50 protein-coding genes and 1 pseudogene (1 of these 51 running past the window's edge) are annotated in these 57,671 nt (G+C 51.8%); 38 read left to right on the top strand and 13 right to left on the bottom strand.

Going from position 1 to position 57,671, the window contains the following annotated elements:
* Positions 1–54 precede the first annotated feature (54 nt).
* The 7 genes and pseudogenes from QZ303_RS04820 to QZ303_RS04850 all read left to right on the top strand — a co-directional run.
* Positions 55–912, top strand: a pseudogene (locus QZ303_RS04820) (BNR repeat-containing protein); the annotation flags it as partial.
* A 62-nt stretch (positions 913–974) separates the two neighbouring features.
* Positions 975–3,005 (top strand): glycoside hydrolase family 97 protein, encoded by a 2,031-nt coding sequence (locus QZ303_RS04825; RefSeq protein ID WP_295729897.1) that lies wholly within the window; start codon positions 975–977, stop codon positions 3,003–3,005.
* Between the two features lie 80 nt (positions 3,006–3,085).
* On the top strand, positions 3,086–5,062 hold the full coding sequence (locus tag QZ303_RS04830; RefSeq protein ID WP_295730051.1) for an alpha-L-arabinofuranosidase C-terminal domain-containing protein: 1,977 nt from the start codon (positions 3,086–3,088) through the stop codon (positions 5,060–5,062).
* Between the two features lie 210 nt (positions 5,063–5,272).
* Positions 5,273–6,712, top strand: a complete 1,440-nt coding sequence (locus QZ303_RS04835) for an alpha-amylase family glycosyl hydrolase (RefSeq protein WP_295729899.1) — start codon at positions 5,273–5,275, stop codon at positions 6,710–6,712.
* 163 nt (positions 6,713–6,875) lie between these two features.
* A complete protein-coding gene (locus tag QZ303_RS04840) occupies positions 6,876–7,499 on the top strand; it encodes a thymidine kinase (protein ID WP_295729902.1) in 624 nt (207 codons plus the stop codon).
* 53 nt (positions 7,500–7,552) lie between these two features.
* Positions 7,553–8,011 (top strand): YhcH/YjgK/YiaL family protein, encoded by a 459-nt coding sequence (locus tag QZ303_RS04845; protein ID WP_295729905.1) that lies wholly within the window; start codon positions 7,553–7,555, stop codon positions 8,009–8,011.
* A gap of 71 nt (positions 8,012–8,082) precedes the next feature.
* The gene (locus tag QZ303_RS04850; protein ID WP_295729907.1) at positions 8,083–8,844 is read left to right on the top strand and encodes a DUF3108 domain-containing protein; all 762 of its coding nucleotides are present in this window, start codon (positions 8,083–8,085) and stop codon (positions 8,842–8,844) included.
* A gap of 16 nt (positions 8,845–8,860) precedes the next feature.
* On the opposite strand, the gene QZ303_RS04855 is transcribed toward QZ303_RS04850, so the two are convergent.
* The gene (locus tag QZ303_RS04855; RefSeq protein WP_295729910.1) at positions 8,861–10,204 is read right to left on the bottom strand and encodes an MATE family efflux transporter; all 1,344 of its coding nucleotides are present in this window, start codon (positions 10,202–10,204) and stop codon (positions 8,861–8,863) included.
* Positions 10,205–10,401: 197 nt separating this feature from the next.
* Between QZ303_RS04855 and dcm the strand changes: the two genes are divergently transcribed.
* The 14 genes from dcm (at position 10,402) to QZ303_RS04925 (ending at position 26,936) form a co-directional block, all read left to right on the top strand.
* Positions 10,402–11,688: a DNA (cytosine-5-)-methyltransferase gene (gene dcm, locus QZ303_RS04860; protein ID WP_295729913.1), complete on the top strand. Its 1,287-nt coding sequence runs from the start codon at positions 10,402–10,404 to the stop codon at positions 11,686–11,688.
* A complete protein-coding gene (locus tag QZ303_RS04865) occupies positions 11,688–12,452 on the top strand; it encodes an NgoBV family restriction endonuclease (RefSeq protein ID WP_295729916.1) in 765 nt (254 codons plus the stop codon). The genes dcm and QZ303_RS04865 overlap by 1 nt, the downstream gene beginning before the upstream one ends.
* 118 nt (positions 12,453–12,570) lie before the next feature.
* On the top strand, positions 12,571–13,203 hold the full coding sequence (locus QZ303_RS04870; RefSeq protein WP_295729919.1) for a hypothetical protein: 633 nt from the start codon (positions 12,571–12,573) through the stop codon (positions 13,201–13,203).
* 82 nt (positions 13,204–13,285) lie between these two features.
* Complete coding sequence (locus QZ303_RS04875; protein ID WP_295729921.1) at positions 13,286–13,654, top strand: hypothetical protein; 369 nt, start codon at positions 13,286–13,288, stop codon at positions 13,652–13,654.
* Positions 13,651–14,301, top strand: a complete 651-nt coding sequence (locus QZ303_RS04880; RefSeq protein WP_295729923.1) for a nucleotidyl transferase AbiEii/AbiGii toxin family protein — start codon at positions 13,651–13,653, stop codon at positions 14,299–14,301. Before QZ303_RS04875 ends, QZ303_RS04880 begins: the two co-directional genes overlap by 4 nt.
* 525 nt (positions 14,302–14,826) lie before the next feature.
* The gene (locus QZ303_RS04885) at positions 14,827–19,059 is read left to right on the top strand and encodes a discoidin domain-containing protein (RefSeq protein WP_295729926.1); all 4,233 of its coding nucleotides are present in this window, start codon (positions 14,827–14,829) and stop codon (positions 19,057–19,059) included.
* 241 nt (positions 19,060–19,300) lie between these two features.
* Positions 19,301–19,906, top strand: coding sequence for a DUF4254 domain-containing protein (locus tag QZ303_RS04890; RefSeq protein ID WP_295729929.1), 606 nt, complete (start codon positions 19,301–19,303; stop codon positions 19,904–19,906).
* Complete coding sequence (locus QZ303_RS04895; RefSeq protein ID WP_295729931.1) at positions 19,893–20,960, top strand: glycosyltransferase family 9 protein; 1,068 nt, start codon at positions 19,893–19,895, stop codon at positions 20,958–20,960. The genes QZ303_RS04890 and QZ303_RS04895 overlap by 14 nt, the downstream gene beginning before the upstream one ends.
* The gene (gene ruvB, locus QZ303_RS04900; protein WP_295729934.1) at positions 20,953–21,996 is read left to right on the top strand and encodes a Holliday junction branch migration DNA helicase RuvB; all 1,044 of its coding nucleotides are present in this window, start codon (positions 20,953–20,955) and stop codon (positions 21,994–21,996) included. The genes QZ303_RS04895 and ruvB overlap by 8 nt, the downstream gene beginning before the upstream one ends.
* Before the next feature lie 62 nt (positions 21,997–22,058).
* On the top strand, positions 22,059–23,540 hold the full coding sequence (locus tag QZ303_RS04905; protein ID WP_295729937.1) for an oligosaccharide flippase family protein: 1,482 nt from the start codon (positions 22,059–22,061) through the stop codon (positions 23,538–23,540).
* A 7-nt stretch (positions 23,541–23,547) separates the two neighbouring features.
* Positions 23,548–24,966: a DUF389 domain-containing protein gene (locus QZ303_RS04910; protein ID WP_295729939.1), complete on the top strand. Its 1,419-nt coding sequence runs from the start codon at positions 23,548–23,550 to the stop codon at positions 24,964–24,966.
* Complete coding sequence (locus tag QZ303_RS04915) at positions 24,963–25,385, top strand: putative quinol monooxygenase (protein ID WP_295729942.1); 423 nt, start codon at positions 24,963–24,965, stop codon at positions 25,383–25,385. Before QZ303_RS04910 ends, QZ303_RS04915 begins: the two co-directional genes overlap by 4 nt.
* The gene (locus QZ303_RS04920) at positions 25,382–25,795 is read left to right on the top strand and encodes a secondary thiamine-phosphate synthase enzyme YjbQ (protein WP_295729944.1); all 414 of its coding nucleotides are present in this window, start codon (positions 25,382–25,384) and stop codon (positions 25,793–25,795) included. The genes QZ303_RS04915 and QZ303_RS04920 overlap by 4 nt, the downstream gene beginning before the upstream one ends.
* 40 nt (positions 25,796–25,835) lie before the next feature.
* Positions 25,836–26,936, top strand: coding sequence for a glycosyltransferase family 1 protein (locus QZ303_RS04925; RefSeq protein ID WP_295729946.1), 1,101 nt, complete (start codon positions 25,836–25,838; stop codon positions 26,934–26,936).
* 133 nt (positions 26,937–27,069) lie between these two features.
* On the opposite strand, the gene QZ303_RS04930 is transcribed toward QZ303_RS04925, so the two are convergent.
* Positions 27,070–27,618, bottom strand: coding sequence for a GNAT family N-acetyltransferase (locus QZ303_RS04930; RefSeq protein ID WP_295729948.1), 549 nt, complete (start codon positions 27,616–27,618; stop codon positions 27,070–27,072).
* A 2-nt stretch (positions 27,619–27,620) separates the two neighbouring features.
* Positions 27,621–27,773, bottom strand: a complete 153-nt coding sequence (locus QZ303_RS04935; protein ID WP_295729951.1) for a hypothetical protein — start codon at positions 27,771–27,773, stop codon at positions 27,621–27,623.
* 146 nt (positions 27,774–27,919) lie between these two features.
* On the opposite strand from QZ303_RS04935, the gene QZ303_RS04940 reads away from it, so the two are divergent.
* From QZ303_RS04940 to QZ303_RS04985, 10 genes are read left to right on the top strand one after another with little or no spacing between them, the layout of a single operon-like run.
* Complete coding sequence (locus QZ303_RS04940) at positions 27,920–29,134, top strand: glycosyltransferase (protein ID WP_295729954.1); 1,215 nt, start codon at positions 27,920–27,922, stop codon at positions 29,132–29,134.
* 12 nt (positions 29,135–29,146) lie between these two features.
* The gene (locus QZ303_RS04945; protein ID WP_295729957.1) at positions 29,147–29,761 is read left to right on the top strand and encodes a riboflavin synthase; all 615 of its coding nucleotides are present in this window, start codon (positions 29,147–29,149) and stop codon (positions 29,759–29,761) included.
* On the top strand, positions 29,754–30,362 hold the full coding sequence (locus QZ303_RS04950) for a TIGR00730 family Rossman fold protein (protein WP_295729960.1): 609 nt from the start codon (positions 29,754–29,756) through the stop codon (positions 30,360–30,362). Before QZ303_RS04945 ends, QZ303_RS04950 begins: the two co-directional genes overlap by 8 nt.
* Before the next feature lie 17 nt (positions 30,363–30,379).
* Positions 30,380–31,153: a DUF4271 domain-containing protein gene (locus QZ303_RS04955; protein WP_295729963.1), complete on the top strand. Its 774-nt coding sequence runs from the start codon at positions 30,380–30,382 to the stop codon at positions 31,151–31,153.
* Positions 31,154–31,171: 18 nt separating this feature from the next.
* Positions 31,172–31,912 carry a uroporphyrinogen-III synthase gene (locus QZ303_RS04960; protein ID WP_295729966.1) on the top strand — a complete coding sequence of 247 codons (741 nt, stop codon included), beginning with the start codon at positions 31,172–31,174 and terminating at the stop codon, positions 31,910–31,912.
* A gap of 43 nt (positions 31,913–31,955) precedes the next feature.
* Entirely contained in the window at positions 31,956–32,432 is a 477-nt protein-coding gene (locus QZ303_RS04965; protein WP_295729969.1) for a ribonuclease P protein component, read from the top strand.
* 8 nt (positions 32,433–32,440) lie between these two features.
* A complete protein-coding gene (yidD, locus tag QZ303_RS04970) occupies positions 32,441–32,662 on the top strand; it encodes a membrane protein insertion efficiency factor YidD (RefSeq protein WP_295729972.1) in 222 nt (73 codons plus the stop codon).
* Positions 32,663–32,683: 21 nt separating this feature from the next.
* Positions 32,684–33,274, top strand: coding sequence for a TatD family hydrolase (locus QZ303_RS04975; RefSeq protein WP_295729975.1), 591 nt, complete (start codon positions 32,684–32,686; stop codon positions 33,272–33,274).
* Positions 33,275–33,324: 50 nt separating this feature from the next.
* A complete protein-coding gene (locus QZ303_RS04980) occupies positions 33,325–34,221 on the top strand; it encodes a DUF362 domain-containing protein (protein ID WP_295729978.1) in 897 nt (298 codons plus the stop codon).
* A 35-nt stretch (positions 34,222–34,256) separates the two neighbouring features.
* Positions 34,257–34,772 (top strand): ATP-binding protein, encoded by a 516-nt coding sequence (locus QZ303_RS04985; RefSeq protein ID WP_295729980.1) that lies wholly within the window; start codon positions 34,257–34,259, stop codon positions 34,770–34,772.
* A gap of 73 nt (positions 34,773–34,845) precedes the next feature.
* On the opposite strand, the gene QZ303_RS04990 is transcribed toward QZ303_RS04985, so the two are convergent.
* The 7 genes from QZ303_RS04990 to QZ303_RS05020 form a co-directional block, all read right to left on the bottom strand.
* Positions 34,846–35,547, bottom strand: coding sequence for a porin family protein (locus QZ303_RS04990; RefSeq protein ID WP_295729984.1), 702 nt, complete (start codon positions 35,545–35,547; stop codon positions 34,846–34,848).
* 58 nt (positions 35,548–35,605) lie between these two features.
* The gene (locus QZ303_RS04995; protein WP_295729987.1) at positions 35,606–36,613 is read right to left on the bottom strand and encodes a hypothetical protein; all 1,008 of its coding nucleotides are present in this window, start codon (positions 36,611–36,613) and stop codon (positions 35,606–35,608) included.
* Between the two features lie 143 nt (positions 36,614–36,756).
* Complete coding sequence (locus QZ303_RS05000; protein ID WP_295729990.1) at positions 36,757–37,314, bottom strand: HDIG domain-containing metalloprotein; 558 nt, start codon at positions 37,312–37,314, stop codon at positions 36,757–36,759.
* 8 nt (positions 37,315–37,322) lie between these two features.
* Entirely contained in the window at positions 37,323–38,345 is a 1,023-nt protein-coding gene (locus tag QZ303_RS05005) for a branched-chain amino acid aminotransferase (RefSeq protein WP_295729992.1), read from the bottom strand.
* 244 nt (positions 38,346–38,589) lie between these two features.
* Positions 38,590–38,808: a hypothetical protein gene (locus QZ303_RS05010; RefSeq protein ID WP_295729995.1), complete on the bottom strand. Its 219-nt coding sequence runs from the start codon at positions 38,806–38,808 to the stop codon at positions 38,590–38,592.
* Positions 38,809–39,129: 321 nt separating this feature from the next.
* Positions 39,130–45,153, bottom strand: a complete 6,024-nt coding sequence (locus QZ303_RS05015; protein ID WP_295729998.1) for an FG-GAP-like repeat-containing protein — start codon at positions 45,151–45,153, stop codon at positions 39,130–39,132.
* Positions 45,154–45,163: 10 nt separating this feature from the next.
* On the bottom strand, positions 45,164–45,562 hold the full coding sequence (locus QZ303_RS05020; RefSeq protein WP_295730002.1) for a T9SS type A sorting domain-containing protein: 399 nt from the start codon (positions 45,560–45,562) through the stop codon (positions 45,164–45,166).
* Between the two features lie 190 nt (positions 45,563–45,752).
* Here QZ303_RS05020 and lysS point away from each other — a divergent pair, with 190 nt between their 5' ends.
* From lysS to leuS, 5 genes are all read left to right on the top strand, one after another.
* The gene (gene lysS / locus QZ303_RS05025; protein ID WP_295730005.1) at positions 45,753–47,513 is read left to right on the top strand and encodes a lysine--tRNA ligase; all 1,761 of its coding nucleotides are present in this window, start codon (positions 45,753–45,755) and stop codon (positions 47,511–47,513) included.
* Between the two features lie 19 nt (positions 47,514–47,532).
* Positions 47,533–48,543, top strand: coding sequence for an NAD(P)H-dependent glycerol-3-phosphate dehydrogenase (locus tag QZ303_RS05030; protein WP_295730008.1), 1,011 nt, complete (start codon positions 47,533–47,535; stop codon positions 48,541–48,543).
* 45 nt (positions 48,544–48,588) lie between these two features.
* Positions 48,589–49,932, top strand: coding sequence for a glucose-6-phosphate isomerase (locus tag QZ303_RS05035; protein WP_295730010.1), 1,344 nt, complete (start codon positions 48,589–48,591; stop codon positions 49,930–49,932).
* Positions 49,933–50,742: 810 nt separating this feature from the next.
* Positions 50,743–51,723: a quinolinate synthase NadA gene (gene nadA / locus QZ303_RS05040; protein ID WP_295730013.1), complete on the top strand. Its 981-nt coding sequence runs from the start codon at positions 50,743–50,745 to the stop codon at positions 51,721–51,723.
* Between the two features lie 25 nt (positions 51,724–51,748).
* Positions 51,749–54,520: a leucine--tRNA ligase gene (gene leuS, locus QZ303_RS05045; protein ID WP_295730016.1), complete on the top strand. Its 2,772-nt coding sequence runs from the start codon at positions 51,749–51,751 to the stop codon at positions 54,518–54,520.
* Positions 54,521–54,594: 74 nt separating this feature from the next.
* Here the strand turns inward: leuS and QZ303_RS05050 are convergent, their stop codons facing one another.
* From QZ303_RS05050 to QZ303_RS05060, 3 genes are all read right to left on the bottom strand, one after another.
* Entirely contained in the window at positions 54,595–55,257 is a 663-nt protein-coding gene (locus tag QZ303_RS05050; RefSeq protein ID WP_295730019.1) for a hypothetical protein, read from the bottom strand.
* A 66-nt stretch (positions 55,258–55,323) separates the two neighbouring features.
* Positions 55,324–55,914, bottom strand: coding sequence for an HAD family hydrolase (locus tag QZ303_RS05055; RefSeq protein ID WP_295730022.1), 591 nt, complete (start codon positions 55,912–55,914; stop codon positions 55,324–55,326).
* A 12-nt stretch (positions 55,915–55,926) separates the two neighbouring features.
* Entirely contained in the window at positions 55,927–56,493 is a 567-nt protein-coding gene (locus QZ303_RS05060) for a phosphoribosyltransferase (RefSeq protein WP_295730025.1), read from the bottom strand.
* 112 nt (positions 56,494–56,605) lie between these two features.
* Here QZ303_RS05060 and QZ303_RS05065 point away from each other — a divergent pair, with 112 nt between their 5' ends.
* Both QZ303_RS05065 and QZ303_RS05070 read left to right on the top strand, forming a co-directional pair.
* Positions 56,606–57,190, top strand: coding sequence for a non-canonical purine NTP diphosphatase (locus tag QZ303_RS05065; RefSeq protein ID WP_295730028.1), 585 nt, complete (start codon positions 56,606–56,608; stop codon positions 57,188–57,190).
* A gap of 7 nt (positions 57,191–57,197) precedes the next feature.
* Positions 57,198–57,671: the beginning of a two-component regulator propeller domain-containing protein gene (locus tag QZ303_RS05070; protein WP_295730031.1), read on the top strand. Its footprint extends 2,025 nt past the window's final position; only the first 474 of its 2,499 coding nucleotides appear in the window; the start codon lies at positions 57,198–57,200; its stop codon lies beyond the right edge, outside the window.

Here is a 57,671-nt window from a genome sequence, read left to right on the forward strand (position 1 = left end):
TGGAATCGGTCCTATTTTTCAATCGCCCTCTAAAGTTTAGCGGACAGTAATAATCCGGAATTCCACTCTTTGCCCGACGGAAATCTTATGTTCGCCTACCGCTCGGGCGCGTCGGGCCGTGGAAATATGGTGATGAACCGCTATGACCGTACCACCGGGCGATGGACACGCCTCCACGACATACTTATCGACGGCGAAGGGAAACGCAATGCCTACTGGCAGATGTGTACCGGCGCCGACGGCACAATCCACCTGTCATGGGTATGGCGCGAGACATGGCTCGTGGAGACCAACCACGACCTATGTTACGCACGCTCGACCGACGGCGGGGTCACATGGCAGCGAAGCGACGGCACTCCTTACGTGCTGCCGATTACTATGGAGAGCGCCGAAACGGCATGGGCTGTACCGCAGAATTCGGAGCTGATCAACCAGACATCGATGACGGCTGATCCCGACGGCAATCCATTGATAGCCACTTATTGGAGGGATGCAACGGATTCCGTACCACGTTATCGTCTGGTAAGCCTCGGAAACGACGGCAAATGGCGCATGGAGAAAGTCAGCTACCGGAGTACCCCGTTCTCGCTGTCAGGAGGAGGGACGAAGATGATACCAATAGCGCGTCCACGAGTGGTGAGCGATGGCACGAGGCTCTACTACCTCTTCCGCGATGAAGAGCGCGGCAGCAGGGTCTCCATGGCCTCGCGCGCGCTGGCCGACAAGCAATGGAGCGTTACGGACCTCACCGACTTCAGTGTGGATGCCTGGGAACCGTCAATCGACAACGACCTGTGGCGCACAGGCAGCCTTCTGGACATATACGTGCAGAAAACGTCGCAGGGCGATGGAGAGAAAGTCACCGATTCCGCCCCCGGGCCTGTCTATGTCCTGGAGTATCGTCCCGAATGACGGAAGTAAACCGCAACGAACTACACCAATCAACAGACAACCCAACATCCATCAACATTATTATGAAAACCAAAATCATTAAAACCAAAGCAATAGTCTTATCGGCACTTTTGGCTGCCGCATTGAATGTCTCCGGCGAAAGCGTATCCGGCCCGGACGGACGCCTTGTGGTCGATGTCACCGCACAGGATGGGACACCGGTATATTCCGTCACCTACGACGGTAAAAACGCTATCCTTCCCGCCCCCCTCGGATTCGAGAGCGATATTGACGATTTCTCAAAAGGCATGACACTTGTCGGGACAAAGAGATCGACCATCGACAAGTCGTACACGCAATCGCGTATAAAGAAAGGGGAAATCGACTTCAAGGCCAACGTGATGGAATGCACCTTCCGCAACGACAAAGGACACGAGATGACCGTAGAGTTCGTGGTTGCCGACAACGACCTGGCGTTCCGCTATGCCGTCCCCACACAAGGCCCGACTTCGGCCATCAGGATTCTCGACGAAAAGACCTCGTTCAGACTTCCCGAGGGGACTACCACATTTCTCACTCCGCAGAGCAAGGCCATGATAGGATGGAAGAGGTCGAAACCGTCATATGAGGAAGAGTACAGTCACGACGCCCCGATGGACACAACCTCCAAGTATGGCAACGGCTATACGTTCCCCGCACTGTTCAACCTGAATCCGGAAGGCCTTTGGGTGCTTGTGAGCGAGACAGGTGTCGACGGGCGCTACTGCGCGTCGCGTCTGGGCGAGTTCAGGGACGCCGGATATGAGATCGAATTCCCTATGCCGGAGGAGAACAACGGCAACGGCACGTCCGAGCCTGCATTCGCGCTCCCGGGCCACACCCCGTGGCGCACCTTGACAGTCGGTAATTCATTGAAGCCTGTCGTAGAGACAACCATACCATGGGATGTGGTGGCCCCCCTTTATGAGCCTTCGACGGACTATATGCCGGGGAAAGGCACCTGGGCATGGATATTGTGGCAGGATGCAAGCAGCAATTACGAGGATCTAAAGACTTTTATCGACTTTGCCGCTGACATGGGTTACGAATATTCTCTGATTGACGCGAATTGGGATAAGAACCCCGGTCGTGAGAAAACCGCTGAATTGATGCGCTACGCAGTTTCGCGCGGAGTAAGTCCGTTCATGTGGTACTCCTCAAGCGGCTATTGGAATGATATCCGCCAGACACCCGTTAACCATATGGACAATCCCGTCGTGCGCAAGAAAGAGATGAAATGGCTCAAAGAGAACGGTGCCAAAGGCATAAAGGTCGATTTCTTCGGCGGAGACAAGCAGGAGACAATGCGTCTCTACGAGCAGATCCTCTCGGATGCCGATGACTACGGGCTGATGGTGATATTCCATGGCTGCACTCTGCCGCGAGGTTGGGAACGCATGTATCCCAACTACGTAGGGTCTGAAGCCGTGCTCGCTTCGGAGAATCTGATCTTCGACCAGCATTTCTGCGATGAGGAGGCCCGCAACGCCACGCTGCATCCTTTCATACGCAATACCGTGGGATCCATGGAATATGGCGGCTCTTTCATGAACCGGCGTATGAACCGTGGAAACGATGGCGGCAATTACCGTCGCACATCCGACATATTCGAGTTGGCGCTTGCCATACTTTTCCAGAATTCTGTGCAGAACTTCGCGCTCGCACCCAACAATCTGTCGGACGCTCCGGAGATATGCATGGATTTTCTGAAGGACGTGCCTGTCAGCTGGGATGAGACGGTATTTATCGACGGCTACCCCGGCAAATATGCCGTGATAGGCCGCCGGAATGCCGACAAGTGGTATATCGGTGCCATAAACGCCACTTCGGAGCCGTTGAAGCTCGAACTGCCGCTCCCGATGATTGCCGGTGAAAAGGTGAAGTTATATAACGACACTTACCGCAAGGGTGTCTCCGGGGAGATACGAAAAGCTGCACGAAAGGGCGAGATGCGACCCGCGCTGGCCGATGATTTCGTACCGTCGCTGCACGATGCCTCGATACCCTCCGACGGGGTATTCCCTGTCACTATCCTACCCTCCGGAGGCATAGTGATTGTAGGTGCGGCCAAATAAAATGGTCATTTTTTACAACATATTGAACTGATTTAAAAGCATTACATATGAAATCGATCCTCATAGCATCGGCACTTTCGATGGCTGCAATAAGCGCAACTGCCGACGTGCCGGCGTTCGATGTACGGTGTGACAAGGTTGGTGCGGAGATAGCGCCGACAATGTATGGCATATTCTTCGAGGATATAAACTATGGCGCCGACGGCGGCCTTTATGCCGAGATGGTCAAGAACCGGTCGTTTGAATTCCCGCAGACCCTGATGGGATGGAACACTATCGGTGACATAAGCGTGCGCGACGACGGGCCCTTCCCTCGTAACCCCCACTATCTGCGTATGTCACCTACCGGACACCGCGAGAAGCGCACTGTCATTGAAAATGAAGGTTTCTTTGGCGTAAGCTTTGAGAAAGACAAAGAATACCGCTTCTCGCTCTGGGCAAGAAAGGCCGGAGATGGCAAAGGCGAAATGCGTATCGAGCTGTGCGATCCATCGTCAGCCTCCGACAATACGGCCATGGTCTCGGCACAGCTCGACATCGATTCACCCGACTGGAAGAAGTACACGGTCATTCTCAAGCCCTCGGCCACTGTAGAGGATGGCACGCTGAGAATCTATCTTGTCGACCCGGTGAAGAGCGCCGACATAGACGTGGAGCATGTATCACTATTCCCCGTCGATACATGGCGCGGACATGAGAACGGCTTGCGCGCCGATATGGCCGGGGCGCTCTACGACCTTCATCCGGGTGTGTTCCGTTTTCCCGGCGGCTGCATCGTCGAAGGCACCCGTCCCGCCGACCGTTATCAGTGGAAAAACACCGTAGGGCCGGTGGAAAACCGCCCGACAATCGCCAACAGGTGGGCTGATACATTCCCTTCGCGCCTTGCCCCTGATTATTACCAGTCGGGAGGGCTCGGATTCTATGAGTACTTTCAACTGGCGGAGGAGATAGGCGCCGAGCCGCTTCCCGTGCTCAATGTGGGCATGCTATGCCAGTACCAGAACACCCCCGACGCACACGTGCCTGTAGACAGCCTCGACTGCTACGTGCGCGACGCGCTCGATCTGGTGGAATTCGCCAACGGCGACACGCTATCGACATGGGGCGCGCTACGTGCCTCCATGGGACATCCGGCGTCGTTCAACCTGAAATATGTGGCCATCGGCAACGAACAATGGGGATCTGAGTATGTCGAACGTCTCGAACCGTTCGTCAAGGCCATGCGCAAGGCTCATCCGGAAATCAACATCATCGGCTCGTCCGGCCCGGGGGTGGATGATCCCAAGTTCGACTACCTGTGGCCCGAGATGACACGTCTCGGGGTTGACCTCGTCGACGAGCACTACTACAGGAACGAGGATTGGTTTCTCGCCAATGCCGCACGCTATGATGCATATGACCGCAAGCGCCCCAAGGTATTTGCAGGAGAGTACGCATGCCATCCAAAAGGACAGAAACGCAACAACTACACCGGCGCTCTCAGCGAAGCCGCATTCATGACCGGACTTGAACGCAACGCCGATGTTGTTAACATGTGCACCTACGCCCCGCTTTTCGCCAATGTCAACGGATGGCAATGGAGACCCGACCTCATCTGGGTCGACAACTTCAAGGTAATCCCCACCGACAGCTACGAGATACAGCGGCTGTATTCGCTCAACAAGGGCACCAACGTCGTGCCGCTCACCATGGACGGTAGGCCTGTAGCCGGTGGCGACGGGCAGCAGGGCCTGTATGCGAGTGCGGTCTACGACAAGGATGCCGGTACATATATCGTGAAAGTCGCCAACACCTCGTTAGAGCCGCGCGACTTCAAGATAAACATGATGCGCCTCCCGAAGAAAGCATCATGGTCGGGCGTTACACGCACGCTCTTTACCCGCGCTGCCGAAAGTATCAACGCTGCCGCCGGCTCGACAGACGACCTGCACACTTCCGTCATATCTACCGAGTCGCTGCCCACGGACTTCTCGCGCAAAGGTTCTACCGACACGTTCTCCTCAACCCTCCCCGCCCGCTCATTTGCCATCTACCGCTACAGTATTTCCCGTTAATATAATCATAGGCATGGCAGTGGGGTATATGCTGTTTCTTTCAGCATATACCCCACTGCCGGCGTTCTATCAGTTACCCTATAATGGATTTAACATTTCGTAATAAGTTTAAATCAGTTCATTATTTGGTTTTTAGGCGACGATGATATACTTTTGCGAATAAAGGGGTCTGAGCCTCATCCGGAGGCTTGTCCGTAAAACATTTGTGTCATGAGAAAATTCGCGATTTTTGTAGTCGTTGCCGGGGCGGTGGCATGCCTGGCAGCCGCTTGTTCTTCACGTGGCAGCAAAAAAAGCTCTCCGTCAGCCATAGACAGCACCGCCACCACGGTAGTCCACCCCGAATGGGCCGAGAATTCAGTAATCTACGAAGTAAACCTGCGCCAATACACCCCTGAAGGGACACTGGCGGCATTCAGCCGGCATCTCCCAAGATTGAAACAGCTCGGAGCCGACATCCTCTGGTTCATGCCCGTACATCCAATTTCCAAAGATGGCCGCAAAGGCGGCCTCGGCAGCTACTACGCCGTGGCCGACTACAAGGCCTTAAATCCCGAATTCGGCACACTTGATGAGTTCAGGACCCTGGTACGCAAGGCCCACGACATGGGCTTCAAGGTGATAATCGACTGGGTGCCCAACCATACCGGACGCGACAACATATGGGTCAGCGAGCATCCCGACCGCTACGTGCGCGACTCTTCAGGAAACTTCGTGTCGCCCTACGACTGGACCGACGTGTACAAGCTCGACTACACCAATCCGTCGACCCGCAAGGGTATGATCGACGCGATGGCCTTCTGGCTGCGCGAGGCCGACATCGACGGATTCCGCTGCGACGTGGCCGGCGAGGTTCCGACCGACTTCTGGAACGAGGCCCGCAAAAGCCTCGAAGCGGTGAAACCCGAGCTGTTCATGCTCGCAGAGGCCAGCAAGCCGGAACTTCAGAAGGACGCATTCGACATGGGCTACAACTGGCCGATGAAGGACCTTTTCAACGCAATCGCCGCCACAGCGGGACAGAACAACTATGTCAGCTCCGACAGTACAAAGGTGGAATATCCCGTGAAACGCGCCATCGACATCGACACGCTTCTCGCGCGCCAATCGATCGAATACCCCGCCGGCACCTATATGATGAACATGATCACCAACCACGACCTCAACTCGTGGGAAGGCACCGAATTCGAGCGCCTCGGCAATCTTACCGATGCCATGGCCGTGCTCATGTACACGCTGCCCGGCATGCCGCTGATATATACCGGCCAGGAAACAGGCCTCGACCGCGCATTGCTCTTTTTCGACAAGGATGACGCTCCGCAATGGACACCGCGCAACGGCCACTTCGACTTCTATCAGAAACTCAACCACCTGAAGCACACCCACCCGTCGCTACGCGCCGGCAGCGCGGGAGCGCCGATGAAGCGCTACCCCACCGAGAGCGACGACGTGTATGCATTCAGCCGCAGCGACGAGGATGGCGCCACGGTCTACGTGTTTGTCAACCTCGGCTCCAAAGCCGCCCCGGTGCGCTACACCGGCAATGCGCCAAAGGCCGATGCCACCGCCGTCAATTTCTTCACCGGCAGGATGGAAGCGTTTCCCGACTCGCTCGAATCCGGCGAATACAGAATCTACGTATCGCGTTGATCGGATACCAACGCTCGGCAAAGCACAAATAAATTTGGCTTTGCGCTCGACTTATTCGTATCTTTGGCTATCGCCTTAGATACTCGCGCTCGGAAAAGCACAAGCAAGCTTGTCCTTTTCTCTCGACTTATTCGTATCTTTGAGGTCGAAATAAGATACCGACATGGACCGAAAAGGCAAACTATATTTCCGCTACGGCACTATGGGATCGGCCAAGACCGCCCTGCTGCTAACCCAGGCCTACAACTTCGAGGAACGCAAGATGAGCTACGTGTGCCTGAAGCCGGTGGTGGATACCCGCGAGAAAGACAATGTGATACGCTCACGCATAGGCATCGAGCGGAAATGCACCTGGATCTACGCCGACACCGACCTCTATGAGATGGCCCGCAATCTTTTCGAGGAAGCCGGCGCGGTGATCGACTGGATGCTGGTCGACGAGGCGCAATTCCTCTCGGAGCAGCAGGTGGACCAGCTCGCCCGGATAGTCGATGACTATGGGAGCAACGTGGTATGCTACGGACTGCGCACCGACTTCCGGACACGTCTGTTCGAAGGCTCGCGGCGGCTCTTCGAGATAGCCGACACCATCGACGAGATCAAGAGCACATGCTCATGCGGACGAAAGACCATAGTCAACGCACGTATCGACGCCAACGGCGACTTCGTGACGGAGGGACAGCAACTCGAAATCGGCGGCGACGACCGCTATATCGCCGTATGCCGCAAATGCTGGCGCAACAACCGCATCGAGCAGGCCGCACGCCATGCCCTCCCTCTGCTGTGATTAAACTTTACACACATACCACTGTCAATTACTACTAAAACATATTCATCAACATGGTAATAGGAAATCTAACCGACACATTCCGCTACGACAGCCTCTCACCGGCGATCGCCGATGCGCTGGCATGGGTAAAGGCCAACATCGACATGCCCGGATTCGAAGCGGGCAAAAAAATCGTGCTCGCCGACGGCGACATCGTGGTAAACTGCCAGGAAGTGGAGCTTAAAGCGGCCGACAAGGCCGTCATGGAGGCCCACCGCGAATGGATCGACATACAGGTGTCGATCGACACACCCGAGCTTATGGGATGGGCGCCTGTAGAGGCATGCAGCCGGATAGTCCAGGAATATGATTCCGAAAAAGACTGCCTCCTCGCTTCCGACGAGCCGCAGTGCCTGGTGCCGATGCTTCCGCGACAGTTCATGATCCTATACCCGGAGGACGCGCACGCACCCAATATCGGCGAAGGACGCCACCGAAAATACGTGGTAAAAGTACGTGTCGGGAAGTAACCCGGCATGACATCACGTTACGATGTACCTGCATCGCTCCGTGCTGCTTATCAAACAAAAAATCAGACTCTATGTTACGCAAACTGTTGTTGACTCTATTCATCGGATGCGCATGCGCCTCCACTGCCTATTCCCTCGATCTTCCCGACGAGGACCTTCCCTACGTGATTCTCTACAAGTGGGGTCTGATTAACAAGGATGCAGCCTCGGCGACCCTGTCTCTGCGCAGCGACGGCGACAGCTACCACACGCAACTCTCTGCACGCACGCTCCCGTGGGCCGACAAGGTGTTTCGCGTACGCGACACCCTCCAGGCCACCATCCGCAAGGAGGGATGCCTGCCGCAGATCTACAGGAAAATCACCCATGAAGGTGAGACCTACAACCGCGACATCGTGCGCTACTCGCGCAACGGCAACGAGGTTACCGGACACGCATCGCGCCTGCGCCGCAAAGGCGACGGGCCGGAGGTGCGGTTCGACACCACTCTCTATGCCACGGAGCCTACGCTCGACATGCTGTCGATATTCTACTTCCTGCGCCAGTTCGACTACCCGGCAATGAAAAACGGCACGCAGATACATGCCAATCTCTTTTCCGGCAAGAATGTCGAGCAGATCACCGTCACCTACCGGGGCGTGCAGACCATCAAGATCAACCGCCGGAAGTGGGAGGCGTTCTATCTGACATTCTCGTTCACCCACAAGGGGAAATCGACCGGCGAGACCATGTACACATGGATATCGACCGACGCGCAGCGTGTGCCACTCAAGGTAGAGGGGAAACTGCCTCTCGGCAAGGTGCAGGCCTACTACACCGGCGACCCCAAATAACGCGGTCCGCTATTCCCTATTCTCTGATCCGCGTGCTGCGCATGAAGAAATAGAGGAACAAGGCGGCCGCCAGAAACAGACTGACCGAGAAGCTGAGGATTATCCCGTAAGTGCCAAGTCCGAGAGGGAAGCCCATCATGTAGGTGGCTGGTACACCCACGACCACGTAGCTCACAAAGGCTATCCATATCATAGGCATCACGTGGGAGGTGCCGCGCAAAGCGTTGGCGAAATTGATCTGCGTGGCGTCGCCGAGCTGGTACACTACCAACGGCACGATAAGCGCCACAGTAGCCTCGATCACGCGCACATCTTCCGTAAAGGCATGTATCATGTCGCGCTCGAACAGCACGAATATCAGCGACGAGATCGTGGCCAGGGTGAGTATTATATGGTAGCCGGCAAAGGCTATGCGCCTCATCTCCCGGCGGTCGCCGAGTCCGGAAGCGTTGGCCACGAGCACCGACACGGCATTTCCCATGCTGTAGTAGATGCAGAAGCCCAGAGTGCCGGTGATCACGATTATCTGGAATGCCGCGAGCGACACCGCTCCGAGCCATCCGGCCATAATGGCGGCAAATGTGAACGAACCCGATTCGAACGTCATCTGCATGGCCACGGGCCACGACGTGCGGTTGACCTGCGCGGCCATGCGGGGTGTCATCCTACCCTCGCGGAATCCGGTGAAATAGTCGTGGAATTCGCGCCTAAGGCAGAATATCGCTATCACCGTAAGCGGGCATATGATGCGAGCCGTAAGTGTGCTGACACCCGCACCCATCAGCCCCATCTCGGGAAAGCCCCAGTGGCCGTAGATCAGCAGATAGTTTCCGAGGATATTCACCGCATTGGCCCCCAGCACTATCCACATGGGCAGGCGCGTGCGGTTGATGGCGAACAGCCATTGGGCGAACACGTTGAAGAGCGATATGGGGAGCAGTCCCGCAAGCACGATCAGATAGTACGGGCGTATGAGCGGCATAAGCTCCTCGGGCTGTCCGAGTCGGTCGAGATTGAGCCACAGCACAGTCATTATGCCTGTGACAAAAAGGGTAAAAGCCAGATTGAGCCATACCCCGGTGCGTATCATCGTGCCTATCGTGGCAAAACGCTTTTGGGTGAAAAGCGCGCCGATAAGCGGCGTAAGCCCGTATGTGAACCCCATGCAGGCGAAGTTGGCCACGTTGAACACATTGTTGACGAACGATGCCGAGGCAAGCGCCTCCGTCGAGTAGCGCCCGACCATGATGTTGTCGGCAAACGCCACCACGATCATGCCGAGCTGCCCTATCAGTATGGGCACCCCCAGCCTGATGATCGACCCGTAGTACTCCTTGTAACTTCTCCAGAATCCTTTCATCCCGCAAAGTTACGAAACAATCCCGACCAAACCACAACATCCCCGTCCATGACAACATTAACAGACATTGAACGAAATATAATTTCCGTATTTTTGCGTATCTTTGGCTATCGCCTTAGATACTCACGCTCGGCAAAGCCCAAATAAATTTGGCTTTGCGCTCGACTTATGCGTATCTTTGTAATCCGATCAATTCAATGGCACAAAATACTCTTAAATTCATCGACCTGTTTGCCGGTATAGGTGGAATCCGGAAAGGCTTGGAACTCGCGGCTGATGCTGTCGGAATCAAGTCTGAATGCGTGTTTACATCTGAAATCAAGCCTTACGCGCTAACCGTCCTCAAGCAGAATCATCCTACCGAAGAAATAAAAGGAGATATTACCCGGATAAACGTAGACACCATCCCTGACTTCGACATACTTTGTGCCGGCTTTCCTTGTCAGGCATTTAGCGCTGCGGGAAACCGCAAGGGATTTGCAGACACCCGTGGGACACTCTTCTTTGATGTAGAAAGAATCTTGTCGGCAAAGAAACCCAAAGGATTCATCCTCGAAAATGTCGAAGGCCTTGTAAACCATGATGGAGGGAAAACTCTTCGCACAATACTGCAGCACCTCGAAGCGATAGGATACAAGGTTAGTCATGCGATCCTTAATTCAAGATTCTTCGGCGTGCCACAGGAGAGGAAAAGGATATATATTGTAGGCACTTTTAAAACACATATCAACCTCGCCAACTTCCCCGTTAAAGAAAAAAATCTCGAAAGCATCCTCGAATCCGGGTTGCCCGTTTTAGATTCGCCATTCACCAGACTTCTCCTTTCAAAATATAGTATTCCCGAACTTTATGGCAAATCCATCAAAGATAAACGCGGAGGTAAAAACAACATCCATAGTTGGGACATCGATTTAAAGGGAGAAACCACAGCAGAGGAAAAAGAACTGCTGAATGTCATTCTTACGGAGAGAAGAAAAAAAATCTGGGCTGAAGCCTATAACATCGACTGGATGGATGGTATGCCCCTTACTTTAGAAATGATCGGTAGCTTTTATCACAAAAAAGACAACCTCAAAAACATTCTCGACAGTCTTGTCAAGAAAGGCTATTTAGTAACTGAACATCCTAAACGAAAAATAGTCACTCGAGATTTACTCGGCAATGAGACAATAGAAAGGAAACAAGACCCCACTTTGCCTAAGGGATATAATATAGTTACCGGAAAACTCAGTTTCGAGATCAATAAGATTCTTGATCCTCGCGGCATTGCTCCAACCCTGGTAGCAATGGATATGCAGAAGCTCGTAGTGGCGGATGGCAATGGACTCAGAAGGCTTACATTGAAAGAGGGACTCAGGTTATTCGGCTACCCCGAAGATTATAAATTTAATGTTACAGAAAAAAACGGTTTTGACTTATTGGGTAACACTGTTGTTGTTCCTGTAATTAAAGCTGTGTGTGAACGCTTATTAAAATCTATATAATGTTTTTCTTCTTCAATAACGACGCGAACAGAGCACAAGAGATATACGACCTGCTGATGGCCGATTTCGGCTTCAAAGGAGCTACAGGCAAAATCTCTTTTAAGCTGAATGACTTCAACATCACAGTAGATCAAAACAATATCGTGGGGAATATCTTGGAAGAATGGCTCGATAAATGGATGACCTCAAAAGGTATTCCTCATGTCCATAACCACCGACAGTCCTCTCCGGATTTCTGGCTGAACCCGGATGATACCGAAAACGACTGGTTGGAGATTAAATCTTTCACCGGTAGCCCGAACTTCGATATTGCATCTTATATGAGCTTTATAAATCTCATCATAGAAAAGCCGTATAAGCTCCATTCCAATTATCTTCTCATAAAATACAAAATGGAGAATGGTACAATAATCATTGAGAACTGCTGGTTGAAGAAAATCTGGGAAATATGCTGTACAAGCGAAAGATGGAGCATAAAAGTGCAATGCAAAAGCAATATCATCAACAACATACGCCCTGCCGTATGGTATTCTGACAAGAAAGAGTATCCTACATTTGAATCTTTGGAAGATTTCTTGTCCGCATTGGAACAAACTGTCTATAGATACAAAGGCACTAATGCCATCGCCGAAACATGGTTGGAGAAGGTAATCAGCAGTTATAAGCGATTCTATGGCATAGAACTGAAAATATCCCGATGGATGGACATCAAACATAAATATATTCATGACGGGCACAAGGGAATTCGGCCACGTAATGAATGATTTCATGTTGAAAAACATATTGCTCGATTTGCATATTACATCATTTTGAAGTAAATTTGCATCGTAATAAGTTCCTCATCCAAATGATGGATAACCATTATCTTAATATTTTTATTTTATGAAAACACCAAGATACAAATTTGACGAGGCATGGCTCGCCGCCTTGCAGTGTGTGCTCCCCGAAGATTCAAGACGCTACGAGCGCCTGGTACGCGACTATATCGAAACCGGGAAAGAGGTCGACAATGAGTTCAATGACAGTGATTTCCGAAGCACATGGATAGTAATAAAGGCAATGATCGACACACGAAAGACACGCAACCGACGCGCCGCAGAGCGTCGTCGCCAACGCCGCCTACAGTCAGCGGCCACCACCTCTCCCGCAACACGTGCAACGGCCTCACCGGACACGGACACCCCATCCTCCGTAAAAACGCCATCAGTTCCGGCAATACCATTCCCCGATAAAACACCGTCCAAGCCTACCATATCATCCCCTAAAGGCACAGAATACAAAGACCGGAAATCCAAAATCCCACAGCCGTCTACCCCAGCGCCCCCTCAACCGGACGCCGGCAAGCGCACCGACAACAATCCCAAAGCCGCACAAACACCAACCAAGACAACAGGAAAGCCCAAACTACGCCTCCCGTCCGACCGCTCGCGCACTCGTGGCCGCAAATCCCCGGCATTCCCATATTCCCGAAGCCGCGACAACGCTTCCGGACACACGTCGCCCTTTCGCGGATAATGACCTATGACGCAAAACTCATTCCTGCTGGCTTTTCTCTCACAATTTGTTATTTAGTTGCGAAATCACTATTTTTGCAACAATGACAATAAGAGACAAGAACCGGATCAACGAGATAAAAATGGATCTTCTTGACAGACTCAAGAAGGAGCATGCTTTTTGGCCATATCGATCAGACACACTCACGACAGACACACTCGACGATGCTCAATTGATTGCCTTCACCATGCGGTATCTTGATTTGCCGGACATAAAGACCCTGTTCCTGATATACTCAAAAAAGAAAATAAAAGACTCCTGGAAAAAACTGCTTCTCCCGGAAGGAGAATACCTGTATACGCTTAATCGTTTCTTTGCATGGTATTATTTCCGGGCCAAGAATCCCGACTCATATCTTAAATCGCTCGAAACGCGCCGCATCAACAACCTCATTCACGATACCGGATTATGAAAGGTCTCGCACCACATGTATCCCGCATATTTGAAGCTGTATCACAGCTCGATTGTATAAGCCCTTACGTGTTGGTAGGTGGAACGGCTCTTTCATTACAACTGGGCACACGAAGGAGCGAAGATCTCGATTTTATGTCGTGGCGCAAGTCAAAACATGAAAAAAGAGAGGTCGACTGGCCTCGCATCCAAAAAGAGCTCTCATCCGTCGGCACTATTGACCGATGCGACATATTGGACATAGACCATGTGGAATTCGTTGTCAATGATGTCAAGATTTCATTATATGCCAATCCTAATTATTCACCGGTAACACAAGAAATCCCATTCATCAACAATATAAGGCTTGCCGACCTTACATCAATCGAAGCGATGAAAATGGAGGTAATGCTTCGCAGAAGTAAATTCCGTGATTACTACGACATATACTCGTTGCTCGAAGCCGGTGTCAATCTGCATGATATGATGAATCTTGCATTAAAGTATTCGGGCCATCGATTAAAATCGAAAAATCTCATTGCAATGCTGACGCGTTCTGATCGATTCCTCCCCGATGCAAAATTTAAATCACTCGACCCTGTATATGAAATATCTCCCAAAGATATCGAACGAAAAATAATTTCGTTGATTGCCGATGATATGGCATGAAAACGCATTATTCCTTGCCGAAACGGCATTCCCCTACTCCCGAAGCCGCGACAACGCTTCCGGTCGCACGTCTCCCTCTCGCGGATAATCACCGATAACGCGGAAATACCGAACGTTTATGCTGAGAGGGGTTCTCAGCCTTTTTGCGAACCGTCCATGTCGAGGAATCATCTACACATATTGATGAGCCACCAACATAATATTATGGTGCAAGTCTGGGTCTCTAAAAAAAATCTGCATTTTTTTAAATTTGTTTAAGTAAAAGGATGTCTGAGTGTGTCACTATTACAGAAAGGTGGGACTCTCCTGACTCTTGACCTTGCGCAACCTATGCCACAGCTATCTGCCGCAGATGCCTCCGGCATGTGCGGCAACAGCAGAAAACCGGACAACTTCTGCGATCTACCATACTATCAGGTAATCATACAATCAAACCAAGGCTGTCCTTCCATGAGAAGGCACAAGTCCCCCGACGTGGCATGACCGCCTTGAACATATTTTTTATTAACCTAATCTACAACCTAAATGAGTTTCAAAAATCTACTCACTTCGGCTATAATAGCCTCGTCCATAATAGGTTATGGGGGGGGTACAGCTGATGCCCAACAGCCCTACGCGGGATGCTGGTTTCCAGATGACGTAAGGGACTGGACACCCGAGTACGACAAGGACGCGAAGTTCAACCGCTCGCGCATCCCTCTGAAAAAACGCCTCCGCACCCCGGAGCCTATGAAGGCCAATGCCGAGCAGTTCGAGGAAGGACAGCTCATGCTCGAGGCCGTATCAGCCAAGATGTGCGGACAGTGCTCCGCCCAGGGCTTCGACAATTTCATAGGCTATCTGCCCACCTACTGGCAGTACTACGAGAAGCTTGTCAACTGGGGCGGTGCCGATGACGAAGGTATCATCGTATTCCCTCCCGCAGGCACTGTCGATGCAGCCCACACGCAGGGCACCAAAGTCTACGCCACCATCTTCTTCCAGGCCACTACCAATGGTAAACCCTGGGCCAAGCAGATAGTGACCGAGGAGGACGGCAAGTTCCCCTACGCCGAGCAGCTCTACAAGATGGCCAAGTACTACAATATCGACGGCTATTTCATCAACGACGAGAGCCACCAGGGTCTCCAGAGCACATGGATAAGCTGGGTGAAATACTTCTATGAAGTAGCAGAGGCCGACGGCGACATGAACATGGAGATCGTGTGGTACGATGCCAGCAACTACCCCGCCGTCAACATGCTAAAGACCAATCCTCGCAGCTCCCACTTCATAGACTACGGAGGTGGTGCGGGCGACTACCGCGGCTATGCCGACCAGATCGGCAGCACCGTCGAGGAGACATTCCACCGCATATACGGCGGCATAGAATGTGCACGTGCCGGACTCACGAGCTTCGGCAGCTCCTTGAACACAGCCTATCCGCGCACCGGCCATGTCGGCTCTCTGGCACTCTTCTGTCCGGAGGAGCACACGTGGAAGGACAATGTCAACAAGCTGTTCTTCACCGAGAACGCCCGTGGCGAACAGGCCTACGAGGCCATGCGCAAGACTTTCGAAAGCGAGCGCCGCACATATGTCAACAACGACGGTGACCCCTCCAAGATAACCTCGGGCGAGGGATCGATGTGGAGCGCTCCCTGGCGCGGTTTCGCAGGATGCCTCGTGGAGTCGACATCTATCGACGTTTTTCCCTTCATCACCTCGTTCAACGTGGGCAACGGCAAGCACCGCTTCGTGGAGGGCGTGATCGAAGGCACACGCGACTATAGCCACGCCGGTATGCAGAGCTACCTGCCCACATGGCGCTGGTGGATCGAGAACGGCGATAACCTTAAAGAGTCAATCGACTGGGACGACGCATACTCCGGGGGCAACTCCATGCTTATATCCGGCTCGCTTTCCGCAGGATCCCACCTGATGCGCCTCTACAAGATGGTGGCTCCGTGCGACGGCGGCAAGCTGCGCCTCGTCTACAAGAGCAACAACGCAGTGACCCCGGTGCTGCGCCTCTCCACTCAGAGCACCGTCGATCCCGACATGGAGATCAATGCCTCCTCGACCTCGCAGACCAACGGTTGGACCGTCGCCGAATACGACCTCACCCCGGCCAATGGCAAGACCATCTACATGGTGGCATTCGACCTCAAGGCCGATGCCGACATCGCCGCCTACGAGATGCGCCTGGGCCAGATGGTAATCATCCCTGCGGGATACTCGCCCAAGGCTGTGGATATCACCAACCTCACCATCCAGAACAAGCTCGGTGAAGAAGGCGGCGACATCCGCGTAACCTGGGACTGGGCCGACAACTCCGACCTCGACCATTTCGACATCTACACCATCGATGCGGCAGGCAAGCGCACACTCGCCGGTCAGACCCGCGGCGAAGGCTACTACATTCCCGAAGTGAAGCGCGCAGGCACAGAAAGCGGCATCAACGTGGAGGTAGTGCCCGTTATGAAAGATGCCTCCAAGGGCATCGCAAAGACCGTCATAGCCGAATATCCCAAAGCCACCGCACCGGTGGTGAAGATCCGCACCTCATGCTCCTATGCCAAGGTGGGCCAGGAGATCACCCTGACTGCCACCGGCACGTTCCTGCCATCAGCATGCAAGTGGATCCTCCCCGAGGGAATGGCCTTTGCCGAAGGTTGCGACGGCACGGAGTTCACAACTCGTGTACACGCCGATGCTCTTGGCTCCTATACAGTCAAGGCTCAGCTGACCAATGAGGTCGGCACAGGCGAGGCCGAGGCTTTCGTATTCGAAGTGCTCTCTGACGGCGACTATGCCGACATACGCAATGTGGCCCTTAACAAGAGCATTCACTCTCAGAGCGCAGCCGCAAGCTATCTACAGACGGCAAGCAACCTTGTCGACGGCGACCGTAAGCCCTACAATATTGACAAGAAATGGTGTTCCACCGGCAAGAATCCGTATGCCGTGATCAATCTCGGTGACGTATATGTGCTCTACGGATTTGCTTTCTTCGACTGCAATTCAGGCCGTGAAACATACAACAATATAGAGAAATACCAGATCCAGACAAGTCTCGACGCAAAGACATGGACCACCGTGGTCGATGAGACCGGACGTGGTGCCGATGACGTGAAGTACGACTATATATATCCCGTAAAGGCCCGTTATGTGAAACTGGCACCTTACGGCGACAATAACATCACCACCCGTGTCTGGGAGTTCGAGACCTATGGTCGCGAGGCTATCTCGCTGTCGCTGGAGGCCCCGCAAGAAATATCGGTAGTCGCAGGCGAGCCTCAGACCGTCACCGTGGCATATGACCTCAAGGGAGAATCACGCGACAATCTACAGTGCACGGTTACGCCCGGAGGAAATCTCATCGTAGGCGAGGTAATCGAAGATGCCGACAAGGCCACATTCTCTTTTGATGTCACCGGAGAAAGAATTCTTGGCGCATCGCAACTGACAGTAAGGGTGGAGAACGGCGGCGTCGTGCGCGAGCATGTAATCACCGTGAACATCGATGTTACTGATGCCGAGAACGTTTTGTCGGGATTACCGGTAGAGATACGCAGATACCTTGGAAACTACACTCCCGAGGCTGCCTACGACAAGGTCGATGTCCAGACTCTCACGGATGGCGACACGAAAAAAGATGGCCTTTTGGAAGCTGTAGAAACCGCATCCAGATATGAATATGACATATGGGCCGTGGTTGATGCCGGCAAGACCCTCAACCTGTCGAAAATCAAGGTTCATATCCCCGACGATAATTTCGGCACCAGCGAAATTGAGGCAACAGGATATGTCAACAAGGACATCTCCCTCAAGGTGAGCGGCGACGGCAAGTCATGGACCGACCTCAAGACATTCTCCAATCTCAAGAATGTCTCGGAACTCACCTATATACTCCCCTCTTTCCGCGAAGTGCGCTATATAGCCGTGGCCTGCAACCTCAACACCTTCTTCTATGCCTCTTTGGCTGAGATCGAGGCCTACGAGCAGCTTGCAGAGATGATTCCCGTCACACGTCCTGTCTCCATCAAGAATGGATTCAACGGCGACTTCATAGCCGAGACCACCGACATCGCCGGTTCTACCACCGACAAGCTTGACGGCGAAGGATGGGTGCTATATACATCTGATGTCAAGGAACAGGGCGCAGTGGCCGGAACTGACGGCAAGGTGACATCACGTGAGGGTATCCCATACCAGCTCGGCGACTACGATAAACCAAACGCCATGAAGCTCATGGACTACGAGTCGGGGACTCTTGAGTTCGCACAGCCGGTAAGCGCGGAGAAACTCTACCTGCTACTGATTTGCGCCGACGGCGGCGGCTCCGTGAAAGCCGTGATCAACTATGAGGACGGCAGCAAGGAAGAAGCACAGACGTTCAATACCATCGACTGGTATTCCAGCTACGACAATGGATATGCCAAGTATGGATTGAGCCGCGTCAACCGCGAGGGGCTTGATTTTGATACACGCTACAAATTCCTCCTTTCAGAGACAGTGCTCAACGCAAACATATCCAAGAAGGCCGTGTCGATTGACCTTACAAACCAAAGGTCCTGCAAGCCTACCTTCCTGGCCGTGTCGATGACCGGACGCAATTCCACTTCCGGAATAGCAGACAACATCGCCGACAAGACCGCCGAGGCAGAGATTGAAGCAATCTACAACCTCCAGGGCGTGCGCGTGGCCAATCCCGGCAAGGGGATCCACATCGTGCGCTACACCGACGGAACCACTAAGAAAGTGTACATCCGATAGGAAATAATACTTCTCAATCATAAAGATTTGGTTAAAGAAGATGAACGGGAGGAGCGTGTCGCGAGACGCGCTCCTCTTTTTTACCGGATTCCGATACCCGAAAGCCACCAAAAGTCAATTGTCGCTAAAACGCGACTGAAAACATGACCGCACTGCCAACGAGAATAATTATTCGGGATAAGCTTGGCAGTGACGGAGGGAGATGTTATCTTTGTGTCTTAAAGATAAAAACTCGGGTAATATGAAATTTGCACAGAACGCCTTCAAGATATTCGCCGACGCTACGGCGGCCTATCATGTCACCGACAACGTGGATGCCCCGTGCCCCAATCCCTACGCGGAGGGTACGATGGAGCATGTGCTGTTTGCCAAGAACTGGATCGACGTGGTGCAGTGGCATCTCGAGGACCTGATACGCGACCCGGCCATCGACCCGGCGGAGGCCCTGGTGCTGAAACGCCGCATCGATGCGTCCAACCAGGAGCGCACCGACATGGTGGAGCGCATCGACACGAGTTTCCGCGACAAGTATGCGTCCGTGACCGCGCTCCCCGACGCCACGATCAACACCGAGACCCCGGCGTGGGCCATCGACCGCCTGTCGATACTGGCGGTGAAGATCTACCACATGAAGGCCGAGACCGAACGTCCCGACGCCGACACAGCCCACATAGACCGCTGCCGAGGGAAGCTCGACATACTCCTGGAGCAGCAGCACGACCTCACATCGGCCATCGACACCCTCATCGCGGACATAGAGGCGGGACGCAAGTACATGAAGGTCTACCGCCAGATGAAGATGTACAACGACCCCTCCACCAACCCGGTGCTCTATGCCAAAAAGTGAAGGCAGGCTGCCGCGCAACGTGCTCGTGATGCGCTTTTCGGCGCTTGGCGACGTGGCCATGACCATACCCGTGGTCTACTCAGTGTGCCGCAGCAACCCGTCGACACGATTCATATTCCTCACACGCAAGTCGCAGGTGCCACTCTTCGTCAACGCCCCGGCCAACCTCGTTGTGACCGGAGTCGACTTCAAGCACGATTATCCACATGTCACCGACCTGTGGCGGCTGTTCTCGCAGCTTAAAAAGGAGTATGGCATCGACGCCATCGCCGACCTCCACGGAGTGATACGCAGCTACGCAATCTCGCTGGCGGGGATTGTCCGCGGACTAAAGGTGCACACCATACGCAAAGGACGCCGCCACAAGCGCGCGCTGACACGGCCGCGCAACAAGGTGATGCTACCGCTCATCTCGTCGAGGGCACGCTACCGCGAAGTGTTCTACAGGTTCGGCTTCGCCGTGGAGGACCGTTTCGACGGCCTGTACGGCACAGACAAGGCCGATCCGGCAATCTTCGCCTCGATCACCGCGCCAAAAGCCCCGGGAGAGAAGTGGATAGGGATAGCTCCGTTCGCCAAGCACAAAGGGAAGATATATCCGCCGGATCTGATGGAGAAGGTGGTGGAAGAGCTGTCGCAACTGCCGGGCGCGAGGATATTCCTGTTCGGCGGCGGCGAGGAGGAGCGCGAGATACTCGGCCGATGGGCCGAGGCCTATCCCGGAGTGACTTCGCTCGCCGACAAGAAGCACGGCTTCCCCGTGGAAATGGCGTTGCAGAGCCATCTCGACACGATGGTGACGATGGACTCGGCCAACATGCATCTGGCGTCGCTCGTCGGGGTGAGGGTCGTCAGCATATGGGGCGCCACACATTCCTACTGCGGGTTCAAGGGCTACCGCCAGAAGGAGAGCGACATCATACAGCTGCCGATGACGTGCCGCCCATGCTCGGTGTTCGGCAACAAGCCATGCGCGCGCGGTGACTACCACTGCCTGCGCGGCATATCTCCCCAACAGATAGTGAAAAAAGTGAAATCCATCATAGATGCTTAACAACGATTCGGACAACGATTTCGACATACGCGAGATGTCGCTATCCGGCGACCGCACCGAGACCGACATCGAGCGCGCGTTGCGCCCGTCGGGATTCAACGCATTCAGCGGACAGGACAAGATTGTCGACAACCTGCGCGTGTTTGTCGCCGCCGCCAAGATGCGCGGGGAGTCGCTCGACCACGTGCTGCTCCACGGCCCTCCCGGCCTGGGCAAGACCACGCTGTCGCAAATCATCGCCAACGAGCTTGGCGTGGGCTTCAAGGTTACCTCCGGACCCGTGCTAGACAAGCCGGGCGACCTGGCCGGGCTTCTCACTTCGCTCGAAGAGAACGACGTGCTTTTCATCGACGAGATACACCGCCTGAGTCCCGTGGTCGAGGAGTACCTTTACTCGGCCATGGAGGATTACCGTATCGACATTATGATCGACAAGGGCCCGGGGGCGCGCACAGTGCAGCTGACACTGGCACCGTTCACACTCATCGGCGCCACCACACGCAGCGGACTGCTCACGTCGCCCCTGCGCGCACGCTTCGGCATCAACTGCCATCTGGAGTACTACGACCACGAGGTGCTCGAACGCATTGTGCTCCGATCGGCGGGTCTGCTCGGCGTGAAGTGCACGGCCGAGGCCGCCCACGAGATAGCGTTGCGCAGCCGAGGCACACCGCGCGTGGCCAACCGCCTGTTGCGCCGCGTGCGCGACTTCGCCCAGGTGAAGGGGCGCGGCGTGATCGACCCCGAGATAGCACGCTACGCCCTCGAAGCGCTCAACATCGACCGCTACGGTCTTGACGAGATCGACAACAAGATACTCACCACCATCATCCACAAGTTCCGCGGAGGCCCGGTGGGGCTCACCACCATCGCCACGGCCCTCGGCGAGGATCCCGGTACGGTCGAGGAAGTATACGAACCTTTCCTGATAAAGGAGGGGTTCATCAAGCGTACACCAAGAGGCCGCGAGGTCACGATGCTCGCCTACACGCATCTTGGCATCTCACCCGCCGCCGACGGAGCTACCCTTTTCTGACAACCCGGCCCGGACGGGCTGCCGACGGGTGTATTAAACGGGTGTATTAAATATGAAATCATATGGCCGGAGTAAAATCATTGGCTAAGGACACCGCTATCTACGGTGTCAGTTCGATAGTGGGGCGATTCCTCAACTGGTGTCTCGTCCCGCTCTACACGCGCCTGTTTCCGGAGGAGATGTACGGCGTGGTCACTTACGTGTATTCCATCGTCGCGCTCGCGCTGATCGTGCTCACCTACGGCATGGAGACCGGTTTTTTCCGCTTTGCCAACCATGAGCGCTACAGCAACCCCGACGAGGTCTACTCCACTTCGCTCGCGTCGCTGGGGTGCACCTCCACGCTGTTCTTCGCCCTGGTGCTCATGTTCCTCGGCCCCATATCAAGGGGGATGGAATGTGAAGGGCACGGGAGCTACGTGTGGATGATGGCCCTCGCGGTGGCCATCGACGCCTACTCGTGCATGCCTTTCGCATACCTGCGCTACAAGAAGCGCCCGATGCGCTTCGCGATGCTCAAGCTCGTCAACATCGGACTCAACATCGCGCTCAACATATTCTTCCTGCTGGTGTGCCCGTGGCTTATGCGCGTGGCGCCGCAGTCGGTGGGATGGTTCTACATGCCCGGCTTCGGCATAGGCTACATATTCCTGAGCAACCTGATAGCCTCGGCGGTGACGCTGGTGATGCTGCTCCCCGACGTGGTCCACGTGCCTATGCGCTTCAACGGGCGTCTGCTCAGGGAGATGCTCGCGTACTCGTTCCCGCTGCTTGTGCTCGGCATCGCCGGCATCATGAACCAGACGCTCGACAAGATCCTCTACCCATTGCTCGCAGGCTCCGACGCCATGGCCGGACTCGGCATCTACGGGGCCAACTACAAGATAGCCATCGTGATGGTGATGTTCATACAGGCATTCCGCTTCGCCTACGAGCCGTTCATCTTCTCTCAGAGCCGCGAGCGCGGCGAAAGCAAGATGCAGGCCTACCGCGACGCCATGAAGTATTTCGTGATCTTCGCCCTCTTCATATTCCTCGTGGTGATGTACTATCTCGACATACTGCGCTACTTCGTGCGCCCCGACTACTGGGCGGGACTCAAGGTGGTACCGGTGGTGATGGCGGCGGAGCTGTTCTTCGGCGTGTTCTTCAACCTGTCGCTATGGTACAAACTCACCGACCGCACCATCTGGGGCACATGGTTCTCGCTGCTCGGGCTGTCGGTGACCGTGGCGCTCAACGTGCTGCTCGTGCCACGGTTCGGCTATATGGGTTGCGCATGGGCGGCATTCTGCTGCTACGGTGTGATGATGGTGGCGAGCTACCTCGTAGGACGCGCCAAGTACCCGATAGGCTACGACGTGCCGCGCCTGCTCTTCTACGCGGCCGTCGCCGCCATCCTATATGCGCTCGGCTGCTACGTGAGCCTCGGGGCGCAGTGGCTTGACTTCATCTACCGCGCCATGCTGCTGGGCATATACTGCGCCATAGTGATGTGCAGGGAGCATCTGTCCCCCTCGATGCTTATTCCACGCAAGAAATAAACCGACAATGAAACAGATTGACCTGAAAGCTTTCTCCGACGCTGTAAAGGATTATTTCGACCTTACATCGTTTCTCATACCCCAGGCAGAGGCAGAGGAGGTGATCCGCGAAGGAATCTCATTCCGGGGCACCAACATGCTTGTGCTCATAATGGCCATATTCATAGCTTCGCTCGGACTGAACGTCAACTCCACGGCGGTGATCATCGGCGCGATGCTCATATCGCCGCTGATGGGTCCTATAATCGGAATCGGCCTCGCCGTGGGCATACAGGATTTCGACCTGATGAAACGTTCGTTCCGCAACCTGTTCATGGCTGCGGCGTTCTCCATAGCCACCTCGGCACTCTATTTCCTCATCTCGCCCGTCAACGAGGGACACAGCGAGCTGCTGGCGCGCACTTCGCCCACCATCTACGACGTGCTCATAGGCTTCTTCGGCGGCGCGGCGGGCATCATAGCCATAGGTAGCAAGACCAAAGGGAACGTGATTCCCGGCGTGGCCATCGCCACTGCCCTTATGCCTCCGCTCTGCACCGTAGGCTATGGCCTTGCCACCTGGCAGCTCAACTACTTCCTCGGGGCGCTCTACCTGTTCTTCATCAACTCGGTGTTTATCGCATGTGCCACCACCGTGGGTGTAAAGGCGATGAAATACCATGTCAAGGACTTTTCCAACCCGCAGAGGGCCCGCCGCGTACGCAACACCATCTATACGGTGGCAATCCTGACGATGGTGCCGGCAGTCATCCTGACCTACCGAATGTATCGCGTCAATGCATTCCAGACATCATGTGCGAAATTCGTCGACCAGGAGTTCTCATTCCCGGCCACCCAGGTACTCTCCTACAAGGCCGTGCGCGGTGCGGGGGGAGACCGGACGCTTACAGTCACCCTGATGGGGCGCGTGCTTCCTGAGGACTCGCTCGTAATGGCAATGACCCCGCGCATGGAACAATTCGGCATCGGGGGCACGAAGCTGCGCATAATCCAGGGTGACAATTCCATGCAGATGAAGCCGGGCGAGCTTACCTCGTCGATGGTACGCGACATCTACCAGGTGACGCAGAGCACCATCAACGCGCAGCGCCAGGAGATCGACTCGCTGCGCGCCGTAGCCGCCGTGACAGCGCGCAACGACACCATCGGGGCCACCATCTCGCCGGAGATAAAAGTGCTGTTCCCGCAGGTGCGCGACATAGCCGTGACGCGCGGCATCGTCAGCAACGTCGACACGCGCCGGCTCGACACCGTCAACGTGGTCCTTGTGCAATACCGTTCGCCGATGCCCCGCCCCCAGGAAGAGAAACTACGCGAATACCTACAGGCGCGCCTCGGCTACCGCTCGATCGACATCGTGTCGTCGACACGCCTCACCAGCAGGCCATCCACCGACAAGAAGTCATCAAAACAAGACAAACGATGAAATCAAGATTGCTACTGCTATCCCTTAATTTGGTCATGACAATCAATCTCAACGCACAGACCCGATGCGAGAAGCATCAGATGGCGGATGACGGCATAATCCGTTATTCCGTCATCGATATCATACCCGAGCACCTCAAGGAGTACCTTCCGTTGGCATTGGAGGTCGGGGAGGTATCGATGAAAACCGAGCCGGGAGTGCTTGCCATGTATCCTACTGTGGCGGATGATGATTCATGCCGTGTCACCATATTGGAGATATATTCCTCGCGCGATGCTTACAAAAGCCATATAGCGTCCCGTCATTTCCAAAAATACAAACAATCCACCCTCCACATGGTAAAGTCTCTTCAGCTTCTTGACCAGAAGCCCATGAATCCGAAGATGACAATAACATCGGATATAACGGAACGACCATGATTGAACAGATTGAATTCGCATTGAACCCTAAGCCGCGAGGCATCCATCTCGTCACAGGCGAGATACTGCGTCATTTGCCACCGCTTCCCGGCAAGGGGATACTCAACCTGCTTATAAAGCATACATCGGCGGCATTGGCCCTGAACGAGAACGCCGACCCCGATGTCCGCCACGACCTTGCCGGAATATTCGACCGGCTCGTGCCTGAAAACGCGCCTTACTACCTACATACGGATGAAGGGAGCGACGATATGCCTTCGCATGCCAAATCGGTCATTGTCGGCTCTTCGCTGACCATCCCGGTCACAAGCGCACGACTTAATCTCGGCACATGGCAGGGTGTTTATCTATGCGAGTTCCGCGACTATGGCGGTTCCCGCAAGATCGTTGCAACCATTTTAGGAGAATGAGATGGTGTTCAAGTGGTTGTTTAATTAGAGACATAAGAAGATGATGAAGATACTGTATGATACTCAGGTGTTTGCCTGGCAAAGGTTCGGCGGGATATCGCGCTACTTCGTGGAGCTGATGCGCCACATGCCGCAGGGGGTCAGCCCGGTGATTCCGGCGCCGTTCTTCAGCGAGAACGCCTATCTGCCCGATCTCGGCATGCGGTTGCCGGTGAAGCGGTTGGACATGGGCACGTTCCGCCTGCGCAAGAAGCTCTACGAATGGGCCGACAACTCGATGGCCCGTCAGCAGCTGCGCGCGCGGCAGTTCGACCTGTTCCACCCTACGTACTACAACGACTATTTCATGGGGGCGTTGGGGAAGAAGCCTTTCGTGCTCACAATCCACGACTTTACCCACGAGCGCTATCCGTCGATGCTCCCCGACTCGGCGAAGGTGATCCGGCGCAAGAAGAAGCTCGCCCACGCGGCGGCCCGCATAATCGCCATCAGCGAGAACACACGCCGCGACATCTCGGACTACTACGGAATCGATGCCGCCAAAATCGACGTCATACACCACGGCTACTCGTCGCTCGCCAAGCGCGAAGAACCTGTGGAGGGTATCGCCGCCCCCTACATTCTGTTTGTCGGTGACCGTAAGGGGTATAAGAACTTCTCCGGTCTGGCCGAGGCGTTCGCCGGACTGTCGCGCGCGGACTCCGCGCTCAGGCTTGTGTGTGCCGGAGGGCCATTGTCGACGTCTGAACTGAAGCTGCTGAATGCTTTGGGGATAAAAGATAAGGTGATGGCAGTGCAGGCTACCAATGCACAACTGCTGTGGCTTTACCGCCATGCTGAGTGCTTCGTCTATCCGTCGCTTTACGAGGGGTTTGGGCTGCCGATACTTGAGGCTTTCGGCGCGGGATGTCCGGTGGCCGTAAGCTCCACGAGCTGCTTCCCGGAGGTGGCCCGCGACGGCGCCGTGTATTTCGATCCCGCCGATCCTTCATCGATAGGGAGCGCGGTTGCCGGAGTGCTCAACGACCCCGACGGCACACGCTCCGTAGTGCGCCGCGCCTCCGCCATACTCCGCGACTATTCATGGGAACGCACCTCGCACCTCACCGCCGATACCTACCGCCGGGCCCTCAAAAGCTGACCGCATGAGACATATCATAGCGATACTTTCCCTCCTCGGCATATCTGTGGCGGCAATGGCACAGACATTTCCGAAAATCTCCCGCAATTCCAATTAGAATAAACCATTGTGATTATTTCCAGCATCGGACACACTATATGAGTGATGCAAGATCGAAATACATCACACGGGTACGCTTATCTTCATCGTCATTATTAAGAAACTGATAATTATTCTTGATATAGAATGGAATAGCATCAACATAAGCATCAACTGTGACGAATCGGCATCCTGATTTATTGTCAACAATAAAATAATCTTCTATAAACTCAAGAAGATATGTTCCGATTGATTGATGTTGAGCCGATTTCGCGATTGCCAGCCGTCCTATTTTTATAGCTGGGTAACTACGTAAACGTTTATCATTGACGAACTTGTGCTTCCGAAAACGATTGAACTCAGTTTTATTTTCAAAATCAGAGACTGACACTTTGTCATTGGATAGGCTGAAATAAGCGGCAATCTCCTTTGTCATTTTATTTTCAAGAATATATGTGACAGACAACAGCGCATTGCGATAAAGATTTGATTCATTAAGTAGAAAATCATTCAAATCTTCATCGGCGCAATCAAATTCCGCAATAATATCACCGGGATTTAACCGACGGATTCGGAAAGTCTCTTGATATTCCTCCCGTGTCATAATTATTTCACAAGCATTTTAATCCCAGCTTCATATGATTGGCGAATCTGCGCACGTTTCTCCGGAGAGACCTTAGGCGGATTTTGCATTCTCTCTTCGAAACGACGAGCGTCAGAACCAAACAAAATCGGGGTCTCTTTAATTGGTCTTGCCATAATGGATTTTTTAGTTTTATGCCTATCAAAGATACAACAAATTTCTAATATAGAAGGTTGTGAAAGAAAATATTCTACGACACCGGAGCCAATCGGCATAGATGAAACAGTTGGGAGATTGGGTAATTTTCACTATTTTTGCGGCTATGAACGCAACGGGAAGGCCGCCAAGGGTGTTGGTGGTAAACAAATTCTATTATAGGCGCGGAGGCGACTGCGTGTACACGCTCAACCTTGAGCGTATGCTCCGTGACGCAGGTCACGAGGTGGCCGTGTTCGCCATGCGCTATCCGCAGAACGAACCGTCGTACTGGGAGGAATATTTTCCTTCCGAGGTGGGCTTCTCGGGACCGATCGCGGAAAAGTTGCGCGGCGTGCGCCGCATGCTCGGCATCGACGACGTGGCCACATGCTTCAACTCCATCCTCAACGATTTCCGTCCCGACATCGTGCACCTCAACAACATCCACTCCTACCTGTCGCCCATGCTCGCCTCGATAGCACATGCACGCGGGGTGAAAACGGTGTGGACCCTCCACGACTACAAGCTTCTGTGTCCCTCCTACAGCCGCCTGGCAGGAGGGCGGCCGTGCGACAACTGCCATTCGTCGCGCGCCAAGACATGCGTGCTGCGCAAGCGCTGCATGAAAGGCTCTCTGGCCGCCAGCGTCCTTGCCTGGATAGAGGCCCTGCGGTGGCGACGCGCGACGATAGAGCGCGACACTGACGCGTTCATATGCCCGAGCGTGTTCATGGCCAAGGAGATGGAGCGCGGAGGTTATTCTCCAGCAAAGCTGCATACGCTCAACAACTTCATCCCGTCGGTTCCCGAAGCCGCCGGCAACGGACGACAAAAATATTACTGCTACGTCGGACGACTATCGGAAGAGAAAGGCGTGCGCACGCTGCTTGAGGCGGCCACCATGCTACAGCACGAACTGCGCATAGCCGGAAGCGGTCCCCTCCTTGACGAACTGAAGGCGAAATACGGCAAATGGCCGCAGATAAAATTCCTGGGACATCTCGACGGTGATAGTGTGGCACGCCTACTCGGCGAGGCCGCATGCTCGGTGATGCCCTCGGAATGCTACGAGAACAATCCGCTCGGCATAATCGAGTCGCTATGTGCAGGGACGCCTGTAGTAGGCGCCGAAATCGGCGGCATACCCGAACTTATCGATGAGAACAACGGCCTGACCTATCCCTCGGGCGACGCCAAATCGTTGGCGTCGGCAATCGACGCGGCGGTGTACGGGCCTTGGGACCACGCCCTCATACGGCGCGAGGCTATCTCACGGTTCAATCGCGAGGCATATTACACACGCCTGCTCTCGATATACAACTCAATACTAAAGCACTGATTTTTTACAGATATGTTTTCCGGAATAGTAGAAGAAGCCGCCAAGGTGACAGCCATAAGGCGCGAAGGCGGCAACGTGCACCTCACCATGTCGTGCTCTTTCACCGACGAGCTGCGCATCGACCAGTCGGTGTCGCACAACGGCGTATGCCTTACCGTAGTAGCCCTCCCCGGCGACGGCACATACACCGTCACGGCCATACAGGAGACCCTCGACCGGAGCAACCTCGGCGACCTCAAACCCGGCGACCTGGTCAACGTGGAACGCTCCATGCTGATGAACGGACGCCTCGACGGGCACATCGTGCAGGGACACGTGGACTGCACCGCCACATGCGTCGAGCGGCGCGAGGTGGACGGCAGCACCTATTTCCGGTTTGCCTACGAGGTGTCGCCGGAGATGGCGCGCCGTGGCTATGTAACGGTAGAGAAAGGCTCGGTGACTGTCAACGGCGTGAGCCTCACCGTGTGCAATTCACGCATCGACTCGTTTGAGGTGGCAATCATCCCTTACACGATGGAGCACACCAACTTCTGCCGTATCGCCGAAGGCACACGCGTGAACCTTGAGTTCGACATAATAGGCAAATACCTTAGCCGCCTTATGGAGGTAAGTAACAATGGCTGATAACGATATGCCCACTGACAAGAAGGGAGTGGCGGTTTACTGCTCATCGTCCGACCGGCTCGCTGCCGCCTACTATGACTGCGCACGTGCCGTGGGACGCCTGCTGGCAGAGAACGGAGTGCCCCTTATCAACGGCGGAGGACGTATGGGCCTCATGGCCTCCTCCACCGACGGCGCACTTGAAGCCGGAGGCACCGTCATCGGCGTACTTCCGAAATTCATGCTCGACAGGGGGTGGAACCATCCCGGACTCACCCGCACGATATGCACGCCCGACATGCACCGCCGTAAAGAGACCATGGCCGGCATGTCGCTCGGCGCAATCGCCCTCCCCGGAGGTATAGGCACTTTCGAGGAGATGTTCGAGATAATCACATGGCGGCAGCTTGAGCTATACACAGGCCCGCTGGTGATATGCAATACCATGGGCTTCTACGACAAGCTGCTGGAATTCCTGGCGCACGTCGACTCCGAACACTTCATGCGGCCCGGCGCACCCGCCAAGCTGTGGCGCGTGGCCACAACGCCCGAGGAGGCGGTGGCCATGGTCCTGCAACCGGCCGACACCATTGTCGACGACTATACCAAAGGTAAATTCTGACCACTCCGTCCGCAACAATGCTTTTCCCGCAGCATTCACATCCCGACGACGCCCCTGTGGAACTGTGGATCACAGGACTGACCACCGAGCCTGTAGGCTACACCACCGGGTTGAACGCCATCGAGCGTCCGGAGCTGCCGGGCTACAACTCCGGCGTGCTATGCCTGGTGATATCCATGCTGCTGCTGGTGATATTCACGGCGCGCCACTACGGACGCTTCTTCCGGAGGCTCGTCAACAACCTCTGGAGCGTGAGAACCCGCACAAACCTCTTCGACGAGCACACCGTCAACGAGACACGAATCATGGTGGCTCTCATCCTACAGGTTTGTGTGTGCGAGGCGCTGCTTCTTGTCACGTGGATATTGTCGCAGGGCGTGACCATGTCACCGACGATGCTCGGGGCGGCCGCCTGCGCGGCATCGCTTCTGACCGGCATTTTCTACGTAGGCCAGCTCGTCGTCTACCGTATGATCGGCTATGCGTTTACCACGCGCAATCTTGCTCTCCAATGGGTGCAGGGATTCAATTCCACGCAGACCCTTCTGGGACTTGCGCTCCTTATACCGACTCTCATGGCCCTGTTTTATCCGTCGGCATCGGGCATTCTCATAAGCATCGGCGCAATCCTTTACATATTGGCCAGGATAGTGTTTATCTGTAAAGGTTTTAGGATTTTTTACCACAATTTGTTCTCTCTGGTCTATTTTATTTTGTACCTTTGCAGCGTGGAAATTATCCCCTTGCTTATTGTCTACAGAGGGATGTTGTCCATATGTCGAAATTATTGAGTTAACTCCCCTAACATAGTGAAAGTAAAGAAAGTATTGGTGTCGCAGCCAAAACCTGCCTCTGAAAAATCCCCTTATTACGAAATAGCGGAGAAATATGGTGTTGAGATCGAATTCAGACCATTCATCAAGGTAGAAGGACTCACGGCGAAAGAATTCCGCCAGTCTCGAATAAATCTGGCGGATTTTACCGCAGTAATCTTCACGGCCCGCACGGCTGTGGATCATTTTTTCCGTCTTTGTGAAGAGATGCGCTATAGCGTGCCCGACACAATGAAGTATTTCTGCACGACCGAAGCCATAGCCAATTACCTTCAAAAATATATCGTCTATCGCAAGCGCAAGATATTTTTCGTAAATACCGGCAAGCTCGACGATCTGCTCCCTTCCCTTCTTAAGCACAACAAAGAGCGCTATCTCTACGCGGTAAGCGACGTACACAACGACGCGGCCAACATACTTGACCGCAACAACATCAACTATACCAAGGCCGTGATGTACCGCACCGTTAGCAACGACTTCCAGCCCGACGAGCCGTTTGACTATGACATGCTGCTCTTTTTCAGCCCCATGGGTATCGATTCCCTTCTGAAGAATTTCCCCGAATTCCATCAGGATGACATACAGATCGGATGTTTCGGCGCAACTACCGCCCAGGCGGTGCGTAACGCCGGGCTGCGTCTCGACATGGAAGCACCCACGCAAAAGACCCCGTCGATGACGGCTGCCCTCGACGCTTTCCTGAAAGAACATAACTAAGAGGGTGACAGACAACATCCTCCAACCTCAATCTCCAAGCGATATGGCAATCATGCCATCACAGCACACTCACCGCCTCTACAAGCGCGAGAAACTTTGCTCGGAAACAGCCATCGACCTGCTCTTTTCCCGCCAGGGAGGGGGGCAGGCCGCATTATTATATCCTCTGCGTGCGGTATGGCGCCACAACGACAAGCGCGGAGGAGGAGCACAGTTTCTTATAAGCGTGCCAAAGAAGAGGCTGCGCCATGCCGTCGACCGCGTGGCCATGCGCAGGCTCATAAGAGAGGCCTACAGGCTGCGGCGCATGCACCTGGGAGAAGCGGCCACGATGCCGGTCGACATAGCTTTCACCTACGTGGCCGACAGCCGGACCGACTTCCGGCGCATAGCGTCAGCGATGTCGAGGGCTTTGAAGCGCATAGCAAACAGCTTCGACTGCGTCCCACCCGGACGGACGGACGCACCAACGACCACCCCTCCCCGCCCCTCCATATCGCCCGACACGGCCAATTATTGAGTACAGCCATGAAGCGCATCATCGGCCAACTGCTCATACTGCCCATATTGTTCTACCGTGGCGCCATCTCCCCGCATTTCCCGCCGTCGTGCCGCTTCACGCCTACATGCAGCGAATACGCCATAGAGGCCATACGCCGCCACGGACCGTTGCGTGGACTGTGGCTCACATTGCGGCGCATAGTGCGCTGCCATCCGTGGGGAGGGAGCGGCTACGACCCGGTGCCATGACATGACAGCAGACAGACAAGCATGAATACGCCGTTTGACTTCCACACCCATAACCCCGATGCCGTAGACGCACTTATCAGCGTGGAGCCTGGATTCACACCACGCGCCGGAGCCGTCTACTCCGTAGGGATACACCCCTGGCACAGCGCCACCGTGACCGACATGGACTTGAGGCGCCTCGAGGCAGACGCACGACTCCGCTGCGTGAAGGCGATAGGCGAGACCGGACTCGACAGGCTTCGCGGCGCGACGCTCGACCGGCAGACAGAACTGCTGCTGCACCACATAGCCCTCAGCGAGGAACTGCACAAACCGCTTGTGCTGCACATAGTGAAGGCGTTTCCCGAAATAATAGCGATAAAACGCCGGATAAAACCGTCGCAGACATGGATAATCCATGGCTTCCGAGGTAAACCGCAGCTGGCGGAAGAACTGCTGCGACACGGATTCTACCTCTCCTTAGGGGAACATTTCAACCCGAGATCGGCGGAAATCATACCCTCCGGCAGGCTTTTAGTGGAGACAGACGAATCGGACAGGGGGATTGCGGAACTTGCCGCCATGCACCCGCACCTCGACACCGCACTCCCGTCGAAACTACTCGGATTATAGAATCCGCAAAAAATAGCTATATTTGCATGTAAATGTAAATTATGAAAGACATGGAGAAAAAGAATCCTTCTACAGTGTATTTCTGTCCGCGCATCAACGCCGAAAACCTTGTCAAGGTATATAAGGCGCTTAACCGCGAGGCGAAAGGCCGTGTGGCGGTAAAGCTGTCGACCGGCGAAGCAGGCAATCCCAACCATTTGAGCACGGATGTGATAAAGAAACTCGTGCATCTCGTCGACGGTACTATAGTAGAGTGCAACACCGCTTACGACGGTCGCCGCAACAACACCCCGGACCATCTGCAGACGGCGGCCGAACACGGGTTCACTGCCATAACCGAGGTCGACATAATGGATGCCGCAGGGGACATGGCCCTCCCGGTAAGAAACGGCAGGCATCTGAAAGAGAATTTCGTGGGGAAGAACTGGCGCAACTACGACTTCACGATGGTGCTCTCACACTTCAAAGGTCATCCCATGGCCGGATTCGGCGGAGCACTCAAGAACGTGGCCATAGGCATGGCCTCATCGGAAGGGAAGGCGTGGATACATACGGCAGGACGCTCCAAGACGGTGCCCGTAGACTGGGAAAACGTGCCGCCGCAGGAGGACTTCCTGGAATCGATGGCCGAAGCGTGCGAATCTGTATTTGACAAAGCCGGCGAGAACATACTTTTCATCAACGTGGCCAACAACCTGTCGGTCGACTGCGACTGCGTGGCTGAACCCGAGCCTATACACATGGAGGACATAGGCATACTCGCGTCGCTCGACCCCGTTGCCCTCGACCGTGCCTGCGTCGACATGGTGTACAATTCCCCGGATCCGGGCAAGTCGCACCTCATCGAACGGATGGAGTCGCGCGACGCCACACACCTGCTCGACTATGCGGAACAGCTCGGCCTCGGCTCGCAGACTTACGTGATCGAGACAATCGATCCGGAATGACGGTATTCCGGAAATCTTCCTGAATGAATCAAGCAATGGACGAAAAGATAATCGAACACATCAGCAGCACTCCGGTGTTGCTGATGTGTGGTATAAGCGGGTCGGGGAAAACCATGCTGTCGCAGCGACTCGAACGGCAGTATGGATTCGTGAGAATCTCCGTAGACGAGATGATATGGGAGAAATATGGCGCGAACTTCGTGGAATTGCCCTTTGAAGAGCGCCGACGCATATTCATGTCTATTGACAAGGATATGGAGCACCGGATGGAGAATCTGCTGGACAGAGGTAACAAGGTTGTGGTGGATGCCACCATGTGCCGCCGTGCCAAGCGAGACTCGATGCGTGAGATGTGCCGCATGAAAGGGATAGAGCCGCTGATAGTCTATCTTCAGGCATCGCTGCCGCTGCTGCGCCGGAGACTGTCACAACGCAAAGGAGTCGGTCCCAACGACCAGATTGTAGCCCCTCCCCATCTGGAGATGTACTTCTCCAACTTCGAGCGCCCTATGCCTGATGAAGATGCGTATGTGATTACGCAGACCATCTAAGATATAGATACCGGAACGGGGCTGCGGCAGATTGCCGCAACCCCGTTATCGACATTATGATGCTACTTCCGTATTAGAAATTGTAGCCGAGAGATATGTTGAAGTTACTATTTTTGATACTTCCATTTTCCCAGACTTTCTTGTCGGCGATGTTGACAAGACCGAACTGATAGTTCATGCCGAGATATATGCGTTGGAATGTATAACCGAGACCTACACCGAGACCGAAGTCGAAACGCTTGAATCCGGCTTTCCCTTCTTCATCATCATTATCAGCCACACCAAAAAGATCCATATCGTACTCGTCCTCATTGTCCTCATACTTAAGCTTGCCGTTTACGCCATATGCGAAGTAAGGACCGAAGTTCACCTGAAGCTGCGACTCCTCGGCGAAGTTAAGACGATAGGATGCATACAACGGAATCTCAAGATAGCCGGCATTCATAGTGACTTTTTCGGTATAACGCCCTTCGGTTACTTCTTCCTTAGCTCCTTTAGTGGTATAGAAGAGACCGGTGTTGATATAGAACGAGCGTACAATGGGGAATTCGACAGCAACACCTGCACTAAATCCCACCTTTGATGAAAGGTCGGAATCGTCAATCTTATCCAAAGAAAAAGTTGATATATTCAGACCTACGCGCGGACCAATCACGATTTTCTGATCTGCCGCCTCGTTGTCCCAGAAAGAGAACTCGGAAGAGTCGGATGCCCGTTGCGCCCACATTCCCGTAGCAGAGATTGCTGCCATGGCAGCTACGAAAAATTTTTTCATTGCAAAAATAATTTTATGATAAATATTTGGTTATTAATTCTGTTCATTATCAGATTATTCACAAGTCAAACGACATTTTCCATACATTGAAGATTCGTTTCGCAGACCCGCGCTGTGACAGGAAATAGATGTATTTTCCATCAGGCGACCATATGCCCGACATATCATTACCGGGATGATAGGTAAGTTGAGTCAGATTGGTGCCATCGGTCCTTACGACGAAAATATCGGTATTCATGGATTTATCCTTCTCCGATATACTCGTACCGGTGACAAGCAACCAGTTTCCGTCAGGCGACAACTGGGGAGTGGTGAAGCTTCGTCCGGGCAGAGAAAGTATTATCTCCTCTACTCCTGTTTCAAAATTGATTCTCCATATCTCACTTTCCTTTTGATCGGTAAAGCGTGCACAATATATCTCGTTGTCTTTTCCCGGAATCATTACCGGAGTCATTCCCCTTGAATAATTGGAGAAAAGATTGGTTTTACGGTCATAGCTCCAGATGCTGTATGACGACAGTCCTTCACCACGATGAAAGAATATAGTGTTACCATCGCGTGACAGCACACCCCCGTAATCATTGTCCGTACCCCCCGAAATCTGTTTCACAACCGACCCCTGATCGGCATTCACGAGATATATACCATGATGTCCGTTTCTTACCTCGGTGAAACATAGAGTTTTACCGTCGCTGCTCCATGTAAAGTCCTCTACTGCGCTACGGAATGTACGCTGCACGCTCGCACCACCTTTTTTTGCACTTTTCACCATTATGTTGGAAGTGCCGTTCTTCAGATTGATATATGCGATTTTCTGACCGTCGGGAGAAATAGCTATCTGAGGGTTTACCCACCAATCGACAGCGGAAGCTTTCTTTCGGCCAAACACTCCGGAACGGTTATTCACTGTGTACAATACACAGTCGGCATCATCTGTAATACGCTCGAAGTTAACCCCTCCTTCTTCGGGAACATTCACAACAGAGTAGTCAAACTTTATCTTTTTCGCGTCTGCACCAACACAAAGAAGCGAAATGGAAAGAATGGCTGTAAAAAATTTATTCATTGGAATATTGTAAATAATGAACTGATTTATGTAGTTATAAAACAGTCACAAATTTACATATATATTAACCAATTACCCCCCCCAGATGTTAAATATTGTTAACGCATATGTTTTCACAGTATTCCTTAAAATTTCTCGGTATATCATATGTAGCCGAAGAGGCGGTGCATGGCGTCGAAGCGGGTGAGGGAGTCGCCGCCGTGGCGGGCGAGGGCGGCGCGGGCTTTGGCCACGGTGCGCTTTTCCATTGAGCCGGACTTGGAATAGAACTTGTCGGCATAGCACACGAGCTTCTCCATAAGGGTTTCCGGCATGAAATCGCGCTCGGGGAGCGGGAGCTGTTGCTGGGCAATGTCATCGGCTGTGAGCCCGGTGCCGGTATGGTTCTCGGCCACACGCGCCCACTCCTCTGGCGCTCCCTCTGCACGCAGGATCTCCGCGCCGATTATGCCGTGGCGTATGTAAGGCTCGTCGCCGAAGCAATGTATGCCGGGGGCCTTTGTGCGGCATATGCCTATGTCGTGGAGCATGGCCGCTCCGCGCACCATGCCGGGGTCAAGTCCGAGAGCCGCCGATTCGTTGAGGGCCACGGCCATGTCGGCCACCTGACAGGCATGCTTCATATATATTTCCCGCATCAGGGGGTCGGAGCCTGATGCGGGATAGTATTTGTCGATTATCGCTTGATAGTCGGTGGTCATGGGCAAAGTCAGTCTATGATGGTATTCCACCCGTGCACGTCGGGTTCCTCGCCGAGCTGTATGGCACGCAGCCTGTTGTAGAGCGCGGTGGTGACGGGTCCTGGGTTGCCGTCCTTGCTGATGACGTACTTCACGCCGGTGTCGAGGTCGTCGATCTCGGCCACGGGCGATGCGACGGCGGCTGTGCCGCATGCTGCGGCCTCATCGATTTCGGCAAGCTCCTCGATGGGTATGTGGCGTGCCTCAACTTCGATGCCCATGTCTCGCGCGAGTTGCATGAGGCTCTTGTTGGTGATTGATGGGAGGATCGACTCTGAAGCGGGGGTTATGTATTTGCCGCCCTTGATGGCGAAGAAGTTGGCAGGGCCGCACTCGTCGAGGTATTTCTTCTCCTTGGGGTCGAGATAGAGCACGGCGCTGTAGCCGAGCGAATGGGCTTTCTCGCCGGCCTCGAGGCTCGCGGCGTAGTTGCCTCCGACCTTCCAGCGTCCTGTGCCCTTTGGGGCGACGCGGTCGAACTCGCGCATGATGCATATGTTGGTGGGCTTGAATCCCTCCTTGAAGTATGGCCCTACGGGGCTTACGAGAATCAGGAAAAGATATTCCTTGGCTGGCTTCACGCCAACCTGGGCGGAGATGCCGATTTCAAGCGGGCGGATGTAGAGCGAGGCGCCGCTGCCGTAGGGTGGCACGAAGCGCTCGTTAAGCTTGACCACCTTCTTTACCATTTCGGTGAACAGCTCTACAGGCACGGGGGCCATCATGATGCCCTTGGCGGACTCGATGATGCGGCGGGCATTTTCTTCGAGGCGGAACACGCGTACCTTGCCGTCCTTGCCACGGAATGCCTTCAGTCCCTCGAAGATCTCCTGCCCGTAGTGGAGGCAGGTGGCTGCGATGTGGAGGTCGATGGTCTCCGACTGCGACACTTCGATGTCGCCCCACTTGCCGTCGCGGTAGTAGCAACGGACGTTGTAGTCGGTGGGTATATAGCCAAACGAAAGATGGCTCCAGTCTAATTCTTTATCCATAACTCGATATGTTTTGGAGGTGCCGCATCCGTGACACCCGGATTTATAGTCTTGCAACGGGCCGTCGTACCATAGGGGTGACAGCCGGTAACGCCGGAACGCCGCAGAGGTGGCGGATGCACCGGGGGTGCATCCCTACGAATCGCGCGTTCTACCTGCGAAATTACGCAATTATTTTGATATAGCGTACATCGCGAAATCCTTTGGATAAAGATAAATGCAATCCGGGCGCAAGGGAGCATGCTTATGGCAGAGGATCGGGGTCACCAGCGGGGAGCTGCTTGCTTTCTTCCCACTTGCGCCACACTTCGTCCCAGCCCCGGGCATTGAGCGGCCCGTACTGCTCCACAAACTTGTCGAGATCGTAGATCTTCCATAAATCGGGATTGACAGTACAGTCCTCCGGAATGTTGAGCGTCCATTTATGAGCCTCAAGCGATGAGCGTATCGGCACATATAACATAAAGCTATCAGTTAATGTTTCTAATGGGCATCTGTCTTTATTCTTCAAATAAATAACATATAAAAACATTTCTGCATCTGAGTAGGGATTCGTTATCGATCTAAAATGTCCATCATTACGCGTTGTCGATGATACCCAAAATGGATTATTATAGACATTTTCATCATGATTCCCCACAACCAAATATATATCTGATTGTGTATTATTGTTTAATATCCAATATGGCGATTCTGGATCGCACTCACTTGTGCAAGCGACAAAAAATATTATGCATCCAAGCAATATGCCCACATTCCGTTTTAAAGCGTAGTACCTCATTTTTTATTGAATGTTTAAGATATTTACTAAATATTGAATATTATTTAATTGATTATTAGCATTCTGATATGTGTTGTTCACACGACTGCTTGTAAAAGGATATGACTTACTTTGATACAACGAAATAGATGGAAGATTAGTAATGAATCCATCTGTCGGATTCCTCATAAAATTCCATTCGTCTACATTAAAGTTTGACGTGTTATCTCTGAAATAGTTATATGCACGTGTATTCGCATCCGTCTCAGTCCAAAAGTACTTATGCTCACTGCTCTTGTCAGATGCACTTTTTATGCTTGGAATACCGTATTTGAAAATGTATGCCCATCCCGAAGTTTGGCTTTGAAGATAATGTCCGTATTCGTGTTGGAAAGTCTCGTTCGCCGGTCCTGGACGCAAGCTGCATTCTCCAGAGATATAATTTCCAAGCGTAACCGCTGCGCCATGACCAAAAGCCCAATTATCATGTCTGAATGTCACGGCAGTCGCGCCGCCCCAATATCCCACGTGATCCACCATTCCTATGGTATTGTTTGCGGATGACCATAGGTATCCGGCAAGCGTCTGCGGGAGTTCGAAAGTAAATCTCGAACCAAGTTCAAGCAATCGTCCCCAACCGCTGCGGCTACCGGTGACGAGAAGTCCATAGGTAATCTTGAAGCTGTTCTTGCATTGCTTCCACCCTTGCGACAAACCTCTGTCAAGACCTCCTTTGAAAAGACCTTTGAAGAAACCATATATAAAATCGTCGACCATGAAAAACTCGCCGGTAGGGTCAGTGTGGTTTATGGGATCGTTAAGGCAGTAGGAGTAGCGGTTGAAGTTCTGGGGAAGCATCGGATCCTGTACCAACGGGTCGGGGCTTAAGAAGCGCATATCGACGGGGTCGTAGACGCGCGCACCCATATTGATGAGCGAGAACTCCGGCAGATGCTCATGCCCGCAGAATCCACGATTGAAGTACTTGACCCACGGGTGTAAATCCGTATTCATTTGCACAATTGTGCGCATACCCCACTCAGAGTAACTATAAGATGCTACGATGTTTCTTTGACTGTCAATAATCCGCATCACAGAACCGAGGTGGTCAGTCAACACAGAATAAATCTGATCCCCAACATGCAATCCAACAAGTCTACCATAAGCATATATATAGCAAACAGGAATTTCAATGTCATCAGCATATATCACCTCATAATCGGCAGATACATAGTGACGCGTAATCACACCGTCAGGAGTGGTCAATCGGGATTTTATACATTTGTTATTTTCGCCATACACCAATCGAAGCGTATCAGTTTCATTATCAATCTCAGAAATACGATTTATCCCTGATATTACTAAATTATTCCATCTAATACCACTATAATCCATATGGTTTTTAACGATGCGTGTAGATCCATCCGCATAAGTAATCTCCGTCAACTGTCGTCCGCCGTCGGCATTTACATTATTACGATTGTCATATGAATAATACTGTTCAAAACGCGAATATATAGGCCGCCCCAAATCACCATTTCCAATTATCGTACAACCATCAGCCGATGAGAGCAGGCTTACAGCCATTGTGTCTGCTGAGCCAACTGGATTTACCGGAATTTCAGGATAATTCGGTCTATTGATGATTTTCATCCGCATATTAGCACTTACAAGACGCCCAATTTTATCATAGATGTAGTCAATAGTCTTAGAACCATCATCTGTGCGAGATGCAACAAGTCCTTTTTTGTCTATGGTATATTCGATAGTCATCAAAGAATCATATTCAGCCTTGAGCAATTTACCGGTCACTCCGTCATAGTCATATCTCGCTTCAAGAGTATTATTCCCAAACTTACATTTTGTCGGCACTCCGAGTGCATTAAACTCTTCGGCTTTCCAAATTATGGAACCGTCATTTGCATTCTTAATGCATTTTAAAATATCATTTGAGTATTCATATCGAATTTTAAACCCATCAGGACAAATCTTATCAGATGGCATGTCATATTTATTCGAAATATAATCATAGTAAAAATTATATGTCGATCCATCCATACGATATATCTCCTGTTCTAACCGACTACATATCGTATTATATCCGTATTCATGTGAATATGAAAGATCTAAATTTCTTACTGCACTAAGAAGAGATGGCTTTTGGGGAAGAGGCTCATATTGGAAATTATAATCCCTATTAAGACTAAGCACAATATTGCCGGCATCATCATATTCGAAGCCAGTCACACCTATTCCATTGCGATTCCTGCGAAGTCGATTGTTTTCATCGTAATGACGGGTAATCGTACCTATGTCCCTATTACTGAGGGTCTGTGTCATGCCATTGTTGTTATTTACAGAATACGAAATTACTGTCCCGATGCTGTCCACACATATATTAGTACATCTTCCTTTAGAATCATATTCATACAAAACCTTTTGCCCAAGTTCATTCTGAGACCACAGCAATTTACCAAAATGGTCATTCAGATAAGAGGAAGTGCCTGTATCATCAGATTTAGTAACGGATATACCCTCTATGGAATAATCATATTCCATATTTACTGTATGACCGTTCTTTAATGTAGTTTTAGTCAGATTTCCATAATCGTCATAAGTATATTTTCTTTCATATCCTCTATCATGACTATAATACGCAGGTATATCACAAATCAACCGATTCAGATTATCGTATTCATACTCTTCACAGACATCTTTTCCATCTATTTCATAGTAATTACATAATCTATTGCCTCTTGAATCAAAGAATGACAGCCGATATGAATTATCATTTTTACGTTCATACTCCCCATATGTTCCTATGTGACGAAGATTTATACCATTGCTCCACACTCGTCCTCGCTCTATCCGCACACCGTTTTCAATACGTAAAACCTCATTTCCGAATGAATCATAACGTATTGAATCAATGCGTCCTTCGGAACTTGATATTGAAATATTCCGCCCATATTCATCATATCCTAATATCCGGGAATACCCTAACGGATATGTCTCTCCTATACAGAATCTTCCATCCAATGAAAAGGCCTTTTTTATAACGTACTTTTCTGTTATGCCGGTGGATATCGAGTCACAGTTGCCGAACGTGTCGTAGCCATACACTTCCCTATGCGTTTCATTACCGTCGAAGTATGAGCCTTTACGGGATGGTTGCAAGGAGTGGTCAGACAAAACTCCTGCATAAGAATATGTCTCTTTCTCGATATGCGAATCACTGCCGGAGACGGATGTCTCGACTTGTCGGGAAGCAGGACGATGCACCCAATGGAGAGATTCTTTTAAGTCGTAAGTATAAGTCGTTATTTGCTTATGTTTATCATTGGTAGTGACACGTTCTGTCAATATATTCCCCCATTTATCATATGTTCTTCCTGTTTTGACCGTAAGGTAATTTGACGAGTTCACAGGTGAATAAGTATGACGGGCGTTCGCCACATGCTGCACCATTATCGTGCCAACAGGGGATGGCTGCATGTCATATACATTCTTTTCCATCTGTAGTCGTTGGCCATCAAGGGTACGAGTGATACTGAGTACATTCAACATGCCATAGTCAGGGTCGAGCATATAGCTGTCATTACGCACCATCTTTTCTTCCGGTTTTGTCGTAACAACCTCTTCGAACCCCATAAAACTCATTTTTCCAAGGTGGGTACGAGCGTTCCTATAATCATATAAGGTAGTCAAATTGCCCCCATAACCTGTGGATTGTGACATTTTCTTCACAAGAGGAAGAGGCATACTGCATCCGGAATAAGGATACTTCTCCCATACCGGGATAAATGGAGAATTGGTGTAATCGGTCCAGCGTTCATACTCAAACGTAGTCTTGTTGCCGAGACAGTCTGAAATGGAAGTTATGACATTTTCGCAACTCGTAGCAGGAGTATGGATATAATAATCTCCTGTAAGAAATTCCTTTCGTTGAAACTTGTCGCCTTTTCCTGTTATTTCAATTTTTTTCTTGAATGAGACGAGAGAGTTTTTACCTTCTCCGTAAATGTCAAAGAGATAGAAATCGTATTCATCTACAGGAAACTGAAAAGGAAGTCCGGATGGATAAGAACCCTGACTATACCTATACCCATCTCCCAGACTTGTAAGAATAACTATTTCACCCAAACTATTAGTATCATATTTAGGCATAAGAACAATATCATCTTTACCATCGCCATTGATGTCATTTATCAACATACGTCGACCATTCTCAAATAAAGACCTATAGTTCTTGAGTGACTTGGTGATAAATCCCGTACCAGTACACAACGACACATCAAGGACATCCAGCGGCTTGTAATCATATAAAAAATCCACTGCACACTCCATAATATCAGTCTTACCATCCCCGTTGAAGTCACCAGTATAGACAGGCGCACCCGTATAATTCGGATAATCGCCGCTATACAGGAAATCAAGCGTACGATTTGTTTCGTTTACACGATAACAAAGATGGCCATTTCCTATAAGATTAAGGAGTTCGGTTGACGGCCCTCCATCAAAATTGCCTAAATGCAATTCATTCCACGGCCCGCGAGCATAAGCTGTAAAAGAAAGATTCAGCGGCAACTGGTTTTCCGCCGAAAGTTGAGATAGATAGAATCGGGCATCCGTACGACCAATCGCTATGACCGCCAAATCCGTTGCTCCATCGCCATTGAGATCACCAAGGACAGGACCTTCTGCACACGACGTTCTTATCTGAATATTGGCATCATAGAAGCTATCCCCATCTGATAAATATAACCAAAAACATTTATCAGCATCGCCGGCTTCTAAACCATGCAATAAAATATCGTCACGTCCGTCACCATTGAAATCCGCAATGGATAAGTTTTTGATAAAGTATATTTTTCCATCCGGATGTATAAACTTCCTTTCATATTCATGTTTATTATAATATTCTCCATTACCCTTATTTTGGAATAGCTTGAAATTTAGGATTGAATTGGGAGAAGTACGCAAAAGCAATATGTCCTGAAGAGCATCTCCATTAAAATCTCCATAGAATACGCTCAATTGTTGGTTAGTAGGTAGGTTCAAATCTTTTTTCAATGGAGTGTGGAGTCCTTCGTCGGAGGTGTGCCAAGTGAATTCAATCGGATTTAGTCTATTGTCCCAGTCCGTGCCACTCATGGATATGGATCTTAAGTAGCAGTCTGTCACATAGTCGTAGTCAAGATGATACGTCTTGATCAGATTTTCACCGGAATACACACTTATAGAGAATGGAGCGATTGCTTTACAAAATATGCTGTCACCATGGTAGGCGGCATCAACACCTCCTCGTGAAGGATTGCCGAACTTCACTCTCATCTGTGGTTCAATTCCGGCATGTTCATTGCCGGAATATTCAATTCTATCAATGCATACTCCGTCATAGCGACTATATAACTGAGGTATGTACTTATCCTTTACATATACAATTTTATAGTAGTTCCCATAGATATCAGTCACCTTTTCCAAAAGCCATGCGAACACAGCCGTGCCCGTACCTTTCAATCTGGAATTCTCGGTAAGGCCGAACTCTTTAGTGATTCCGTTGCCGTCGCGCAAAGTGAAACGGGTGGGATTGTCGGCATTGTCAGCTGTAATGTCGTAGACATCACCGATGCGACAGTGATATTTTAAGGGATTGTCAGCGTTGCGGATTATCGGCTGCCCATCAAGACATAGGGCATCGTCGGAGTCGAACATGACACCACGCTCATAGCCGTTGACAAACCGCGTGGCGGCAGTGCGGTAGATAGCCGACACACCCGAAAGTTCCGTACCACGCCCGAACATGCCGTTGCCGCCCATGCTGTTGTAATTGATTGAAAGCTCAGGAGTGAGGCCTCCGCAACCCTGCGGTAACTCGATAGGTATGGAGAAGGTGGCCGCACCTGTGTTGTCCACACCTATTTCCATTGGTATGTTACCAACAACACCTCCGGCTTTACCGCCTTTCAAATGGTCGGACGGATTGAAATCCATGGAATACGCAGACATGCAGAGAGCCATGGCGCATAGGAATGCAAATGCTTTCATAGTACTCGTGTTATTTCTTTATGATTTTGAATGAATACAGATTGCCGGCATAGGTCACTCCAAGGGAATATATTCCGCTCTTGAACGATGAGATATCCACCCCGGTGATGTCCTCGGTGATTTTCCCGCTGCTGGTGCGCGTGCCGTCGATGCTCGACATGGTGAATGAGTTCTCCTCACCGGTCGTCGAGTCAAGGAATATGAAGAATTCACTGTCGGTCTCCAACGGGAATACTTCGACCGCAGCCTCTTTCTGTTGCTGCGATTTGTGTGCCGCCAGTGTGCCCGACGTACTGAGGAGGCGTCCGACGCAATTGCCTGCGGCATCGTACTGATAGATATAGGTATCTTCGCCAAGCATCGGGAGGAGCGACATGGCGGAAATGAGGATGAGTGAGGTACATCTCATGGTACAAATATATTAGATGATCGATATGATACAAAAGTAGGGTAATAATCCGGGAATTCAAAGGATTTCGGATGTCGAATGTGTGTCATCGGAATGACATTTTTATTAATGTTGGCGAATAGAGATAAAATCGCTAATTTTGCGATTATTTGACAAATATATATCAGGAACATATACAGCAACAGCAGATATGGCTACGAACTTACTTGAACTTAGCGAACAAGAGATAATACGCCGCGGCTCCCTTGAGGAGATGCGCAAGCGCGGCATAGACCCCTACCCCGCCGCACTCTACCCGGTGGATGCCTATACAACGGAAATCAAGGAGACATTCAGCGACGACGCACCTCAGAGGGAGGTTTGTGTGGCAGGACGCATAATGAGCCGCCGCATCATGGGAAAGGCATCGTTCATGGAGCTTCAGGACTCGAAGGGGAGGATACAGGTGTATATCTCCCGCGACGACCTATGTCCGGAAGAGGACAAGGACCTGTACAACGTGGTTTTCAAGAAGCTGCTCGATATCGGCGACTTCGTCGGCGTGAAAGGATTCGTGTTCCGCACGCAGACCGGCGAGATTTCGGTGCACGCCCGTGAACTGACCGTGCTCGGCAAGTCGCTTCGCCCGCTTCCTATAGTGAAGGTGAAGGATGGCGTGACCTACGACGCTTTTGACGATCCCGAGCTGCGCTACCGCCGCCGCTACGTCGACCTGGTGGTCAACGACGGGGTTAAGGATATATTCATCAAGCGCACGAAGGTGTTCAACTCGATGCGCCAGTTCTTCAACGAGGCAGGCTACATGGAGGTGGAGACTCCCATACTACAGTCGATTCCCGGCGGAGCGGCCGCCCGTCCTTTCATCACCCACCACAATGCACTGGACATACCACTATACCTGCGTATCGCCGATGAACTTTACCTGAAGCGCCTGATCGTGGGCGGATTCGAAGGTGTGTATGAGTTCTCCAAGAACTTCCGCAACGAGGGTATGGACCGCACGCATAACCCGGAATTCACCTGCATGGAGATCTATGTGGCCTACAAGGACTATAACTGGATGATGGACTTCACCGAGAGGATGCTTGAGAAGATATGCATGGATGTCAACGGAACTACCGAGGTGAAGGTCGGCGACAACGTGATCTCGTTCAAGGCGCCGTTCAAGCGCATCACCATGCGTGACGCCATACTTGAGCACACCGACTATGACATAGAGGGTAAGAGCGAGGAGGAGCTGCGCGAGGCCGCCCGCGCCATGGGCATAGAGGTGGACGAGACCATGGGCAAGGGAAAGCTTATCGACGAGATGTTCGGCGAGAAGTGTGAAGGTACATATATCCAGCCTACTTTCATCACCGACTACCCCATAGAGATGTCGCCGCTCACCAAGCGCCACCGCAACAACCCCGAGCTGACCGAGCGCTTCGAGCTTATGGTCAACGGCAAGGAACTTGCCAACGCCTACTCGGAGCTTAACGACCCGATCGACCAGTATGAGCGCTTCGTAGAGCAGATGCGCCTCGCAGAGAAGGGTGACGACGAGGCGATGATCATCGACAAGGACTTTATCCGCGCCCTCGAATACGGCATGCCCCCGACATCAGGGATGGGCATAGGCATGGACCGCCTCGTGATGCTCATGACCGGGCAGACTACCATCCAGGAGGTGCTCCTGTTCCCGCAGATGCGCCCCGAAAAGGTGGAGAAGCGCGACAACGCCGAGGCATACGCCACCCTGGGCGTACCCGCAGAATGGGTGCCGTTGATACAGAAGGCAGGTGTCTACACTGCAGCCCAGATGGCAACGGCCAATCCCGGCAAACTCTTCCAGGACATATGCGGCCTCAACAAAAAATACAAACTCGAACTCAAGAATCCCTCGCAGGATGAAGTGAAGGGCTGGGTAGAGGCCGCCGCACCTCTCAAAGAAGAAGAACCGGCAGAGTAACCGCTTCGGAAAGAAAAGTATGGATGAATTGTCAAGACATATGCCCGGGCGCATAGCCGTGATGGGTGGAGGCTCGTGGGCTACGGCACTTTCAAAACTCCTGCTGTGCAACGAAGAGCGCATCATATGGTACATGCGACGCGACGACAGGATAGAAGAGTTCCGACGGCTCGGCCACAATCCGGCATATCTCTCCGACGTGGAGTTTCCCATCCGTCGCATAGACTTCACCAGCGACATCAACGGTGCCGCCGAGGAAGCCGACACTCTGCTGATGGCAATGCCCTCCCCCTATTTCAAAAGCCATCTTGCCAAGCTCACGGCAAACCTCACGGCCAAGAACGTTGTTATAGCCACTAAGGGTATCATTCCCGACGAGAACATGCTTGTCACCGACTATCTCGAGCAACATTATGGCGTAGACCCGGACCGCATGATAGTGGTGTCGGGGCCGTGCCATGCCGAGGAGGTGGCGCTCGGCCATCTGAGCTACCTCACCGTGGCATCGACCAACAGGGAGGCTGCCGAGGCATTCACCCACAGCCTCAACGGGCCTGCCATGCGCACACTCGTTTCGGACGACGTGCGCGGCATAGAGTACGGAGGCGTGCTCAAGAATGTCTACGCCATCGCGTCGGGCATAGTGCACGGGATGAAATGGGGCGACAACTTCCAGGCCATCCTCGTTGCCAACGCAGCTAAGGAGATGGAGCGGTTCATCGACAAGGCCATAGGGGGCGAAAGGTGCATATGCCATTCCGTATATCTCGGCGACCTGCTCGTGACAGCCTATTCGCGATTCTCGCGCAACCACAACTTCGGGTCGATGATCGGACGCGGTTGTGCCGTGCGCCGCGCCATGATGGAGATGGAAATGGTGACAGAAGGCTACTACGCTGCCAAGTGCATGCACGAGATCAACTCCTCCGTAGGGGCCGACATGCCGATACTGGAGGGTATGTACGACATACTTTACAACGGGCGTCCCGTAGCAGCGATAATGGAGCGTATCAGCCACCATCTGACTTGAACATATAAGCTTTTTCATACCATTACTTAACATTCATATATAATTATGAAGAAAATCAAATTAGACATCAGCTCAGCACTGAAGTTCGTCTCTGAAAAAGAGATCCATCAGATCGAGAAAGCAGAGGCCGACAAGGCCATCGACGTACTGAAAAAAGGTACAGGCGAAGGCAACGATTTCCTCGGCTGGCTCGACCTGCCGGAACGCACACCCATGAAAGACCTCGATGAAATCATCGCCGTGGCCAACGACCTGCGCAATTCCTGCGACTATGTGGTGTCGGTAGGTATCGGCGGCTCCTATCTCGGAGCAAAGGCCGTGATCGAGGCCCTCAACAATTCGTTTGACGCATACACCTCGACCACAAAGGGCGCTCCCAAAGTGCTCTTCGCCGGCCAGAACATAGGCGAGGACTATCTGAGCGAGCTTCAGGAATTCCTCAAGGACAAGAAATTCGGCATAATCGTCATATCCAAGTCGGGTACCACTACAGAACCCGCCATCGCTTTCCGTCTGCTCAAGGAGCAACTTGAGGCACAGGCCGGCAAGGCAGCCGCCAAGGATCTCATCGTTGCCATCACCGACGCCAAGCGCGGCGCTCTGCGACAGCTTGCCACCGAAGAGGGCTACCGCACATTCGTGATCGACGACAACGTAGGAGGCCGTTTTTCGGTGCTCACCCCGGTAGGCCTGCTCCCTATCGCAGTCGCAGGCTATGACATCAAGAAGCTCGTGAAGGGCGCGCTCGACATGCAGCATGAACTGTCGACAGCATCCGACGACAATATGGCCGAGCTTTATGCCTCAACACGCAACGCACTCTACCGTTCGGGCAAAAAGACAGAGATACTCGTCAACTACAACCCCAAACTCCACTACTTCGGAGAATGGTGGAAACAGCTCTACGGCGAGAGCGAGGGTAAGGACCACAAGGGCATATTCCCCGCAGCCGTCGACTTCTCGACTGACCTCCACTCGATGGGACAGTGGATCCAGGATGGCGAGCGCACCATATTCGAGACTGTAATTTCCGTGGAGAAACAGCACACAGAGAAACTAATCCCCTCTGATGAGGCAAACCTCGACGGACTCAACTACATCGCCGGAAAGCATGTGGACGAAGTTAACAAGATGGCCGAGCTGGGCACCCGCATAGCCCATGTGGACGGCGGCGTACCCAACATGCGCATCACCGTCCCCGAGCTTTCAGAGGAGTATCTGGGCCAGCTCATCTATTTCTTTGAAATCTCCTGCGGCATCTCCGGCTACCTGCTCGGCGTCAACCCGTTCAACCAGCCCGGCGTGGAGGCCTACAAGAAGAACATGTTCGCTCTCCTCGAAAAGCCCGGCTACGAGGAAGCCACCAAGGAAATCAAGGCCAAGCTCTAACAGGAGCATCCCTACCCCAAACATTATCAAAGGAGTGTACGAGAAAAAAACGTGCACTCCTTTTTTTATTCAAAGTATACGAAAGTCATAGTGAAGAAAACGGTATCAATATATGTAAACAAGTGTTGAAAACAGTGTTGATAAGAGTTGAGAAATATAGAATAGGTTTTTATAAGTGAATTTGGAGTTTTGAGGAAGATTGTATATAGCATGGCGGACAGGTATCTTCAAAATAAGTTTCCAATAATGTTTAATCGGCGTATCTACATGAATAAGTATGTTTTTCAAGGGCAATATGCCTGAAATCTTATCAACCAATAACGTTATCAACGCTATGTAAATAAACAAGCTATAGTACTATGCAGCATATATTTGCACGTAGATAACGTTTGCAATAAAGTTAACTATACTTCAATAACTTAACATGCAAGAAAAAGGATAAGAAGTTATATAGATTATCAACGTCTATAGACAACAAAAAAAGAAAAGAGAAAAAAATTTTAATCTTAAATAATTAAAGGTTAATGTTGATGATGATAAAGAAAGCTTTCCTCGGGGATGAGTATTGTGAGAATGGAGAATCGGAGGGTTGATGAATGGATGAAGGAATTAATAATGGAACTGCGGATGTGAAGATGGTTTGAGGCTTTGCGGAATTTGTATTAACTTTGCAGTTATCAACGAAGTGTTGATAAACATGCTAATTGGCTGATAGATATTCTTTAGTGATGTAGATATCCGGTAGAAAGCATGTAGAAACGCTTTAAAGGATAATATTTCATTCTCAATCCTCAACATACATATCTACATATGAACATAGAAAAAGGGTATGTCGATGCTACGGTAGAGCCGGGTATTGATCTTGTAGCCGATATAAGGAGGCTCAAAAAGGAGAAGAACGCAGTGATTCTCGCCCATTATTACCAGAAGGGGGAGATACAGGATCTTGCCGACTATATCGGCGATTCCCTGGCGCTGGCACAGATTGCAGCCAAACTTGACGAACCTGTGATAGTGCTGTGCGGGGTGAACTTCATGGGTGAGACGGCCAAGATGCTCTGTCCCGACAAGAAGGTGCTCATCCCCGACCTGTCGGCCGGATGCTCGTTGGCCGACAGCTGTCCCGCTGACGAGTTCAAGGCGTTCATCGAAGCCAATCCGGGCCATACGGTGATAAGCTATGTCAACACCTCGGCCGCAGTGAAGGGTCTTACCGACATAGTGGTGACTTCATCCAACGCCCGCCAGATAGTGGAGAGCCTTCCGAAAGACACTCCTATAATATTCGGGCCCGATCGCAACCTCGGGAACTATATCAACTCCATCACCGGACGCGAGATGAAGCTCTGGAACGGCGCGTGCCACGTGCATGAGCAGTTCTCGGTGGAGAAGCTCGTGGAGCTGAAGAAGGAGCATCCCGGAGCGAAGGTGCTGGCACATCCCGAATGCCCGCGGCAGCTGATCATACTCGCCGATAAGGTTGGATCGACGGCCGCATTGCTGAAATATGCAGTGGAATCTCCAGAGAAGGAGTTTATCGTGGCTACCGAGAGCGGCATACTCCACGAGATGCGCAAGCGCTGCCCGGACAAGACATTCATCCCTGCCGCTCCCAACGACTCGACATGCGCGTGCAACGACTGCGCCTATATGAAGCTAAACACCCTTGAGAAACTCTACAACTGCCTTAAATACGAGCAGCCCGAGGTGAAGGTGGATCCTGAGGTGGCTGCACGCGGCAGGAAACCGATAGAGAGGATGCTTGAAATCAGTGCCTCGCTCGGACTATAATGACAACAATAATATCACATATATAATGGAATATAACCACAGAGATATAGAATCGCGCTGGCAGCGGTATTGGAAAGAGCATAAGACCTACAAGACGGAGATAGACAATTCTCGTCCGAAGTACTATGTACTCGACATGTTCCCCTATCCCTCCGGCGCCGGGCTGCATGTGGGCCATCCGCTCGGCTATATAGCAAGCGACATCTATTCACGCTACAAGCGTCTCAACGGATTCAATGTGCTCCACCCCATGGGCTACGACTCCTACGGCCTTCCCGCCGAACAGTATGCCATCCAGACGGGCCAGCATCCTGAAAAGACCACATTCGAGAATATCGACCGCTATCGTAGCCAGCTCGACAAGATCGGTTTCTGCTATGACTGGGACAGGGAGATACGCACGTGCGACCCCTCCTACTATAAGTGGACGCAGTGGGCGTTCATGAAGATGTTTGAGCACTATTACGACCGCACCGCCGACAAGGCTATGCCGGTAGCCGACCTTGTAAAGCATTTCGAGGAAAACGGTACAACCGGTGTCAACGCCGCCTGCGGCAAGGCAATGGAGTTTACCGCCGAAGAGTGGAAGGCTATGACTCCTAAGGAGAAGAGCGACACTCTGATGAACTACCGCATAGCTTTCCTTGCCGACACGATGGTCAACTGGTGTCCGAAGCTGGGCACGGTGCTTGCCAACGACGAGGTGAGCGAAGGCGTGTCGCTGCGCGGCGGCTATCCTGTGGAACAGAAGCTCATGTACCAGTGGTGTCTGCGTGTGTCGGCCTATGCACAGCGTCTGCTTGACGGTCTTGAGAAGATTGACTGGACCGACTCGCTCAAGGAGACGCAGCGCAACTGGATAGGCCGATCGGAGGGAGCGGAGATGCGTTTCCCTATTGCAGGAAAAGATATAGAGCTTGAGATATTCACCACACGTGCCGACACCGTGTTCGGAGTGACTTTCATGGTGCTTGCCCCCGAGAGCGTATATGTAGACATGATTACCACTCCGGAGCAGCGCGCCGCCGTCGACGCATATCTCGACGAGGTCAAGCATAAGACCGAGCGCGAGCGAATGATCGACAAGAAGGTCACCGGTGTGTTTACCGGTGCGTATGCCGTGAATCCTCTTACCGGGAAGAATATCCCTGTGTGGGTGAGCGACTATGTGCTCGCGGGATATGGTACGGGTGCCATCATGGCCGTTCCCGCCCATGACAGCCGCGACTATGCTTTCGCCCGCCATTTCGACCTCCCCATAATACCGCTTATCGAGGGCGCCGACGTGTCGGAAGAGAGCTTCGACGCCAAGTCGGGCAGGATGATCAATTCGGCAAGCGCCGAGCTTGACCTCAACGGCATGGAGGTGAAGGACGCGATTGCTGCCACCAAGCGTTTCATCGAGGAGAAAGGTATAGGAAAGGTGAAGGTGAACTATCGTCTGCGCGACGCCATCTTCAGCCGTCAGCGCTACTGGGGCGAGCCGTTCCCTGTCTATTATAAGGATGGCATCCCTACCCTTCTTCCGGAGGAAAGTCTGCCGCTTGAACTTCCGGAGGTGGACAAGTTCCTGCCGACAGAGACCGGCGAGCCTCCGCTGGGTCGTGCCAAGAACTGGAAAACGAAGGAGGGCTATCCTCTCGAACTGAATACCATGCCAGGATTCGCAGGATCGAGCGCATACTATCTGCGCTATATGGATCCGAAGAACGACAAGGCGCTTGTAAGCTCCGAGGCCGACGGCTACTGGCAGGACGTGGATCTTTATGTAGGCGGTACGGAACATGCCACCGGCCACCTTATATACAGCCGCTTCTGGAACAAGTTCCTTTATGACCTCGGTGTCGTGTGCCGCGACGAGCCTTTCAGAAAACTCGTCAACCAGGGCATGATACAGGGAAGGAGTAATTTCGTCTACCGCATAAAAGACACCAATACGTTCGTGTCGGCGGGATTGCGCAAGGATTATGACACCACTCCCATACATGTGGATGTGAACATAGTGAGCAACGACGTGCTCGACACGGAGAAGTTCCGCGCATGGCGTCCGGAATTCAAGGATGCGGAGTTTGTCCTTGAGGATGGAAAGTATGTGTGCGGATATGCCGTAGAGAAGATGTCGAAGTCGATGTTCAACGTGGTTAATCCTGACGACATAGTAGACCGTTACGGTGCCGACACGCTTCGTCTGTATGAGATGTTCCTCGGTCCGATAGAGGCAAGCAAGCCTTGGGACACCAACGGCATAGACGGGGTGAACCGCTTCCTCAAGAAACTCTGGGCATTCTTCTACAAGGGCGATACTATGCTTGTCAATGACGAGCCGGCATCGGCAGAGGCTTTGAAGGCAGTGCACAAACTTATAAAGAAGGTCACGGCCGACATAGAGGCGTTCAGCTACAATACTTCGGTGGCGGCGTTCATGATATGTGTCAACGAACTTACACAGCTGAAATGTCACAGCCGTGAGGCGCTTGAGCCTCTGGTGGTTCTCATCGCTCCGTTTGCCCCGCATATAGCGGAGGAGCTGTGGCATGCTCTCGGACATGATACTACTGTGTGTGACGCGTCATGGCCTGTATGTGACGAAAAATATCTTGTGGAGTCTACGGTCAATATGGCTGTGAGCTTCAACGGCAAGGCGCGCTACAATATCCAGGTGGCTGCCGATGCTCCCCGCGAGGAGATAGAAAAGACGGCTCTGGAGCATGAAGGTGCTGCGAAGTGGCTCGACGGCAAGCAGGTACGCAAGATAATAGTAGTGCCCGGAAAGATTGTAAATATCGTGGTCGGATGACGATATAAAACTCCATAAAAAAGAAGAGGACGTTCAATTTGAACGTCCTCTTCTTTTTTATGTATGTAGCTATGTTACATGATGACTTTAGTGACAACGTCACCTTGGCGACGGATGTAAAGGCCACCTTTCGGTTCGGTTACTTTTACGCCGAGCAGATTGAAGTACTCGACAGGTGCATCATGGTCCGAGACTATGTTGTCGATAGCACTCGATCCTTTGGTATATTCAATTTCCATGTATGGGAAACGGGTAGGATTGGATTTCTTGGGTGTGTAGGAAAGTCCGAAATCGGTTGCTGCCGAACCTGTCCAAGTCATGACTGTTTCATCAATAGCGGTTGTGCCACAATTCTCAGGATAATCGACATCAAGAGTCTTGGGAGTATAGCCGGTATTTGTGCACTGGAAGGTTATTTTAGTAATAGTAACATCCTTGGCAGGGGTGAATGAAAGCAATGTCTGTTTAGCCCACTGGAGATGCGGTGTCTGTCCCTCCGGGTTAATGTAAGTGAAACCTGTGCTCTCTACATTCTTGTAGAAGGCAAATGTACATACGCCCGGCACATTGAAGTCCTTGTCGTTGATGGGGGTGTCTTTGTTTCCTTCGGGGAATTCAACTTTGTTGGTAACAGTACCCTGATAATCATATCCGGCAAAAACCACTACGACTTCGTCGGCTTGTGCGGCGAACGTCATAGACATCGTACAGAGAATAGCAAGTAAAGTTTTCTTCATAATTAAATCTAATGGTTAATATAATTTAGACAATTATGAAGGCTATGATGCTAATCAATATGGACCCTAAAATTTAAGAGGAATCAAATTTTTATTATTTGTGTCTACCAACATTGCTTTGGTAGCGGCTCTTAATAACGGAGTGTCATCATCATGGTCACTTATAGCCAGATCAATGATAAATGAATATTTTTCAGAAAGTTGTATGACATGATTCAGTTTCATCAGACCACGTGTCTCATACCATTTTTCGCCTTTTGCAGGATTTGGAGTAGCCACACAAAAATCGAATCCAAAACGTTTTGCAATATCCTTAGCGTAGGCCTCAGGAGCGGCAGTGGCGAGAATTGTAATAAAATTGTCCTGCTTTGATATTTCAAGAATGTCGCAAACTTGCATATTTTTGTTTGTGTAGACTGTCTCTACCAATTTGTTAAGTGTCTTGGGTGAAATTGGTGTGAAGCGAGCGAGTATATGGTGTTTCATCGATGCATGGCTTACCATGCGAAATTTACGCGCTAATATCCACAAAACCAGTTCTGAAAAGAGTAGGGGTCTGATGGAGTACTCTTTCAACAGGTATTTTATATATATATTGAACGTGTTGAGATTGCAAAGGGTATTGTCGAGATCGATTGCTATAGCTTTCCGTATCATGGCATAATATATTTAATAATCGGCAGACCAGGGGAATCTCACTAAAGTGTTATTATATAAATATATATCAGGTATTATAATGGAATTTTTTGTGGTCACCGTTACTGCTGCGGTGACTATCCTTCCATTAGGGAATAGCTTGGCCAAGAGTGAGACTGTACCATGCATGGTGGCTCCGGAATCGACTGCATCATCGGTAACCAATATGAGGGGAGTAGGTATGTCTTTAAGCAGATTATTAATGTCGATTGATTCGTCAAGTGTGATATGACGGTTTTTGTTTTTGCTCTTGTTGAGAATGAGATGCTCTGTGATGCGTAGAAAATCATTGAGAAATGATGGCAATTTTTTTAATAAAGGTGTCAATCTGGAACGCATCCCTTTACCGGGGCGTGATGCCTTGGTATAGACGAGAGATGATACATCAAGATGTGAGGCCATCATTCCGGCTATATATTCTCCTCCCGTCCTTATACCGACGATGATGTCCGGAGTACGTCCCGTAAAGAGCATGACTTTCTCGGACATCTCTTGACATGCCTCATTGAGCTGTATATATGAGAGGGTTGTTATTTTCATCTTGAATATATATCCGGCAAAGATAAAATTAATTTCGGATAAGTATACATTTGATAAATGATAATGTATGTTATATGGCAATAAACGGTTGAGACAATGCGTTATTATCTGTATGAAACAGATAGTGTTTGCTACAAATAACGCTCATAAGCTTAAGGAGGTGCGTGAGATACTTCACGATACCGGTATGAGTGTATTGTCATTGGAGGATATAGGATGCCACGATGACATACCTGAGACTGCCGATACGCTTGACGGTAATGCATTAATAAAAGCTCAATGGGTGAAGCAGCGCTATGGATATGATTGTTTCGCTGATGATACAGGATTGGAAGTGGATGTGCTTGGCGGTGCGCCGGGTGTTTATTCAGCCCGTTATGCAAGTTCCGGACATGATTCGGCTGCAAATGTAGCCCTGCTTCTTAAAAAGCTTGAAGGTAAGGAGGATAGAAAAGCTCGTTTCCGTACGGTCATCGCTCTTATTATTGGCGATGAGGAGCCTTTGCTTTTCAACGGAATAGTGAATGGGCGTATAACCGACAAACTGCACGGAGCCGGAGGATTCGGCTATGATCCGGTGTTCTTACCCGATGGCAGTGACAGGACATTCGCCGAGATGACCGACGGTGAGAAGAACGCGATAAGCCATCGCGGAAGAGCTGTAAGGAAGCTTGCAGAATATCTGTCTGTAAATTAAACAGTATATGCAAAGCTTTTTTCATATTTTTGCATTAGAAAAAGTAATTATCAGATCACATATGTATAGGAATTTACTGATATTGGTGTCTCTTATATCCGTTTTTGTTGTCAATAGCAACGCTCAGCATGCTGTGGGGTCATGGGAGGTATATAGTAATTATGGTATTGACCGTGCCGATATTCTTGATACGGAGAAGAAAGTGTATTTCTGTGGCGGAGGGTCATTGTTTCATTACGATAAGGAGCTTGACGAGACATATTCTTATAATATAAGCAACGGACTGTCGGACGTGAATGTGAAAGGAATTCATCGCAATTATGAACGTGACTACATTGTAGCCGTGTACGACAACAGCAACATGGATGTTGTCTACGATGACGGGCGTATAGTGAACCTTAGCGATATAAAGGATGCGCAGTATGTGACCGACAAGACGGTAAACAGCATAGCTTTTGACGGTGACGAGATGTATGTGGCT

The organism is uncultured Muribaculum sp. (assembly GCF_910583865.1).
Lineage (GTDB): Bacteria > Bacteroidota > Bacteroidia > Bacteroidales > Muribaculaceae > Muribaculum.

Coding starts and splice junctions, on each gene's coding strand:
- leuS (WP_295730016.1), top strand. CDS start 51,749: ATGGAATATAACCACAGAGATATAGAATCGCGCTGGCAGCGGTATTGG.
- QZ303_RS04825 (WP_295729897.1), top strand. CDS start 975: ATGAAAACCAAAATCATTAAAACCAAAGCAATAGTCTTATCGGCACTT.
- QZ303_RS04995 (WP_295729987.1), bottom strand. CDS start 36,613: ATGAATAAATTTTTTACAGCCATTCTTTCCATTTCGCTTCTTTGTGTT.
- QZ303_RS04875 (WP_295729921.1), top strand. CDS start 13,286: ATGACAATAAGAGACAAGAACCGGATCAACGAGATAAAAATGGATCTT.
- QZ303_RS04945 (WP_295729957.1), top strand. CDS start 29,147: ATGTTTTCCGGAATAGTAGAAGAAGCCGCCAAGGTGACAGCCATAAGG.
- QZ303_RS04915 (WP_295729942.1), top strand. CDS start 24,963: ATGAAATCAAGATTGCTACTGCTATCCCTTAATTTGGTCATGACAATC.
- QZ303_RS05000 (WP_295729990.1), bottom strand. CDS start 37,314: ATGACCACCGACTATCAAGCGATAATCGACAAATACTATCCCGCATCA.
- QZ303_RS04965 (WP_295729969.1), top strand. CDS start 31,956: ATGGCAATCATGCCATCACAGCACACTCACCGCCTCTACAAGCGCGAG.
- QZ303_RS05050 (WP_295730019.1), bottom strand. CDS start 55,257: ATGAAGAAAACTTTACTTGCTATTCTCTGTACGATGTCTATGACGTTC.
- QZ303_RS04930 (WP_295729948.1), bottom strand. CDS start 27,618: ATGACACGGGAGGAATATCAAGAGACTTTCCGAATCCGTCGGTTAAAT.
- QZ303_RS04920 (WP_295729944.1), top strand. CDS start 25,382: ATGATTGAACAGATTGAATTCGCATTGAACCCTAAGCCGCGAGGCATC.
- QZ303_RS05065 (WP_295730028.1), top strand. CDS start 56,606: ATGAAACAGATAGTGTTTGCTACAAATAACGCTCATAAGCTTAAGGAG.
- QZ303_RS04885 (WP_295729926.1), top strand. CDS start 14,827: ATGAGTTTCAAAAATCTACTCACTTCGGCTATAATAGCCTCGTCCATA.
- QZ303_RS04910 (WP_295729939.1), top strand. CDS start 23,548: ATGAAACAGATTGACCTGAAAGCTTTCTCCGACGCTGTAAAGGATTAT.
- QZ303_RS05060 (WP_295730025.1), bottom strand. CDS start 56,493: ATGAAAATAACAACCCTCTCATATATACAGCTCAATGAGGCATGTCAA.
- QZ303_RS05035 (WP_295730010.1), top strand. CDS start 48,589: ATGAAGAAAATCAAATTAGACATCAGCTCAGCACTGAAGTTCGTCTCT.
- yidD (WP_295729972.1), top strand. CDS start 32,441: ATGAAGCGCATCATCGGCCAACTGCTCATACTGCCCATATTGTTCTAC.
- QZ303_RS05020 (WP_295730002.1), bottom strand. CDS start 45,562: ATGAGATGTACCTCACTCATCCTCATTTCCGCCATGTCGCTCCTCCCG.
- QZ303_RS04990 (WP_295729984.1), bottom strand. CDS start 35,547: ATGAAAAAATTTTTCGTAGCTGCCATGGCAGCAATCTCTGCTACGGGA.
- QZ303_RS04850 (WP_295729907.1), top strand. CDS start 8,083: ATGTTACGCAAACTGTTGTTGACTCTATTCATCGGATGCGCATGCGCC.
- QZ303_RS05015 (WP_295729998.1), bottom strand. CDS start 45,153: ATGAAAGCATTTGCATTCCTATGCGCCATGGCTCTCTGCATGTCTGCG.
- QZ303_RS04830 (WP_295730051.1), top strand. CDS start 3,086: ATGGCTGCAATAAGCGCAACTGCCGACGTGCCGGCGTTCGATGTACGG.
- QZ303_RS04985 (WP_295729980.1), top strand. CDS start 34,257: ATGGACGAAAAGATAATCGAACACATCAGCAGCACTCCGGTGTTGCTG.
- QZ303_RS04840 (WP_295729902.1), top strand. CDS start 6,876: ATGGACCGAAAAGGCAAACTATATTTCCGCTACGGCACTATGGGATCG.
- nadA (WP_295730013.1), top strand. CDS start 50,743: ATGAACATAGAAAAAGGGTATGTCGATGCTACGGTAGAGCCGGGTATT.
- QZ303_RS04855 (WP_295729910.1), bottom strand. CDS start 10,204: ATGAAAGGATTCTGGAGAAGTTACAAGGAGTACTACGGGTCGATCATC.
- QZ303_RS05010 (WP_295729995.1), bottom strand. CDS start 38,808: ATGTTATATGTGCCGATACGCTCATCGCTTGAGGCTCATAAATGGACG.
- QZ303_RS04925 (WP_295729946.1), top strand. CDS start 25,836: ATGATGAAGATACTGTATGATACTCAGGTGTTTGCCTGGCAAAGGTTC.
- QZ303_RS04980 (WP_295729978.1), top strand. CDS start 33,325: ATGGAGAAAAAGAATCCTTCTACAGTGTATTTCTGTCCGCGCATCAAC.
- QZ303_RS04940 (WP_295729954.1), top strand. CDS start 27,920: ATGAACGCAACGGGAAGGCCGCCAAGGGTGTTGGTGGTAAACAAATTC.
- QZ303_RS04955 (WP_295729963.1), top strand. CDS start 30,380: ATGCTTTTCCCGCAGCATTCACATCCCGACGACGCCCCTGTGGAACTG.
- QZ303_RS04935 (WP_295729951.1), bottom strand. CDS start 27,773: ATGGCAAGACCAATTAAAGAGACCCCGATTTTGTTTGGTTCTGACGCT.
- QZ303_RS04890 (WP_295729929.1), top strand. CDS start 19,301: ATGAAATTTGCACAGAACGCCTTCAAGATATTCGCCGACGCTACGGCG.
- dcm (WP_295729913.1), top strand. CDS start 10,402: ATGGCACAAAATACTCTTAAATTCATCGACCTGTTTGCCGGTATAGGT.
- QZ303_RS05030 (WP_295730008.1), top strand. CDS start 47,533: ATGGATGAATTGTCAAGACATATGCCCGGGCGCATAGCCGTGATGGGT.
- lysS (WP_295730005.1), top strand. CDS start 45,753: ATGGCTACGAACTTACTTGAACTTAGCGAACAAGAGATAATACGCCGC.
- QZ303_RS05055 (WP_295730022.1), bottom strand. CDS start 55,914: ATGATACGGAAAGCTATAGCAATCGATCTCGACAATACCCTTTGCAAT.
- QZ303_RS04835 (WP_295729899.1), top strand. CDS start 5,273: ATGAGAAAATTCGCGATTTTTGTAGTCGTTGCCGGGGCGGTGGCATGC.
- QZ303_RS04880 (WP_295729923.1), top strand. CDS start 13,651: ATGAAAGGTCTCGCACCACATGTATCCCGCATATTTGAAGCTGTATCA.
- ruvB (WP_295729934.1), top strand. CDS start 20,953: ATGCTTAACAACGATTCGGACAACGATTTCGACATACGCGAGATGTCG.
- QZ303_RS04895 (WP_295729931.1), top strand. CDS start 19,893: ATGCCAAAAAGTGAAGGCAGGCTGCCGCGCAACGTGCTCGTGATGCGC.
- QZ303_RS04845 (WP_295729905.1), top strand. CDS start 7,553: ATGGTAATAGGAAATCTAACCGACACATTCCGCTACGACAGCCTCTCA.
- QZ303_RS04865 (WP_295729916.1), top strand. CDS start 11,688: ATGTTTTTCTTCTTCAATAACGACGCGAACAGAGCACAAGAGATATAC.
- QZ303_RS04870 (WP_295729919.1), top strand. CDS start 12,571: ATGAAAACACCAAGATACAAATTTGACGAGGCATGGCTCGCCGCCTTG.
- QZ303_RS04905 (WP_295729937.1), top strand. CDS start 22,059: ATGGCCGGAGTAAAATCATTGGCTAAGGACACCGCTATCTACGGTGTC.
- QZ303_RS04975 (WP_295729975.1), top strand. CDS start 32,684: ATGAATACGCCGTTTGACTTCCACACCCATAACCCCGATGCCGTAGAC.
- QZ303_RS05005 (WP_295729992.1), bottom strand. CDS start 38,345: ATGGATAAAGAATTAGACTGGAGCCATCTTTCGTTTGGCTATATACCC.
- QZ303_RS04950 (WP_295729960.1), top strand. CDS start 29,754: ATGGCTGATAACGATATGCCCACTGACAAGAAGGGAGTGGCGGTTTAC.